Here is a 57,671-nt window from a genome sequence, read left to right on the forward strand (position 1 = left end):
TATGCGCGATCTTTTCGGTTTATGAGCGATCTTGATCCTGTTATGCGCGATCTTTCTGATTTATAAGCGATTTTGGACCGATATGCGCGATCTTTCTGATTTATAAGCGATCTTGGTCCGGATATGCGCGATCTTTTCGGTTTATAAGCGATCTTGATCCTGTTATGCACGATCTTTTCGGTTTATGAGCGATCTTGATCCTGTTATGCGCGATCTTTCTGATTTATAAGCGATCTTGGACCGGATATGCGCGATCTTCCAATTTTATTTACGATCTCAATCTGCAATCTATTTTAGCTTCACATACAGTTCCCGATATTTCTCAAAGCCTTCTTCATAAATCTGATTACGTTCCAAGTCAGGCGTTATTACGTTTTCGATGTCCTCGCGTGCCGCCTCGCCCGGAGTTTTCCAGTGGCCGATTCCGATGCCTGCAAGAATGGCGGCGCCGATCGCTGGCCCTTCAAATTGGCCGGATTTTTTTAGGCGGACGCCTAATACATCGGCGAGGATTTGGCACCAAGCTTCACTTTTTACTGCGCCGCCCGTGACAACGAAAGATTCGCTTTGAATGATATGTTTGATGAGTTCATGGCAATCCTTCAAGCTATAAGAGACTCCCTCCAAGACCGATCGCATAAAATGTTTTCTGCGGTGGGTCAAATTCATTCCATAAAAGACACCTCTCGCTTTTGAATCGTTATGAGGCGTTCGTTCTCCGGATAAATACGGCGTAAAGATAAGCCCGTTTGAACCCGCTTCAACATCCTTTACCTGATTGAGCATATGTTGAAAATCCTCTTCAATCTCAAATGCCTGCCGAAACCATTTTAGTGATTCTCCTGCAGTTAATGTAACACCCATCGCATACCACGTATTCGGAAGAGCATGACAGAAAATATGCAATGAAGGATTTGTTTTTAATAGAAATTCCCTTTCTGGCTTGTTCTTTATTGGCATGAGGACAACACCGGAAGTGCCGACACTGACCAGCCCTTTTCCTTCCTCGTAAACGCCATTTCCTACAGCTGCCGCGGCATTATCTGCAGCACCTGCAACAACAGGTATGCCTTCTTTCATTCCGGTTGCTTTTGCCACACTGCTTTTTAGCCTTCCTACGATATCTGTACTTTCAAAAACCTGCGGAAACCATTCTGGGTTTAGCCCGAGCTCGTCTATGATCGTCCGATTCCATTGGCGGTGATAAACGTCAAACACTCCTGTTCCGCTCGCGTCTGTGACTTCTGTTGCGATCATGCCAGTTAATTTAAAGTTGATGTAATCCTTGGGCATGAAAACGGTTGAAAGTCTGTTGTAGTGCTCAGGCTCGTTGTTTTTCAGCCACATAATTTTCGGAAGTGTGAAGCCCGGAAACAGAGTATTCATCGTTAACGAACGAAATTTCTCTTCGCCAATTTGGGTTAATACGTCTTCGCATTCTTGTGCCGTTCTTTGATCATTCCAAAGAATTGCTTTTCTTATCACGTTGTGATCCGAATCCAAAAGGACACTACTGTGCATTTGTCCTGAAACACCAATGGCTTCCACTTTGGATGGATCATTCGTTTCAAACAATTCTCTCAAAGCGCTTACACTTGCTTTCCACCATTTTTCAGGATCATGCTCGGTCCATCCTTCCTGCGGGACATCGAAGGAATAAGAAATTTCCGCAGATTGAACAGGCTTCCCCTCTTTATCTAGTAATATTGCTTTTGTACCCCCTGAGCCGATATCGATCCCTAAAAACACAATTTTCCCTCCCCTTAAACGTTTAAGTTAAGTGCTTACATTTATTAAAATATACAATCAGTAGTTTGTCAAAATCTGCAGTGCTTTTATAGATTTCTTTCAAACATGACCATATCAAGTGCCTGAATCCCATTCTCAAAAATAGGCTTTGCATATTTTTCAAAAAAACCTCTGCGAATCTCGGTCATTCGAAAGCCCGCTTTTTGATAGAATGCGATGTTTTCTATGCTGGAATTAGCTGTACCAACAATTATTTTCTCCATTCCTTTATAAATGTCAAAGGTCTTTTGCAGAACGGCTTTTCCAATGCCGCGCCCTCTCCACTCTGGGACTAACGCTAAATTTTTCAACTCTACCACTCGTTGTTGATGATAAACAAATAGAATAATGCCGACAAGCTGTCCATCCATGGAAATAGAGTACATATCGCCTTCATTTATGTATTGTTTTACGATTTGCTCATCTTCATCGGCAAGAAGCAAGTAATCCAAATATTTCTCCCGATCATTCATTATTATTTCTTCCAAATGAACGTTTTTCATCGAACCCCTCCAATGACAACTTTCTGTTTCTCTATTTTGAAGTTATAACAAAAAAGCTGATTTCTCAACCTGTAAGAAACCAGCTTTTCACATCAATTATTTTTTGACAAACGGATACCAATTCGCTTTTCCGAACATCTTTGCCATAACCGGAATAAATAGCGGCAAGATAAATAGCGCGTACAGGAACAGGCCAATTAAGGTGACTGTTGAGATTTGCAGAAGGGACAAAACGCCGGATGGCATCATGGCTGCAAAGGTTCCGCCAAGGATAATCGCTGCTGAAATAATTACTGTTCCCATTTTTTTCATAGCCAGGTGCATGGCCTCCGCTATTGGAAGCTCGTGATATTCTGTAAAACGATCCATTAAGAAAATGCTGTAGTCCACCCCTAAGGCGATTAATATTACAAAAGCAAAAAATGGGACTGCCCAGCTGATCCCGCCGTAGCCTAATAGATCGACATAGATGATCTCCGTAAACGCCATTGCTGTATAGTAGGTAATCACTAAAGAAAGAATTAAGTAAAGCGGCATTATGATGGAGCGCAGCATGAGTACGAGAATGATACCTATCCCAACAAGCATGAGAATAACCGTATTGGAGTAGTCGCTATTTGACATTTCTCCTAAATCTGCAGAGGTGCTTGTGATTCCTCCGACAGCAACAGTTGCATTTTCCAGCTTAGTATCTTTTGTTGCCCGATGTACTGCTGATTTGATGTCACTAATTTCATCGATTGCTTCATTGGAATACGGATTTTTTTCAAAAATAACATCAAACGTCATAACTTTATTATCATCCCGCAAATACGTTTCCAATGATTCTTTGAACTCATCTGAAGTCAATGCTTCTTCAGGGAGATAAAAGCCGGCCGCATTTCCCGATGATGCCAATTCAGTTAAATAGTTCTCCGCTGATCCTAAGCCTTTATGAATTTGATCCAACCCTTCCGTGCTTGAAGAAAGACCATCCGTCAACTGAGAAATTTGACCATTCATAGTACCGAACCCATCAAGAAGCTCCTTCTGCCCGTCATTGACAGCATCCAATCCGTTTGTTAATTGTGGAAAATTATCATTAAGCTGCTTTTGTCCATCTGCCAGCTGAGCAAGCCCGGCCTGCTGCTGCTCCAAGCCATCGATCAATTGAGTAAGCCCTTGTGAAATCGCTTTTTGCCCTTCAATAATCGTTGTTGTTAAGGATTGATTTGCCGTTTGAACCCCCGACGTTGCCCCTCCCAGAGTTTGGTTCAACTCATTCAATCCACCCGACAAGCTTCCAGTTAATCCGATTAGCCCAGGGTTTTTCTCGGTTCCATCACCGTTTAATATCTTGCGGATTTCCTGGTAATCAGTGTCCTGTTCAAGGCCTTTTGTGCCAAGATTAGCGACATGAGTGTTCATAGCTTTCAAATCTGCGGATACACCTTTTAATTCGGTTTGTACATTACCATATTCCTTTTCAAGTCTCGTTAATCCGCTCGCGGCGTTTTCATAACCTTGTAAAAGCTCATTGCTTCCGCTTAAAAGCTCTTCTGTATTTTTCTTTAATTCTTCCAGGCCCGCTTTCAGCTGGGCTGAGCTTGCTGTGCCCTGCCTCATGCCTTCTTCAAGCTTGGTCAGGTTGTTTTGCACCTCGGACATACCTGATTTAAGCTCCGAAGTTCCTGAAATGAGGTCGTTTATCCCATTTGTCGCTTCCTTCATTTGCGGCTCTGATTTCTTTAGCTCATTGTTTGCATCATTTAATCCGTCCCGAATTTCCTTAACTCCAGAGTTCCCTTCGCCGATGCCTTTTTCAAGCTCCTCCGCTTGATTGCTCACAAAGAAGTCCTTGATTACTTCCCCTGTCGGTCTTGTAACCGAGCGTACGGCACTCACATTGTCAACCTTCCTCAGTTCCTCAGAAATTCCTTCTGCGAGCCCCATGTACTCCTGTGAATTCATCTCTTCATCATTTTTCAAAACGATTTGTGTTGGCATTGACTCACCAGGCCCAAAATGATCGGAAATTAGATTAAAGGCTTTTACAGAACCGACATCGTCTCCCACCTCTTCAAGAGAATTGTAAGAAAGCTCTCCGTCATAAAAAAGTAAAGCGGGAATCGTGACCACTGCTACAAGAAGCAGGGCTAAAAATGGCCGGGCAAGAGAAAAGCGTCCAATCACATCCCATAGCTTACTGTCTTTATGTTCAATACTCCCTTTCGATGGCCAGAACAACCGTCTTCCGAGAACTGCCATGAAAAATGGCACGATCGTAAGGAGTGCAACGAGTAAAAGCGCAACTCCAACAGCAACACCTGAAGCCGATTGATAAAGTTTAAACTGTGAAAGCCCGATCGCAGCAAAACCGATCATAACGGCCAGCCCGCTGAATAAGACCGTTTTTCCTGCTGTTCGGTAAGTTTCTGCGATTGCGTCAGTTATATCCTCGTGCTTAGAAAGCTCTTCTTTAAAACGGCTTAATAACAGAATGCAATAGTCGGTTCCAATCCCAAACAATATGACGACCAAAAAGATTTGTGTATAAGAAGAAATTGGAAAGTTGAATGTATCAACCAGCATGGCAACGACTGATTGGGCAGCTATATATGTAAATCCAACCGTTACAAGAGGAATGAGTGGTGCAACAACCGACCTGAAAACCAACAGCAATACCGCCAATATGAAAACGAGCGTGATACCTTCCGTACGCCTGAGCCCTTCTTCAGTCGTATGGTTAAAATCATTATCGATCATCCAGCTGCTCGTGTAATAATGCTCCAACTTGATATTATTCAATTTTTGATAAAGCTGATTTGTCAGCTCCTCTGTATCCTTATTTTCCATATTTATCGTAATCGCAGCCAAAATCGACGTTTCATCTTCGGAGACGAGCTCAGATTTCAAAGAATCGTTCGTGAAGTGGGAAGTAATTTCCGTAATGCCCAGCTCGGTTTTTTTCTCGTTGAGCGTTTGTATTGCTTCTTTTGCTTCCTCGTAATCTTCTTTAGTCAGTTTGTCATCTTTATGAAAAACGAGCGCTACCTGAGACTCATCGCCTGAATCAGCTTCTTGCGCATTTGCTAATATGTCATCAGCAAGTCTGGAAGAATATCCTTCCGGAACTTCGATATTTCCTTTTTCACTCACTAGTTGAGTCATATTCGGAGACAAAAATAACAATACGGCAACTGCTGCGATCCATGCGGCAAGCACGAACCATCTTCCCTTTACGATAGCTCTCATTTCGTCGTTTCATCTCCATTTTTTTCGAATTCGGCCAACAGCCTGTTCAGCTTTTCATACGTTTTTATAAATCCCGAAATCTCCTCATCGTTAAATTTAGAAATAAAGTTCCCGACAATCTTGTAAATTCGTTCTTCACATTCGTCGTAAAGCTTTCTGCCTTCCTCCGTTAACGATAAATAAACAACTCTGCGATCATTTTGATCACGTCTTCGTGAAATGAGTTTTTTGTCTACTAATCTCTTAATAATCGAAGTGACCGCACTTTTTTCCACATCAAAATGCTGGGCAAGTTCTGTTGACGTACACTCCCCGTTACTAGCGACAAATCTCATCGTATAGTGCTGATCGACGGTTAAATCACTGATTAACTGTTGTTTTGTCAGCCGATCTCCTCTCCTATGTACGGATAACGAAACTTCAATATACCTGTTTATTAATTCTTTAAGCTTGCAGCACATAAGGGAAACTCCTTCTCTTGTTTAATAGTTAAACTGTTTAACAATTAATATCTTTAACTATAAAAAATTATTATTTGAATGTCAACATTTATTTCCAATTGACTTGAGATTTCGAATACTCTTCCTTCTGGATAAAGATTCCGATATACTATTTAGAAACACGAAATTTTTTATGTGGGAGGGTACATGATGGAAAAAACATTTGAAAAACGATTTGTCCGTTCTGAAGTGCCAGAAGAATTGACATGGAACTTAAACGATTTATATCCTTCAATCGAAGCCTGGGAAGAAGACCTGAAAGCGATAGAAAGCGCAATTTCTGTCGTATCGAAATATAAAGGAACTTTTCATGAGGGTTCAAAGCGTTTATATGAGTGTTTAATTGAGGAAGAAAATCTGTATCTATCATTTGTAAAAGCTGCGACTTATGCCTCACTGCTCCAATCTGGAGACAGCACAGACCCCGTCAATCAAGCCAATGCATCACGAATCGCTTCGATAAGCGCAAAAGTGAATGCGGGGCTATCGTTTATTAAGACTGAAATTCTTTCACTTCCAGACGGCACCATTGAAGCATACATAAAAGATGAAGAGGGTTTAGAACCTTTTCGCAAAACGTTAGAAGAAATTTTAGAACAAAAGCCGTATACCCTTTCCGCTGAAACCGAAGAAGCGTTAGCCGCCTTAGGAGAAGTTCACAGCGCTCCATACAAGGTTTATCAGACGGCGAAGCTTGCGGATATGCAGTTTGCGCCAATCACTGATGATGATGGGAACGAGCTGTCCAATTCATTTGCATTATATGAAGGCAGATACGAATTTTCTCCGGATACAAAGGTACGCCGGAAAGCTTATGATTCCTTTGTTCAAACCCTTGAGCAATACAAAAATACCTTTGCCGCTGCCTATGAGACGGAAGTAAAAAAACAGGTAACCACGTCCCGCTTGCGAAGCTATGATTCTGTCATCCAAATGCTGCTTCATCCGCAAAAAGTCACTATTGACATGTACAATAACCAATTGGATGTGATTTACAAAGAACTTGCTCCGCATATGCGACGGTTTGCCCAGTTAAAGAAACGAGTGTTAGGTCTTGATGAAATGAAGTTTTGCGACCTTAAGGTGCCGTTAGACCATGATTTCAGTCCGAAAACCTCATTTGAGGAAGCAAGTGAAGTCATCCTTGAAGCTCTCCAGGTGATGGGACCTGAATATGCGGACGTCATGAAAACCGCATTAACAGAAAGATGGGTCGATCAAGCGGACAATGTCGGTAAATCAACTGGAGCTTTTTGCTCAAGCCCTTACGGTGTCCACCCATATATTTTAATTACGTGGACAAATTCCATGAGAGACGCCTTTACCTTGGCCCATGAGCTTGGACATGCCGGTCATTTCTATTTCGCGAATAAGCATCAGCGTTTTATGAATACCCGCCCGTCTCTTTATTTTATTGAATCGCCGTCAACCATGAACGAAATGCTTCTCGCTCAGCACCTTTTCGCGAAAACAGATGACAAGAAGATGAAACGCTGGGTCATCAATCAGCTCATGGGAACCTATTATCACAACTTTGTCACTCATCTTTTGGAAGGTGTCTACCAGCGCGAAGTGTACAATTTGGCTGAAGAAGGGACACCTTTAACTGCTGTCACGCTAAGCAAAGTAAAAGGCGATGTGTTGAAGGAATTCTGGGGTGATGCCGTTGCATTGGATGAAGGTGCGAGCCTGACTTGGATGCGCCAGCCGCATTACTACATGGGACTTTATCCATACACCTACTCTGCCGGGCTAACCGCGTCGACTCTTGTCTCCCAAAAGATTAAAGAAGAAGGCCAGCCAGTGGTCGACAAGTGGATAGACGTATTAAAAGCAGGCGGAACCAAGAAGCCAAACGATTTATTAAAGCATGCAGGAGTAGACATGTCCACGCCAGAACCAATTAAACAAGCAGTCGCTTATGTCGGATCGCTGGTGGATGAATTGGAGGAGCTGTATCAAGATTAAGAAGTTAAAAACTATTCCAATAATGTTTATTCGGAATAAGAATTGGGCGCTCTTATTAGCTAAGGATGCGCCCATTCTGCATAAACGGATTTTCTTAGCGTTTAAAACCATTTAATAATAAGGAAATGGCTGTCATCGTTTGCTCTAGTGATTCCCCATCTTCGGGATTTTCTGCAATCCAGAGAGCCGATTCATTCAGAGCGCCTGAGACAACATGAGTCATTGCATCTATCGATACCGGTTTTAGATATCCTTGCTGATTCAAGAAATGAAGCTGTTCACGCAAATGCCTCATGGAGTTTTGCTCATCCATCTTGCGCCAAACCTCTTGGCCGATCACTGCAGGACCGTCTATAAGCAAAATCCGCTTGTTTCGGGGTTCTACTGCAGCCGTAACAAAAGCACGGCACCCAAGAAGAAGTTGTTCCCATAAGTCATCGCTCTTGCTTGCTTCAGCTTCAATTCGTTGTGCAATTTCTATTTGTACGGACTCTAGTACAACATGAAAAAGTCCTTTTTTATTTTCGAAATGGTGATAGAGTGCTCCACGTGTCAATCTGGCCTCATCTACAATATCCTTTAGGGCTGTTTCCGCATACCCGCGTTCTGTGAAATAATTTCTTGCTATATCAATTAGCTTGCGAATCGTTTCATTTGTTTCTTCCTGCTTTTTTTTCATGATCAATTTTACTCCAATCCATGTTCCCTTATAGATTTTTCAATAATTCAAGCACTTCATTATCCCCTGCTTTGGCCTGTGATCTTAATGCGTGGCGTGCGATCCATGAGATATATTCCCCTCCGTATTCCAAGCGATCACGAATCCACTCGATCGTCATTTCCTTATAGTCTTTCGTTAAATCATTTAAATGATTGGCCACCGATTTTCTCACATAGAGTGAAGAGTCATCCAGCAAAGGCTCCAGCAAGACAAAATTATTTGCAGGGTCTCCTTTGATAGCATCTATTCGTTTTGCCCAAGGAAGAATAGGACGTGTTCCCTCGCTGACTAGTCTTCGAATATGAAAGTTTTCATCCTTCGACCAAGTGCTCAAAATTCTTATACAGTCATCCACATGGTTAATCAAATAAGGACGTATAGCATATTCGGATGTATGTCGTTTTGTGATCTCATATAGGGCATTCATCGAAACTTCGAAATCCTGCAGCCCATATTTTTCTACAAAATGGGCAATAGGCATAAGAAAATATCCGTCTGTAAACATACCCTTCTCTGTTTTATTTTCCGGGCCAATAATATTCAGTAAAATTTTCAAGGATTCCGAATAATGAAAAGGAAGAGCTTTATTTAACTCTTCAGTAATAACCGCGACTCTGGCCTTTAACTCTAGAGGTTCCACTTTTTTTGCAACCGAGGCTGCAAATGCTTCACCAGGAAATTCTGGATAGAATGGTTCAATCAAAGCAGAGAGACGGTGAGCCAATTCGACTCCAAAGTAGTTTTTCAAAGGTACATATGTCATCCATTTGCACCTTTCCCATCATTAACCCATACATTCTCATGATATTGACTGCTTAGTTCCACTGATGGCGGGATGATTTTTATTATATCAATCAAGACACCGTTAGGATCAGATGTAATAAAATGACGCTGTCCAAAATCTTCATCCCGAATATCAAGCTGGAGAGGGAGCTTTTCTTTTAATATAAGTCTTTTATATTCCGTATCCACATCGTCCACTTCAATATTAAGAATCAAACCTCTCACTGTCTTTTTGAAGCCATCGGGAAGAGTGGAGTGTGATGAGTCCAACAGAGCCAATTCGTAAGGCACTTTGCCTCGAGTCATTTTTAAACTCACATACCAGTCAGCTTCAAAAACAGGCTCAAAGCCAAAATAGTCGATATAAAAATTGGAGCTAAAAGAAACCTGGTCAGTTAAAATAACTGGGTAAAAACTGTTTGGTATCAATGGAACTCTCACCTTTCGTTATAAGTTGTTTTTATTTTAACATACAAACTGTATGTATGTTAAAATATATTATGGATGAAATATTTTGAACAAAGTCACACTTTCTTGCAAAATGAAAATGAATAAATCATAGCGCACGTTACAACCAATATTTTCAATTTATTAAAAAGGATTTCTTATGATTCTTCTCGAATACAGCAATGTTGCGCTAAAGAATTAATAAAATGCTGAAGGGGTGAATAACTTGAATCAACTCATTGTTACGAAAGCGATCCACTTTATGAGGGAACATAAAAATACGCAAATAACAATTGAAGAAGTCGCAAAACACGTCGGCTACAGCACTTATCATTTTACAAGGCTGTTTAAAGATACTACTGGTATTTCTCCCCGCCATTATTTATCCGCGATTCGAATTGAGGCAAGCAAAGAAGAATTAATGAAGCGATCCTCTCTGGTTAAAGTGCTTCATTCTGCCGGTTTAAGGAGTCAGGGCTCATTTTCCTCCAGATTTAAAAAATATGTCGGTCTCTCCCCGAAAAAATTTCAATCGGATACCGCTTTTTTGGCAAACCTTATGAATCGATACAAAAGCCAAGCTCTTCCGCCGATCCTTCCTAATCGCAAAACAGCACCATTTATCAATTGCAGCATAAAAACGGAGCAATCATTTAACGGCCTTATCTTTGCCGGCCTTTTTCCCCGCCCGATCCCCGATCAAATTCCCATTTTAGGAACGGCATTGAATAGCAGTAAACGAAAATGTATGTTTTCAGACATTCCGAGCGGGACCTACTATTTGTTAGCAGCAGGTATTCCTTGGAGCTTAAATCCGATGCATTATTTTATACTCGATCAATCTCCAAGAGGAAGCTATCCTGCACCAGTAATAGTTAATGAAGAGACTCAGCTTGACCTTACAATCGAACTAAGAGAACCGCATCCCTGTGATCCTCCCATATTAATCAATCTCCCTATGCTATTGCACCAGGCTTTAACACAGCAAACTAGAAGAAAATTTCGGCATTACTAAGTTTTATAATGAAATGAACCAAAGTAAAAGGAGGAAGATTAATGAGTCAAGTATGTGTTATCGGAATTTATGTTCCAAATATTCAACTAGCAATCGATTTTTACACGAATGTTTTAGGTTTTCATGTTGACAAGCACTATGGTGAAAAAATTGTTACACTTGTTCACGGTGAGCTGCCGATTGTGCTGGAAGAAACAGAAGAAGCTGAGCTTAGACCGGAAATGCGCACTTCGGGAGTCGTTTTAGCTTTAAAAACAGACGATATTTTTGACACCGTTAGGCATCTAAAAGAACATGGCGTTACTTTTATTATTGAAGAACCAAAGGATTGTCCGCCTGGCAAATTGATTAGCTTTCAAGATCCTTTCGGAAATGTACTAGAGTATTTACAATTTAACTGAGGAGTTCTTTTATGATCTAAGATATGACGGTTCAAGTACGCGTTTTACATATAGAAGATGGACAAAAATGGTATAGAACCTTATTGAAAAGAGAGCCCGATTTTCTCCCTCACGCCGGATTTGTGGAGTGGGAAATCATACCCAGATGCTGGCTGCAGGTCGCTGAAGGAACACCGACAGAAGGAAACGGACCGATTCGTTTAGGTGTTGATGACATCGAAGTAGAACGAGAGAGAATGGTGAAAGAATGTAACATCGAACCATTTGAAATTTACACTAGAGAAGGCGTCCCAGTTAAATGGGGGACATTTTCTGATCCATGGGGTAATTTAATCGGATTTTATGAATACTTGAATGAAGCTGAAAAGAAAGAAAAGATGAATACCCTAAGCTGAAGAAGAGGCAGAGATAAAGGGCAGAAGCACATATACTGGGTGGAGTAGCACATATATCCTGAATGAGGCACTTATACTACGCAAGTTGCAAATGAGAAACCACACAAATTCACAAAGATAATACAAGCTATTTCAGTATCTTCAAAAAATTAAGGAGAATATTTATGACAGACTATATTAACCTCGAAGATGAAGAGATCATTTATTTTGTATTTAATTTAAATTGGTCGCTACCAAAAGAAACCCAAAAGGAAGCCATTTCCGTTCTTTCACAGCTTCCACCTGATAAAGTTGATATGATAATCCCTAAGTATGGAAAAGAATGTTGGGAAAATGGAGTATTCATATTAAATGAAATAGGACATCCAAGAAATAAAAAGGCCTTACCAAAACTGGCACAGTTATTGCAAGATATAAATTGGCCGGGAGCATTAGGAGCCATTGAGATTTTTAGGAGCATTGGAAAGCAGATAAGTACTCCTTACATCGAAAAAGAATGTGAAGAAGCAATAGAATGTAACGATGCACAATGGCTCGATCATATCCAAATGGCATGTGACAGTCTAGGAATTACTTCTGAAGATTTTAATAATAAAAAGCTATTTTATCAAATGAAGGAGCTTGCTGAAGAGTAATATTTGGCTATAAGCTATCTTAAGAAACGCCCGTGCAGACTAACACATAAATCAAAAAGCTGAATAATGATAGTATGATTTTCTACAGTATTACCAATATTTCGTTGTACGATCTGACATAGTATACAAGCAAAAACGAAACAGCATCCTAAAATGAATGCTGTTTCTTCTTTTGTTATTTCGATTCTACAGCCTTCCTATACATCGTTTTAAATATTTCCTGCCAATCGTGTTTCTGTGCCAACTCAACACGTTCTTTTGTAAAAGGCAAAGAATCTTTAAACAGGGTTTCACACGCTTTCACAAATTGCTCGTCCGAATCATCGATATATTCGTAAATCATAGGCTGGCTATATTTTTTAGTAGACGGCAGATTCATTCCGACAACAGGCTTTCCTGCTGCTAAAAACTCAAATAATTTGAGCGGAAATACGGCCTTATTATATTCTGATGATTTATAGGGCAAGATGCCGATATCCAGCTTGTCCATATATTCAGGTACTTCAGCCGGAGGTACCTCTCCTACCCAATTCACATTTTTATTCGTTAGCAGCTGTTGAAAAGATGGGCTATTATTCGTTGCATCCGGACCCACCAACAGCAGCTTCCAATCTTCCTTCTCCGACATCACCCGGTTAAGAAGTTCAAAATCCAGTTTTGGCTTAATACCCCCAATGAAGCCTAGTACAGGGCCCGAAGCTTTACCTGGTGATGCTTCTTCTGACCACTCTTCGCCTTTTGAAAATGCCTCAAATTCAACCCCGTTTTCTAACGCTGTGACTTGTGTTTTTTCATTCAGCGATTGATTTCCCTTTACTTTTTCATATAAAAAATCAGATGTACAAAAGATGTTGTCGGCACCAGCAATTATTCGATTTTCAGCAGATGAAATGCTTTTTTGCCGAAATTGGTTGATAAGATTCTTTTTGCCGCCCATTTGTATGGCCCACAAATCACTGCAGTCGTAAGTCACACGATCCCAAGAAATGATCGTTTGCAAGAGCGGAAACCCAGGGAAGGTGTGCCACAAATATTTCTTAGCATCTTGATTGTTTACATACCGAATGAGTTCATCCAATTTGTTTTTATAAAAAATATCGAAATATCTGGCGAACCTAAGCATCCGGTTCGATGATATATCAGCTACAAAATACTGCTTAATCTTGTCGGAATACGAATGAAACTTATTCGAATGAGGGCTTGAAGTCGGGCATACCCAGATCACTTCAGCTGTGTTGTCTTTTTCAGCAAGAAATTCTGCTAATCTGTGTCTTCTATATTTCAAAGCGTCGTTGCTCCACTCACCTGTTGCTACGATAACGTGAATTTCTTTATTGTCGGTCATTTCTAATCTCCTTAATCATCTTTGTCCGCATAATACCCATTATAACAAGAATAGCATCTAGCATTCGCTCAATTTTTCAAGAAAAGATCTAAAGAATATTCCTAGTACGCAGGCGTTAGTTGTTTTCTTTCAATAGAAACTAACCGAATATAAAAGCCGATTGATGCACAAGTAAGTCCTATTGTAATGCCCAGCCAAAAGCCGTATGGACCGAGTGCGGTTAAAGTAGCGAGCGCATATCCGGATGGGATGCCGATCGCCCAGTAGGAAACAAGTGCGACGATAAACGGGACTTTCACATCTTTGTACCCGCGAAGCACACCCTGCAAAGAGGCTTGGGCAGCATCTGAAAGCTGATACAAAATGGCGAATAAGAAAAACGCCATCGTTAGTTCAACGACTTGCGGGTTATCTGTATATAAATAAGCGATTTGTTCTCTGAAGAAAAAAAGACCTACTGAACAACAGCCGAGAATTCCGATAGCTCCCAGAACACCGATCTTGCTGTACTGCTTTGCATCATGAAATCGTCCTGCACCCACTTCAAATGCTACTAGGATCGTCAGCGCCATGGAAATGCTTAACGGCAGCATAAATAACAAAGAAGTAAAGCTTATTGCTGCTTGGTGGGCGGCTATCGTGACCGTATTAAACATCGTTCCCATCAGCAAAGTAACTCCCGAAAAGATACTTGCTTCAAAAAATATGGAAAGACCCATAGGAACGCCTATTGCTAGCTGCTCCTTCCATGCTGTTAAATCAGGCTTATACCATTGTAAGAAGAGCCGATGCTTGCTCATTTCGCCCACTTTAAATGTCATAAATACACTGATGAAAAAGATCAGCCAGTAAGTGAGCGCCGTTGCGTATCCCGCGCCGATACCGCCAAGCTTCGGAAAGCCAAAGGAACCAAAAATCAGCAGATAATTCAGCACGAAATTAAAAGGCACAGCGAACAGCATGATGATCATCGTAATTCTCGTATAGCCTTGAGCATCAAAAAAATACCGAAGTACATTGGCGGCAAATAGCGGAATAAGACCGATAGAAATTCCTATTAAATAGTGCTTAGCTACATATTGCACTTCAGGATCAAGGCTCATCGCAGTTAGAATTGGATCTAGAAAAAAAGCTCCTGCAACAAAGACGGTTATCGCTAACAAAACGGATAAATATAAAGCTTGTGTGACGGATTCTGCCACTTTCCCGCTCATTCCTTTTCCAATCAATTGAGCAACGATTGGCGTTACGGCAAGAAGGATCCCGTTAATGCCTGTCAAAATCGGCATCCACAGGCTCGAACCGATTGCAACTCCCGCCAGATCATCCGTACCTGCTCGGCCTGACATCATCGTATCTATTACATTCATCGCATTTAAGCTAATTTGTGTTATTAATATCGGCCATAAAATCATGACAAATAATCGGATTTTTTCATTTAAAGTTTTTGCATGATACATCGTTTTTCTCCCCATCTAATCATTACCAACTTGTTATATATTCTCACCACTACAGAAGAATGTCAAAAGAATAATCCTGTTAAAAAAGCCTCCATCCGTAAACTAGAAAAGTCCGGCTCTAATAAAGAGCCGGACCTGCGTGTTTAGCTTGCTTCATAATCAACCGTGTTTTTCTCGACGATACGGGCGCCTTTTTTAGCGACTAACCGGCCGCCGCTTCCGAAGAATACATCTGCTGTAAGAATCGAATCCATTACAGTGAAAATTTCGGCTTCAGTGAGCTGGTCCTTCGGTTCGGAAATCGAAATCCTAACCGTTTTTCCAAGCTCATCTAAAAATTGAAGCTCTACCGTTTTTTCCATCCTTCATCTCTCCCTTCATTATTTTTTAGTTGGATAACAATTGCTTGTCATTTCGCTCCACGTCCACAAGCGGATGAATTTGCAAGGAAGCAATAGCTTGTGCTGCAACGATCAGATTTTCAGGAGTTGCGTCCTTTTTTACGTTATTGATCGTTTTGCCTCCAGTGACTGGTTTTCCTTCCCCGTCTGTCCCCTTGTCAAATACAAGGCGGATTTTTGACTCAACCAAAACTGCTGATGCCATGCTTATCACCTCCTCTCACCCTTTATATAAACCGAAGGGATGAAAAAAGGAGTATAGATGCAAAAAAAAGAACCTGCCATTTGCTTGACTGGTTCTATCACTTTTCATTATTTTTTTCAATCATTTGACAGGATTTTGCCCGATTGCAAAGCCCCATTGGGAAACACATCGGCTTCTGGTCAAGCGGATTTTTCATAATACAGCATTCAAGGCCGAAAACGTCACGAAAAAGATCCTTTGTGAAAATTTCTTCCGGAGCGCCTGCTTTGTATACTTCACCATCCGCAATGCTAATCAAATAATCGCCATATTGCGCAGCTTGGTTTAAATCGTGAAGAACCATGACGATCGTGCGCCCGTGTTCACGGTTTAATGTCCTAAGAAGGTCCAAAACCTCAATTTGATGAGCAATATCAAGATAAGTCGTTGGTTCATCCAGAAGCAGAAGGTCAGTCCCTTGCGAAAGAGACATGCTGATCCATGCCCGCTGCCGCTGTCCTCCGGATAGGGAGTCCAATGGACGGTCCTTAAGCTCTGTCATTCCGGTTGCCGCTAGTGCCCATTCGACCATTTCCTTGTCTTCCCGGCTGCTTTTTGAAAACAGCTTCTTATGAGGATGCCTGCCAAAATTGCAGAGCTCCTCAACTGTTAATCCCTCTGGAGCCTCAGGTGCTTGCGGAAGAATAGCAAGCTTTTTCGCCACTTCCTTAGACGGCTGGCTATGGATCGATTTCCCATCCAAAAACACAGACCCTCCTGTAGGCTGAAGGAGTCTCGAAAGCGATTTTAGGATGGTTGATTTGCCGCAGCCATTAGATCCGATTAGCACACTGATTTTCCCTTTTGGAATCTCAATTGATATATTGTTTATGATGGTAGCTGTCTCGTATGAAAGAGTAAGCTTTTCTGCTGAAAGTGTCCCCAACATTCATCATCCTTTTTTTCTTTTTTTTGATTCCGTCCGTAATAAATACAAAAAATAAGGTGCGCCTATGATGGCTGTTACAATACCAGCCGGAATTTCTGCAGGCGGCATCACTCCTCTTCCCAAACTATCTGCTGATAGCAAAAGAATAGAGCCGATGAAACAAGATGCCGGAATCATGTATTCATATTTGGATCCAATGATTTTCCTGCTAATATGGGGTGCAATCAGTCCGATAAAACCAATTGAACCAACAACAGCAACACAAGCACCAGCTAATGCAACTGAAAGAAAGAGCAGTGAAAAACGCAGCCTTTTCGCATTTTCTCCCCATCCTTCAGCGACTTCATCACTAAAAGAAAGAAGATTAAGTTTCCTGCTGAACACAAACAGCAATGGAAGCAGGATAATAAACGCTGCAGCTAAAATCTGAATTTGCGACCAGTCTCTTCCATAGAGGCTTCCTGTCAGCCAAATTAACGCGGCGTTTGTATCGCCCGGAAATTTAATCATTAAATATTGCATGCCCGCCTCACATACAGCGCCTATCGCAATCCCTACTAATGCCAACGAGGAGGATCGGGCATTTTTCTTATAAATAAAAGTTACTAACAGTATAGCAATAAATGCGGCACCGCAGAAAGCGGAAAAAGGCAAAACATAGATGGGGGATGCTGGGAATATAAGAATGACGATCATTGCCGCCAAGCCCGCACCTTTTGTTACACCGATTACATCGGGGGATGCAAGCGGATTTCTGACCACTCCTTGTAAAATCGCTCCTGCTGCCGCTAAGCCTGCCCCTGCTAAAATGCCGATAATTATCCGCGGCATTCGGTATTCATTGATGATGAAATGGTACCCGGAGCTTTCCGTAAACAAGGCAGAAATCACATCAAGAGGAGGAATATAAATTGCCCCCGCTCCAATGCTGATTACAGCAATGGCAAGTAATATCAATAATAATAGCAGAAGAACAACTGCGGGATGTTTTTGTGTTTTCATTTTAACGTCCTGCCTTTGCTAGCTAAATACAAAAAAAACGGTGTCCCGATCATTGCCGTTACAATACCTACTGGAGACTCATAGGGATAGGCGATAAATCTGGCCAATACGTCAGCATATACTAGTAAAATTGCGCCAAGCAATGCGGAGAAAGGCAATACAAAACGATAATCCTCACCTACGAGTTTTCGGGCAATATGAGGCACAAGCAAACCGACAAATCCAATTGGTCCGGCAACTGCAACGGATGAGCCTGCCAAAATAAGAACTAAAAAGCTTACAGCGGTTCGAATAATTGTGATGTTTTGACCCAAGCCTTTGGCGGTGGCGTCTCCCAGACCAAGAACAGATACCGAACCGGACATGGCGAAGCTAATTGATATACCAATCAAAGCCCAAGGGACAATCGTCTGAACATCTCCCCAATTGCTGTCACTAATCGCACCTGCCATCCAGAAGAGAACATCGTCTGCCGACTCATTCAGAATAATGATCGAGTGAGTAAAAGCAGAAAGAAAAAGATGGACAGCGATACCGGCAAGCGCCAGCTTCACAGGGGTCATTCCTCCAGCTGAGCCGAAGGAATAAACGATTAAGCCTCCAATCGCTGCGCCGAGAAAAGCAAAAACAACCACTGAGATCTGTGCGGAAGGAAACAGCACCACACCTGCAACAACGCATAATGAGGCTCCGGCATTGACGCCAAAAACCTGGGGAGAAGCCAATGGATTCCTAGTCAATGCCTGCATTAATGCACCTGCTGCCGCTAAATTCGCACCAACTAAGACACCAACAACAGTCCGCGGCAGCCTCAGTGTTGAAACAATAATCTGTTCGCGTGTTCCGTCCCAAACGAATAATGCTTTTAATGCTGTTATGAATGAAATATTCGCGGCTCCAACAGAAATATTTAACGCAAGCCCTAGAATAAGGACTATGATCAGAGCCAAAAGAATAGAAAATTTGTGTTGCTTCGCTTGAAAAGGGACCACTCCTGCACCTCCGCCTCAACTCTTTGCATAAGGCAAGAAAAGAAGCAGGTGCACCCGGCTTCTTTTCTCCCTTACTTGGAATATACTTTTTCAGTCACGTCTTTAGAGATCGTCTCACTTGACATGACACCTCTAAAGCGTGTCCAAAGATCACGGTCTACATCATACACTTGATTATTTTTAACTGCTTTTAAATCCTTCCAAATCGGATTTTGTTTCCAATCATCCACTATGGTTTTCCCTTCGTTGCTTGAAACAAATAAAATGTCAGGATTCAGTTCACTCAGCTGTTCTAAGTTAATGTCCTTATATGCCTCGGGAGACTCTACTGAATTTTCGAGGCCTAGATTTGCTAAAATTTCTCCGTCATAAGAAGAAGAAGTATGGATATTGAAAGAATCTGTTCTTGCAACTCCTACCATAACTTTTCTAGTTTCTTCTTTTGGCAGATCAGCTTTTATTTTTCCTATGACTTCATCATGTTCTTTCAGTCTTTTGTCACTGACTTCTTTCTTGTTCAATGCATCCGAAATCGTTTTAAATGCGTCTATATTTTCTTTATAGGTTGATTCTTTACTTTTCAACTCAATGGTCGGAGCCACTTTCTTTAACTGTTCATAAATTCCTTTATGGCGTTCCGCGTCCGCAATAATTAAATCTGGCTGGAGTGAGCTGATGATTTCTATATTAGGCTCTGCTCTCGTGCCTACAGAAGTATAGTCAATTTTTTTCCCGGCCAGCTTTTCAATCAATTGCGGCTTTTTATCATCGGCAACTCCAACCGGCGTAACTCCGAGTGCAGTTAGTGAATCCAAAAAGGAGAATTCCAGTACGACGATTTTTTTAGGATCACCATTTACTTCAGTTGATCCAAGTTCGTGCTGAATGGTTCGAGTCTCTCCACTGGCATTCTTTCCTTCTTCCTGTGCGGAATTAGAACCGCACCCCGAAGAAAAAATTAGAACGGCAATGGTCATAATAGATAAAATCGTATATGTAAGCGTACCTTTTTTCATATCTGTCCTCAATTCCTATAAAATTTCAAATGATAATCATTTTCATTAAACAAGAATAACGCATCTGCTTATATCTGTCTATATGTACTTTAAATTTTCTTAAAAATTCATTATATTATGATCTGGCAAGTTTTCCTCTAACTTCCGTTTGGGTTTGGATTGATCAAACTTTTTTTCATTAAGATTGAAATAGAAATTCATTTTGTATTACACTCTAATTACTGGATGAAAACGGATGCGATTGAATTTCTCGCTTAGTGACGGGGTGTTTTATGTACGACTTACCTAATTTATATACTGGATTAACGGTCTTAAATATATTATTGGCCTTTTTCGTTATTTTTTTAGAAAGACGAGACATTGGTGTTACTTGGGCCTGGCTGATGGTTCTTCTGTTTTTGCCCGGAATCGGCTTTGTATTATATATCTTGTTTGGCCAAAATTTAAGCAAGCGCAAAATATATAAGCTGGACGAACAACAGGTCTACCGCATTCTTCCTTATTATGAGAATCAATTAACCGGCTTCAGGCTTGGTAAAATCGCCTATAAAGATGATACGATCCAACAATATCAAGATTTGATTTATATGAATCTGCTGAGCGGCCATTCTCTATTAACTCAGGATAATGACATTAAGGTCTACACAGACGGCAATGATAAATTCAACGACCTTCTAAAAGACATAGAGGGCGCAAAGCATCACATACATATCATGTACTATATTGTCCGAAACGGCGCTTTATCCAAACGGATCGTTGAAGCGTTAACAAAAAAAGCTGCTGAAGGTGTCGAGGTTCGGTTTTTATATGACGCTGTCGGGAGCATGAGATTGTCAAAAAGTATCTTTCGGGATTTACTAGCTTCCGGCGGCAAGGTGGCTTCCTTTTTTCCTTCCCGTATCCCGCTGATTAATATTCGAATGAATTACAGAAATCACCGCAAGCTTGTCATTATCGACGGAACAGCTGGCTACATTGGGGGATTCAATATCGGTGATGAGTATCTCGGATTGGATAAACGTTACGGGGTCTGGCGTGATACCCATATAAAAATAACTGGAAGTGCGGTACTGCAAATGCAGGCCCATTTTCTTCTAGATTGGGAGCTTGCCTCGAAGGAAGCAATTAATTACGATGATGGATATTTTCCTGTTTTAGCACACGAAGGAAAAGCAGGGATGCAGATTCTCACAAGCGGACCTGATGATGAACGTGAACAGATTAAACTGGCCTATTTAAAAATCATAGTTTCTGCTAAGGATCGCCTGTATATTCAAACTCCTTATTTTATCCCGGATCAAAGCTTGATGGATGCACTGCGAATCGCTGCCACTTCAGGCGTTGACGTTCGTATGATGATTCCTGCAGTGCCAGACCATAAACTGGTCTATTGGGCTTCCTATTCTTATTTAAAGGATTTGCTGGCAATAGGAGTGAAATGTTATTTGTATGAAAAAGGATTTTTGCACGCGAAAACGATCATTGCCGATGATAAAGTGGCTTCTGTCGGGACAGCCAATATCGACATTAGAAGCTTCAAGCTTAATTTTGAAGTCAACGCTTTTATCTATGACGAGTTAAAAGCAAAGGAACTTTCAGAAATTTTCACAGAAGATATGAATGTTTCGAGGGAGCTGACGCTTGAACAATATAAGAGCAGGCCGCGTCTCCAACGTGTGGTTGAATCTATTGCCAGATTGCTCTCTCCGATACTATAAAAAAAGGCCAGATTAAAATAGGCCTTTTTTCTGGTAATCAATATTTCTTATCAAGAGTCCCGAGTGCTTTTTCTATTTTTTTTGTTATTGTTTTAAAGCCCCAATCTCCCTGCTTCGTGTGCGGCTGGTTGCTTTTGCGTTTTTTATTTCGTTTTAATCCCAACCTCGCTCCCCCTTATATATCGCATTTCTAATATAGTATATTTGCAAATGGATGCATTGTATCCTCTGAATACCTATTGATCAATCGATTCCTTCCATATACCAATCGAAAATATAAAGCAGGCTCGAGACGTGGGAGGCGTCAATCGGATCAACAGCGACATCTTTCGCTTCTACTGTTACAATTATGCTGTAATAGTTCCCGAAATAAGGAATTGCGATCAACCGATCCTCTTGCAGCACTTGTATTTGCCCTTCGGACAATTCAACAGCCAATTGTTCTCTGTCATCCTCTGTCATTTGATGGGCATGCCTTATGCTGATGTTCTTCAAAGTTTTGTCAATGTGCAATTCTTTCTCCTTCTTGCTCTCAAGAACAGGAAAGAGAAAAATAGTAATTGCAAATCCAAAAACACCGCTGTACAAACAGATATATTCCTCCATCTGCTGCTCGTATTCTTTCCCGGAAACAGGAAAAGGCATTTCATCAAAATGGATATCCGTATTCTGAATAACCTCTGAAAATTTCTCAGCCTTTTTCGCATTCATGAGGATCGTTTGCCTGCTCTCCTTTAAAGCATCGCGAACTTCATTCTCCTGGACAAACACTGTATTCCAAATACTAAGAATGTGAGGAGTTTGAAAAATAGCCAAATCGGCAAAAACAGCCATCGCAACAAAGGTAATCACCTGCTGCCAATTAAGATACGAAATGCTTTCTGTCATAAAACCGACTGAGATCAAAATCAAAAACAACAGATAAAAGGTTCTACGGATCCGCCCCAAGTTATTCCAGTACCCACGACTGTCGACCCAATAGTAGACTACCGCCAGGAATAGGTAAAGAATACTGCTGCCAAAAAAAAGCTTCATAAAGGAAACAGAAAATAAAATTGCCGTCCCGGATGCCAATACAATCATGATAACGCTAAAGGCCAGTAAATATATTTCTTTTTTGCTAATACTCATCCGCTCCTTAGCATTTCGGATTGATATAATATCCTATGGCGCAGATGAGTGATTTATGGGTGAAAAAACCGCAAAATAAAAAAAGCCGAGAAGACGAAAACTTCTTGGCGTGTTGTTATTATTCCTCCGATTGTTGATTGAAGAATATGAAGATGAACTTCAAGAGCTCCAAAAGTGAAATCAATGCGGCGGCTACATATGTGAGTGCAGCGGCACCAAGTACCTTGCTCACTCCGCGCTCTTCTTCCGGTCCTGCAATAAAGCCATCAGCGACCATCAGTTTTTTTGCCCGGCTTGATGCGTTAAACTCAACAGGCAGGGTGATGAGCTGAAACGCAACCGCTATCGAAAATAAGATGATCCCGATGCCAATTAAATTCGTCGATTGCAATAAAAACCCGCCAATAAGCAAGAGCGGAGCAATGCCTGAGCTAAAATTGACTGCAGGGAACATGAAATGCCGGAACTTCAATGCGGGGTAGCTCTCTTTGTGCTGCATCGCGTGACCTACCTCGTGAGAAGCAACCGAAACCGCTGAGATGGATGTCCCGCCATACACAGGCTCTGACAAACGGATAACTTTCTTCATCGGATCATAATGGTCGGTCAAAGTCCCCCGTACCGCCTCAACAGGAACGTCATAAAGCCCTGCATCATCCAACAGCCTGCGGGCAACCTCTGCTCCAGTCATCCCGCTTGACGCATTCACTTTCGTCCAGCGGTTAAAGCTGCCCTTTACCCTAAACTGCGCCCAGAGTGAAAGCCCGAATGCGATAAATATCAAAATATCCATAGGATGAAACAACATGGATTCTTTCCTCCTTTGTTGGTAAACCTGATATTAAAATAGCATATTTTGATATAAAGTGTACAGTGAAACGTTTTGGTTTGTATTGGGTATAAAAAGAGCCTGATTAAAGGCTCTCTAATTTGTTGTTATAAGCTATAAAGGTGATCGCATTTGTTTTTATATGTATGAATTGATTGTTTCGCGTTATATCGAAGGATAACGGTTTTACGTCGAGCTGTTTAACTTCCCAGTCACGATAGGCAGATTTTAATTTTCCTATCATATTATTTGTTGGCAAATTAATTTCAAAAAATGCATCGAGTGGTGTATTTGTTTCCGCATCGATTTCTTCTACCTGCGAATTGATAACAAAGCAGTGGATACCATCAGGCTTTGTACCAAGTTTCATTTTATGTAGCATACGGTCAAAATCTTTTTCCGTTTTCATATGCTCTAGTGCCGATACGGAAACAATGAAATCATATTCGTTCGGATCGATTGGAAAATCGCCGATATCCGCTTGAATCGTTCTGATCTTTTCTCCTACTCCGTAATCCTTGCTGTACTCTTTTAGCATTCGTAACGAGTGCCCTAGAATGTCCACGCAAACGACTTGCCCTTTTTTGATTTTTTCTGCGAGAGGAATGCTGTTTCTGCCCACCCCGCTCCCTAAATCAAGAATCTTTATCTCTTCCCTTTGATCAAAATGGCTCATACAGTCCAGCACAGACTGGACAGGCTTATGAAGCCAGGATCCTTCTTTAAACAGTCTGTTATTTTCATAAAAGCTTTCGTGATACTTCTTTTCTTCGCGACGAATATGAAGAATTTTTTCCTCATCTATTTAAAAACCTCATTTCTTAATTTTTGTTCAGTTCTCCGTCCTTTCGATGAGAAATATCGCTTTCGAGCTTGATCCTGTAATGCCCCTGGTCAATTTCGATCAAAGTCAGGCTGGTATCGTAGACATAGGGAGGCGACCACAGCTTTTCAAGCGGCAGATTTTTGATATGGGCTGTCAAGCTTTTAATAAACACAGAATGGGTAACCAGTAAAATATTGCCCGAAACATGCTCGGTGTGTATCCGATCCAGTGACTTTTGAACCCTGCTATGAAAATCCAAGAAGCTCTCTCCTCCAGGATGATTGAAAAGGTGCGGAGCCTGAAAAAAATTGTTATATTCATCAGGAAACTGATTCATAAGGTAGTCATGGGTTTTACCTTCCCATTCCCCCATCCCCATTTCACGAAAAAGATCATCCGTAATAATCTCAGGCGTCTTTCTTTCTCCCCTAATGAGTTCTGTTGTTTTTACCGTACGCTTGCTTGGGCTGGAGTAGATTCCGTGAAAATGAACATCCTTTAATCGTTTTCCGAGTAGCTCTGCATTTTGAATGCCGTATTCGGTTAATTCCGAATCCTGCCAACCCTGCATTTTCTTCGCGACATTCCATTCAGTTTCTCCGTGACGAGTAATATATAAATTCAGCACGTTTTTTCCTCCCTTTTGTTTTTCTTACCGATGATGCTGTCATTATGACCATTTCTGTTTTTGCTTTCCAATGGTAAAATCGATTTCTTCAATTTTATCATTATCGCTAACTACTAATAATTTCTCCTTAAATTGTTGCAGTATGGACAGAATTTCGGGTTTACTTGAATTCTCAAAATGATAATTCCACTTGTACATTTTTCCGAGAATGAGAACTGTCTGCTTGTAGTTCCCTTTTTCAAAGCCCAGTTTTTGGACAAAAAAGCGCTTTGCGATTCGATAATTTCTTTTCCACACTCGCGTATCAAGGAAAATAATAAGCTCTGCCTTTTTAAATCCTTCTAACACCCACGAATGGTGCACGCCCTCAACAATCCACGAATCCATCGCAATAATGTTGCGAAATTTTTCATCTCTAACCTCAGGAGAGTTTCTAATGTCTCCTTTATTCGTTCGTTTCCATACAACATTATCTAATTCGAAGTACGGCACACCATATTTATGTGATAATCTTCGGGCAAGAGTTGATTTGCCACTCCCTACAGAACCTATAATATGTATTTTCATAAACGTTCCAACTCCTTTCTTCTATTTTATTTTACGCTTCATTATCATGTCATCTCTCATTTTCGAAAAAGTCACACTAATCTGCTAAAATATGAATAAAACGTGTTTAAGGAGGTACTATGTCAAGAAGGAAAATTGTATTTGTTCGTGCAATGGAGTCAGAGTCTATTCAAAAGGTAAAAGAAATTGCTCCTGATTGGGAGGTCATTTCCGGTAAAGAGCAGTCAGATTGGGAGAATGATATAAAAGAAGCAGAAATTATTGTCGGCTGGAGAAAAGGGTTAGATGAATTATGCCTTACGCCTGATTCAAAGCTTCGTTGGCTGCAAAGCTGGAGTGCGGGGATCAATTATTTGCCGTTAGAAAAATTAGCCGAGAAAAACGTGAACTTAACAAACGCCAGCGGAGTGCATGCTTATCCAATTTCCGAGACGATTTTCGCCTTAATGCTTTCGTTAACGAGAAAGATACATACGTATATTCGAAATCAAGCTTCAAAAACATGGGATGAGGCAGATATAAAGCTTGAAATCCATCACAAGACGATAGGGATCATTGGAATCGGAGCGATTGGAAAAGAGACAGCAAAAATTGCAAAAGCGTTCAATATGACAGTCCTTGGAGTACGAAACTCGAACAAGCCTGAAGAATATGTGGATGAAATGTATACGACAGACGAGTTGCATTCTGTGCTTCCGCGTTGTGATTACGTTGTCGTTACACTGCCGTTAACAGCAGATACGCATCACCTTTTCAGCTATGAGCAATTTAAGCAAATGAAGCCTTCTGCATTCTTTATTAATATCGGCAGAGGAGAATTAGCGAATGAAAAAGAATTGATCCAAGCGCTGCAGGATCAGCAAATTGCCGGAGCGGGTCTCGATGTTTTTAGTACAGAACCGTTGGAAGAAAACAACCCTTTGTGGGACATGGCAAATGTCATCATTACTCCACATACTGCAGGTTTAACAGAGTTTTATGAAAAACGGGTCGTCGAGGACATTTTTCTTCCGAATTTAACGGCCTATCTTGACGGAGACACACCACATGTTAATTTGATTGATTACGCAAAGGGTTATTAATCGGCATGCAAGCTCCAAAACAAATCCTCACTACTTGGAGGAAATTTGACGACTTTCCAATGGAGACGTTATCCAAAGCATGGTTTTATGAGAAAAAACGACCGAACAGACAAAGAGATATAACAGAAATGAAGAAGCATCGCAGCCAATACGGAATTGCAGGCAACTGCTTTGACCTGTCTATCTGGCTGCTTGATGAGTTCTCAAAAGACGGAATCGAGGCTTATCCGATTGGCCATGGACTGAAAACAAATTCTGCCCATGCTGCTGTTATCGCAATCGATGAAAATGGCCGGCGTTATTTATGCGATTTAGGCGACCAATGGATCAATCCAATTTTAATCGATTCAAACAGTGAAGATTATTCCAATGAAAAACAAAGCGGCTTTTTTCCGGCAGCCGATGTCGAAGTGATACCAGCAGGACAGATTTTTGATATCGTTTACTATCGTCCAAATGGAAAACGCTCGCAGCAAACCTATCACACCGAACCCATTGAGACGGCATTCTTTCTCGAGGCTGCCGAATGGTCTCAGCGGAATGTGAAACCAACCCCCCTTTTCGAATGCAGAATCCCTTACAAAAGCGAAATCGCCCATTGGGAATTTGACAACTGGAAAAGCTGCTTAAGTACGAGTGAAGGTCTGTTTCATGAAACGACTGGACAAACAGTTGAAGATTGGGCAGATAAAATCAGCCTTCTGGCCGGGTATGACAAACAGTTTCTTATAGAAGCGTTGGAGATCTACAAGGGAGGAACTATTTGGTGTATGAGGGAGTAGATCAGGGAAGCGCAATTAAACCGTGGAACCATGCAATTACCCATGTGTTCCGTACTATTAATCCTGTGAACCGTGGAATTAACTTCAGTGTAATTGCAATCATCCTACAGAAATTCCTAGCAACTTAGTGTGAAATTCTCCCTTTCACGTGTCTATTTTATATACCTTTATACTTCAAATAGTAAAAAAATGCTATTCCTTTCTATATGTTATAAAAAGGAATAGCATTTCATTATAATTTATTTGACTTCATCATCTTCGTTGGAATGTTCTTTGTCAATAATTGCTTTAGGCAATCCGGAATACTTAGCCCAGTAGTATATCGCTAATGAGCCTACAGCAATAACGAAAAGATCCAATGGATTGCTCAGTACCCCAATTCCTCCACCAAAGGTGCCTAAATATGAGATAATCATCATCATGACATAGTAGACCAAAATCCACATTGCAGACTTAATCTGTTGTGCAAGGCTTACTTCTTTCTTTGGTACATACTTATTAAATATGAGATAGATGATAAACATGACAATTTGTGCCCCTAAAAGCCATGAGATGGTATTCCACCCTGACCAATACACAATATAGGTCGCAAAAATAAATGAAAGTGGTCCTATCACGCTCATACCAGTCAGCTTGAATGGTTTCTCAAGATCTTTTGCATTTACCTTAAAGGCAGCAGAAGAGATTGGCGCTACTGCATACGAAAGAATGAGAGCAACTGAACAAACGTTAACTAGCGCACTCCATGAAGGAAATGGGAGTGTCCAGAAAACAGATAATCCAAATGATAGCCATAGTGAGGCACGAGGGATACCGGTTTTCTTATCAACTTTTGAAAAAACGTTAAAAAGAGTTCCGGTACGAGACCATGCATAAACTAAACGGGAAGTCGTATTCATAAAAATATTCCCGCTTGCTCCCGGGGATACAATAGCATCTAATACAACGAGTGTAGCTATCCACCCGAGGCCGAGTATTACAGCAATGTCTTTGAATGGCAATGAAAACTCATCCTGGATGCCTTCCCAACCGCCTGAAATCATATCTGTTGGTATACTTCCGATAAACAATACTTGAAGCAACGCATAAATAGATGTTGCAAGAATTATGCATATAATCAATGCGATCGGAATATTTCTCTGCGGATTTTTCACTTCACTTGCAACAGAAACGATAGGATGAAGTCCTAGATAGGCAAACATCACCCCGCCAGTTGAAATGGCAGCCTGAATGCCCTCAACTCCAAAAGGAGCAAAGCCTCCTGCTGTAAAATTGGCAGATTTAAAATGAAAGATCAGCACAATGACAATGGTAACTGGTACAATATACTTAAAAATGGATATAAATATATTTGATTTTGCGAATGTTTTTACACTCCAGTAGTTTAAGAGAAAAAACAAGCAAAGCATAGCAAACTGTACAAACCACCCTAATATGGTAGGTGATTCTGATCCTGGTACCGTTAAATTAGGAAACCAAAATGCTATGTATTGGCGTACTGCAGTTACTTCAATTGAAATCAGACTCGTGTATGCCACAATGGTGATCACTGAGATTAAATAACCGACTAAGTGGCCATGAGAATAAACAGGATAACGTAAAATGCCTCCTGTACGGGGGATTGCAGCTCCAAGTTCTGCATAAACCAATCCAATCAGAAGAATGATGATACCTCCGATGATCCATGAGAAACTTCCTACAGGACCTGCTTTTGAAGCCACATTACTGACAGCAAACAGCCAAGCTGATCCAAAAATAGCTCCTAGTCCGATCAGTATAAGATCTAGTAAAGATATTGTTTTTTTAAATTTCCCTTGATTGTTAGACATCAACTTCCTCCTCTAAATGTGAAACCCAACATATCCATGTTTTACATGTAAAGGATTATTACTCACTCATCCTCCTTTTATTTCTTTATTTTCCACTTTTTTCATACCTTTATGTTGAGCTAAAGTGAAATTGCCTATACGTGTACCTATACTAACAAAAACTAATTTTGATGATAAGGGTAAAACTGTAATTTTTACTATTACGAAAAATGAAAATTTTCAACAAAAAAACGCCAACTTTTGTCTACGTCTGAGATTTAATACAGTTTATTTAACCTCCACATTTTCTGAAGTCTGCAAAGCTGCAGATATCCCTGACAGCATATACGCCATATGGACAACTCCCTGTTCGAAGTCTTGGAGGCGAATGGATTCGTTGGGGGCATGTGTCTTCGATCCTGCCCAACCGACTCCAGTGCTGACAATCGGAAATTGAAGCTCTTTTCCGAAAATATACATGGGACCTGTTCCCGCAGAGTTTGGGGCCAGGACAAAAAAACCGCCGACTTTTGTCGACAGCCTGAGATTGAAAGTATACTATTTAACTTTCATATTTTCTGAAGTCTGCAAAGCTGCAGGTAACCCTGACAGCATATACGCCATATGGACAACTCCCTGTTCGAAATCTTGGAGGCGAATGGATTCATTGGGGGCATGTGCCTTCGATCCTGCCCAGCCGACTCCGGTGCTGACAATCGGAAACTGAAGCTCTTTTCCGAAAATATACATGGGACCTGTTCCCGCAGAGTTTGGGGCCAGGATGGTTTCTTTTTGATAGGCATCTTTTGCTGTTTGCATGACGTGGGCAATAAACGGGTGGCTGAAATCAGATCGGTATGCTTTTTGGCCGTTTAACAAAGATACCGTAATATCATGGAAGCCATGCGTCTCCAAGTGCTTTTCGATGCATTGCAATATATGATCCGGGTCTTGGCCGGGGACTAGTCTGCAATCAAGCTTAACTTTGGCGCTTTTCGGCAGGACGGTTTTTGCGCCTTCGCCGGTATAGCCGCTTTCCAGGCCGCAAATCGTCATCGTCGGCTGAAACACCATTGCTTCTCTCGGATCCTCACCTTTTGCTGCAGTAATGAGCGGACGTTTTAATCCGTACAGCTCACTTATGGCCTCTTCATTAAATGGCATGGCCTGCACAGCTTGTTTTTCAGCTTCTTTTGGCTTATCGATTCCGTCAAAAAATCCTTCGACTAAAATTTCATTTTGTTTATTTTTCATTGTGGCCAGAGCTTGAACTAACCTCCATGCCGCATTATCAACATAAGCTCCGACAGAAGAATGCATGTCAATGTCTGCACCAACGGACGTCAGTTCCATATAGGCCATACCTTTAATTCCGGCGACCATGCTAATTCTGTCTTTCTCGTCCTTCCCGCCGAATTCCCAAATGCAGGCATCCGCCTGAAAAAGCTCCTTATATTTCACTATGTAAGGAATCAGATTGGGGCTGCCGATTTCCTCTTCGCCTTCGATCAAAAATTTAATATTGCAGGGCAATCCGCCCTCTACTTCGTTAAGCACCTTAATCGCTGTCAGGCGAGCGATCAAATCTCCTTTGTTATCTGCGGCTCCACGTGCAAATAACTTTCCGTCTACAACGGTTGGCTCAAATGCATCCGTATTCCATTCATCGAGCGGTTCTGGCGGCTGAACGTCGTAGTGATTATAGAAGAGCAATGTTTTCGTAGCATCCCCATCTTTCCCCGCTGCAAAAAATCCATAAACGACCGGATTTCCGCCGAGATCATCTAATATTTGTGTTTCCCCTGCAGCTTCTTCAATCGCCTCTGCGACAAACTTCACTGTTTCGGGAATGTCTTTGTGCTGGGCTGAAACGCTCTGAAGCCTCAAATAGTTTTTTAAGATCTCAAGTGAAGCAGGGACAATTTCTTTTGTATAGTTTCGCAAAGCTTCAAGTGTCTTACTCACGAAAAAAACTCCCTTCAAACGTTTATAATTCTAAATATTTCGACATCTATTTTTATACTCCTTTTCCCCAAAAAATTTTATTAGATTTTAAAAAAGGGAGAAAGAAACACTCCCCTCCAGTCAACATAGCACTTCAACTGTAAATCCCCCGGGCGCCTCAACATAGAATGTATAACCATGTAATTGTTTTGGCGGTTCAACATCGAACCCATCCTCTTTCAAACGCTGATTGATCTGATCTACCTGCTCCTTATTTTCCTGGGGAAATCCAATATGGAAGGTTTTCGGATACTGGACTTTGCTCCCTTTCATTAAAGTTAGGACGAAGCCATCGTCATCAAACATTACCGCAAAGCCGTTCCCGCGGCTCCCTTCACACGTCAGACCAAAATAAGTTTCCAAAAACTTGCGAGCTTCCGGGACATCCGTAACAGTTAGGTTAAGGTGATTGACTTTCATACTACCATCCTTTCTTACTCATTATATTACCTTCATGCAAGTGACCGGGGTTAGAGAAAATTTATATATATTTATGCCGATAACCCGTCACATAAGTTCAATGTTTAATCGTAAGGGTATTCAAAAACCTGAGGAAGCGCTCCAGCTTCATATAACGCTCCCTAGACAGTTTTTAAATTTGCGATCGTTTCAAGATATGGATATTCCGCCGTTCGCAATGCATACTCAAACAGCTTTACATCCGGCATTCCGCTTTCTCTAGCGATGCTTATCGCCCGCTCAATGTCATATGTAACTCTTCTTAGCTGGACGGCGATGTCATTATTTTGTATATCGATTATCGCATAGCTTGCCCGATTATCACCGTCAAATGGCATTCCGATACTGCCGCAATTCACGATGGTCCTTCCTTTGCATTGCCTCACAAATGCGTGATGCACATGACCGAATAAGACAAGCTCCGTTTGTTCATTTTTATGAAGCAAATCCAAATCATCCAGAGAAGCCCATGGATATTGAACGCTATATAAAGAACTTGGCGAAGCGTGATAGGCTTCAACATGAACACCCTCAGCTTCAAACAGGCCTTCGGTTGGAAGATCAGCAAGCCACTCCTGCTGCTCTTGCGACAACCGCTCACCATCATATTCAATTGCCCTAAGCGCCAATTCTTGTTTAAAGGTTTCAGGCTTCCAATCTTTCATTGGAAATCTCGTAAACATGTGATCGTAATTTCCTCTTACAACTATGTAAGGATCTAGTGACTGTAAAAGCTCGACACATTCTACAGGCTGAGGCCCCCTCATTGCAATGTCTCCCAAGCATATAATTCTGTCAGGACTCTGATCACGTAAATCTTGAATTGCTTGTTGAAAGGCAACCGCGTTTCCATGGATATCTGAGATCACAGCCAGACGCATTTCATCACCTTCTTTTCTTAATTTCTCCGATAACAATCTTTCTCTTAATCTATTATAAATCATACTTTTCATTGCGAACAGGCGTCTATAGTTAACCTTATGTAGATTATCTATTCAGGTTGTATAATATTTTCTATAGTAATGAAATACCCATCATAACTGTGCACGAAATGTCGGGTAGATACGAACGACTCCTGTTATTCTAATCGTGAAAGGGAGGTCATAGAAATGGATTTGCTTGAAAAAATGAATGGAGCATTGAACTATATTGAAGAAAATCTTACGAATGATATTGACTTTAAAGAAGTTGCGAAATTGGCTTTTTGCTCGGAATATCATTTTAAAAGAATGTTTTCGTTCATTGCTGGTGTTACTTTGTCGGAGTACATCCGCCGGAGGCGCCTCACTCTTGCAGCATTTGAGATTACGACTAGCAGGATAAAAATAATAGATGTTGCGATTAAGTATGGGTACAACTCACCGGACTCTTTTACAAGAGCTTTCCAAGGATTGCACGGAATAACACCGTCAGAAGCCAGAAATATTGGCCAGCCGCTAAAAGCTTATCCACGAATGACCTTCCAATTAACGATTAAAGGAGGAAACGAAATGAACTATCGAATTGAAGAAAAAGAGGCTTTTCGCATCGTTGGTATTAAGAAAAGAGTGCCGATCATTTTCAAAGGAGTTAACCCGGAGATTGCCTCAATGTGGGAAAGCTTAGATGATGAAAAGATCGATCTACTTAAAAAGCTTTCTAATGTCGAGCCGCTGGGACTGCTTAGTGCATCCACGAATTTTTCTGAAGGCAGAATGGAGGAAAAAGGGGAGCTTGATCATTATATAGGTGCTGCAACAACTAAGGATTGCCCGGATCATCTCACGCAGCTTGAAGTTCCTTCCTCAACTTGGGCAGTATTCGAAGCAGTCGGACCATTCCCTGATACGCTGCAAAATGTATGGGGGCGCATCTATTCCGAATGGTTTCCATCCTCAAACTATGAACAAACAGAAGGACCGGAAATTTTGTGGAATGAGCATAAAGATGTCACTTCGCCGACTTTTAAAAGCGAAATATGGATACCCGTTTTGAAAAAGTAAATATTGTCTAAAGATTGAGGCTGACTTAAAAGGTCTTTAAATGACGACCTCTTTGAGTCAGCCTCCATTTACTAAAGGGTTACGCCATTCCTTTTTTGATCCAAATACGTGAACGCCATCTTCTGTACATTAATATTCCTCTGAACCATTCATCCACGATAAAAGAGATCCAGATGCCCGCGAGTCCGTATCCGAGGTGGATACCGAGCAGATAAGCAATCGGGAGTCCTATGCCCCACATGGAGAGCATCGCCATATAGACTGGAAATTTCGCATCACCTGCTGCCCGCAATGAGTTGATAATGACAACATTGAATGATCGTCCTGGTTCAAGAATAATGGTCATTACGATCAGCATGCTCGCTGTGGCTATGATCTCAGGGTTTTGGCTGAAGATCCCGACCACCTGCTTTGAAAAAATTGAAATGATAATCGAGGTTCCAGCAGCGATTCCGATCGCCCAATATAAGCTTTTCATACAGCGCTCATATGCCTCGTCAAACTGTTTTGCACCGATATTGCGGCTGATTAAAATTTGCGTTCCTTGGCTAATCGCCGTACCAAACAAAATGATGAACATCATAATATTTTGAGTGTACACCTTTGTTGTCAACGCCTGGGCGCCCAAGATTGCAATAAAATACGTAACAATCATTTGCGATCCATTATAAGAAAGCTGTTCACCGGCAGAAGGAATTCCGATCTTCACCAGCTTGCGCAGATGTTCTTTATGCACATGAAATACTTTTTTCAATGAAAGCGATAGGTTTATCCGCTTTTTAACGATGATTATCATGACTGCTAAACCAATAATTCTTGCGACTGAGGTTGATATCGCAACACCTGTTACACCAAGAACAGGAAATCCGAATGGTCCAAAAATAAAAAAATAGTTTCCAATGATATTTAATACATTCATTCCGATCGTGACATACATCGTATCTTTCGTATAACCATAGCTTTTCAATATCGCACTATATGTCATAATTAAGGCTTGGATAAATGACAAGCCGCCGACAATTTCCAAAAACACTTTCGCATCAGGTATCAGTTCGCCTGATAACCCCATCATATTTAACAACGGAACAGCCGCTAAAAACACAGCGGCGCTTATGACAAAGCTAATCACAAAATTGGCGCCGATAGAAACGTAAGCAACCTCCATTGCTTCTTTCTTTTGCTTAGAGCCTAAAAATTGAGAAATAATAATTGTTGTACCCGTGGCAATAAAGCTGAACATCACAATTAATAAATTTAGAATTTGATTGCTCACTCCAACTGCTGCGACGCTATTATCAGAGTATTGGCTGAGCATCAACGTATCGGCATTTCCCATAAACATATATAATGAAACCTCAATAAAAATCGGCCAAGTCAGCGAAAATAATGAGAGGTTTTTTTCAGAAGTTTGTGTGACCGCGGTAGGTTTTAAGACAGCTTGTTTCATAGCCCTGCCCCTTTCAAAATAAAATCAACGTTTAAAAGTGTACCTCCGTTTCCTTATAATAAAAAGGGAAAAAGCCGAAACTTCTTGCAATAATCCGACTTATAGAGAGAGGATGACACCTATGGCTCGAGTGATGTTTGAGGTCCCTCCCTTTCCGGTCTTTATCGCTGCCGGAGAAGGAGTTTTCAAAAAAGGGGAAATGCATGCCAGGCGGACTTTCACTGTGTTCGATCTTTTGTATGTAAAAAAAGGAACGTTATATATCACAGAAAATGAAAAGTCGTTTTCCGTAAAAAGTGGTGAATACATATTGCTTTCTCCAGAGCTGGAGCACTACGGGACAAAAAGCTGCGAAGAGGACACTGATTATTATTGGCTCCATTTTCACGAATCGAATTATGAGTTTGCAGAGACAGGAGGAAATAACTGGGCTGAGCTTCAATACGAAAAAGGCAGCTATGAGGAGCCCGCTAATTTTCACATGTCTTTACCGCGAAAAGGCAAGGTACAACAGACGCAATTTTTGGAAAATCATTTTGAAAGCTTAATTAATTATTCAACCGAAAACTCCGATCTGCCGTTGCGGAAACAAATTTTGTTCGAGGAGCTCCTGCTGCACCTGCAAAAGGAAGCGTTTCAAATTCCCTCGGCCAAAGAACGCGTCGCTTGGGAAGCTGCCCGATATTTGCAAAAGCATTACAAAGAAAAAATTACTGCGGTGAACCTTTCGATTGCGTTGCATTACAATCAAGATTATGTATCACGCTGTATGCAGCAAGTGCTCGGCGTCACCCCGGGTCAGTACACGAACAGAGTAAGAATGACAGAAGCAAAGCGCCTGCTGGCTTCCACGAATGAGAAAATGGGCGTTATTGCTGAAATGATCGGAATGGAAGATCCCACTTATTTTTCAAAGCTCTTTAAGCAGATTGAAGGCATATCTCCGATCGAATATCGAAAAATATTCAGCAGAAAGAAGACTGGTATCGAGGATGAGTAATTGAAAAAAATCGGGATATTAGCGGGAATCCATTAGGAATTTGTGGAATCGATGAACAATCAATCGGAGTTCAATTTGACTCGATCTTTGTCAAAACAAGAAAAATGACCATGTGTGACTCCACATGGTCATTTTCAGCGTGAATGTTTCATATATCATTCTGCTTCTCAAGAATCGAAGAGAAAATCAAACCTGTTGTTCGAAAGTCCTTCCGTTAGAAAAGGCTGCAGACACCCACCGTATGATAGAAACACCGCATACCCGCGTGTAACGATAACCTGCCGTAATTGCTGATGTGCCCGGAGAACCACTGACCTTATGGTTCTTAAGCCTCCCCCACTAAGTCACATTTTGAAAGGAAATAGGCACTAGCTTTATTCAACCGTTAATTGACCTTGCGCTAAGATGCCGTCTTTTACGATAGACGTTTTTGAACCTTTAATGTTCAGCAAGAAGCTTGGTCCAAAAGTAGAATGACGGTATTTAAACAGACCTTTGTTTGTCATGTAATGTGTTACCACGAAAGTATTACCTGACTTTTGTGGAATAACAAAGTGAGCGTAATTAAATGTCACATCGTTTTTGGCAAGATCATGGTGCAAGACGATTCCAGTGTTATTTAATGGCTTGTATTTACCAGTTAGAGAACTGGATACGTAACCTAACATGTAAATGTCATTTTTATCGATACCATCAATGGTCATTTTAATTCCTCTTGAGCTTGTGAACAAATACCATTTGCCATTCTTTCGGAAGACGTTTGCACGTTCGATTTCATCAGTGATTGTATTCGAAGTAATTAATGGTTTCATTTCTCTTTTTAACGTATAATCGCTGTTAATTTCAATAATACCTATTGCTCCATTGGCCATTTTAGCAGTGCGTTTTTTATCGCTTTGAAGCAATTTTTTCTTTTCAGCTTGGAACTCATCTTTTTTCATTCCATAGTATGCTTGGTTGAAAAGTTGCTCCTCACCTTGATAACCGTATTCTGTTCCAGTATTTGCTTCAAACACTAGATATTTATGGCCTTTATCTTCAATATAATGAGGGTCTCTGAGCGTATGGTTATCGCCTGAATTATATGCACCCGCATTGATAAACCCTTGAACATTCTGATAAATTTTACCTTCTCCGCCATCATAGATCGATTTGTGATCTTCTACGCCGTCAACTTGGATCGTGCCGGCAGATGGTTCTGACACATTCACTTGAGCAGTAGTTAACGTTTGTTTACCGTATCCGGTACCTCCATCTTCCAGAGTTCCGGAGAAATCAGTATAGAATAAGCGTAGTTCGCCAGCAGATGTTAACGTTGCGGAACCAGACCACTCTTGCGTTTGATATTTTAGAATCGGATCATTTTCTTTGAATTTATCAGCATCGTCAAATACTCGGCCGGCATTTTTCCAGCTGTTTAAAGAGTTTTTATCAGCTTTTTTATAGAAAAGGTAAATAAAAGCTTCCTCTTTTTTATCTTTAGGATTTTCAGCCAATGTAAATAAAAGGTGGTATCCTTTGTATTCTGCTACTGTGCCATCAGCATTTTGTAGCGGCCAGCTATCCCATACATCTAACTCTGTAATATTGCCATTTTTATCATATCCTTGGGCAGTTGGGATGTTTATGATTGAATTGGGATTGAATTGCGGTACCTCAAAACGTGCATCGTCATGCTGCTGAGGAATTTGAAGCATATGGGAACGCGTGATATGAGATACTCCATAGCTTTCATTGAAATCTCTGCTGTCCTCTTCTTTCACACCCTGATCTTTTTTCATACCTATATCTTTCACTGACGTCCCTAAGTCCCCATCATTGTTATTTCCCATTTTTTCTGCTGAGTTATCTGCGTTGCCGCATGCTGCTGTTAATGCTACTAAAAGCATAATTAACAGGATAGCAGGTAATCTTTTTTTCATGATGAACCTCGCTTTTTTTATGTATTAGTATGTTTTTACCTTCATTTTAGTATGTGATGAATTTGACTCTTTAAACGCAAGATAAAAAAGCACGTTAAAACAGGGTACTGAATTGGAGCGTAGTTTGAGGATACATACCTTTTATGAGTGCTTTTGCAGATTTTACAAAGGGATATGATTGTCGAAAATACCCAGGAAGGAAAAGCGATTGCTAAGCGGCGTAAGGATTTCAGAGAAGGTAAGCCAAACAAATTAACCATATAACAAATATGAAAGGATGGATTTTATTGGAAATAGAAATGTGATAAACTTTCATTATTGTTTTTTATAGATACATAGATATAGGGGGGGAACAGAATGGAACTCAAATATGAATTGACAAAGGATGATTATTTAGCCTTTAATCTACACTATATGAAGCATTCGAAAATGATAAAACAATCTTTATTCATGCAACGCTTTCTTACACCCATTATCTTTTTAGTTCTTCCATTTGTTCTTTTCTGGATGACGGGAGAATTTCTAATTGGTTTTTTCATCACCTTTGTGCTTGTTTCGATAGTATGGATGGCATTTTATCCAAAATACTTTTTTGCCTATATTAAAAAGCGATTATTAAAAGCTCTTAATGAGGGAAGTAACGATAATTTATTAGGCCAACATGTGTTTATCCCGAGTGAAGATGGATTAATTGAAAAAAACAGCGCTGGAGAAAGAAAGACTAGTTGGTCTGGCATAGAAAGAGTGGAGGAAAATGATGATTATTATTTTCTATTTCTTAGCTCAATGAGCGCATATATCCTGCCAAAACGTTCTTCCCGGATAAAGCAATTGAGGAAGAATTCGAGAGAATCATTGATAAGATGAACATACGGTAACGATTTTATTGAATGAATATGGACGGACAAAAAATGATATACATATTTGAGCTTAATTCTCTAAAACCTCTGTTACATTAGTTCTTATCAGCAAGCCACGAGGAAACGAGAAAGGAAAAAATGGCTAGTCTCGAAGAACTTCTGCGCCAGTATGTGATACAGAAGGAAACCCAGTGAACGTCTCGTGAATTTGGAGATCGGAAAGCAGTTCGAGACACCGCAAACAAGCGGGGACTGTTTGATGCCAAAATCCGTGGGCAAGAAAGATCTAATTAGTAAGATAAATGAGCGCCCTGAGAGGATCTTTCAGGGCGCTCATTATTTATCCAACATCAAAAAACGCTTCCTCATTGCGGGTTTGAAATAAAGTAGTACCGACCGGTTATAAAAAAGATGTACTGTTTGCACAAAGAAAAAGGAATACAAACAGCATGGAAATATTTCACAACATACTAGTCTTAGTTTAAGATGTGTAAATTCTTGATCCTTTCATTACAAGAAAAAGGTTGTCTCTAGGTTATCGCCCTGTCATTTTGCCTATCCTTTCATAAGTTATAGGGTATTTATCCCGAAAGAATAGGAGTGCTGTCCAAATGAACCCATATTATTTTAATCCCGGATATGTTCCGCAACAGCCGGATCCATATGCGCCTTATTATTACAATCCCTATGCACAACAGTATGAAGATGATGAGTATGCGAGACAAATACAAATCCCTCAATTTCAGACTTTAGAAAGAAGAGTCAGGACGCTTGAAAGACAAAATGAAGAGCAAGTCAGAGAGATTACCCGGCTGAGTCGGGAAGTCAATCGTTTAAATCGGGAAATCAACCGCATAAACCAGGAAATTAACCGTCTCAATCAAAGTGACGAACGTCAAACACGACGCTTAAACCGTTTGAACCAGAGGCTGCGTGCAGTGGAAAACAGGCTGAACATCCAATTTACAGCGGAAGACGGTTTCTAATAAACAAAAAGCAGGCGCCGCTGGGAGGCACCTGCTGTTTTTTTCTTACTTCATCCCTGTCATCGAAATGCCGCGAATATAGTATTTTTGCAGGAAAAGAAACGCAATGATGATTGGAATTGTACTTATCGTATTCGCCGCCAGGATTTTTGCCCATTCATTTCCAGCTAAAGAAGAATAGTTGGCAATTGCGACTTGAATAAGCTGTTTCGGTTCATCATTAATGACGATTAACGGCCAGAAATAAGCATCCCAGTTCGCTAAAAAGGTTATGATCCCCAACGTAATAAGTGCCGGTACTGCCGATGGCAAAATAATGTTCCAGTAAATTCTGAACCAAGATGCGCCATCCAATCTTGCTGCCTCGATCATGTCTTTTGGTATTTCAGAAAAAAACTGCCTCAATAGAAAGATCCCAAAAACGTGCACTAAGGATGGAAATATGAGTGCCTTATAATCGTTTACCCATCCCAAGTCGTTCATTAATAAATAGTTGGGGACCAATGTCACTTCGCCTGGGATGATCATGGCGGACATAAAGCATACAAAGATCACATTTTTAAACGGGAACTCCAGCTTTGCAAATGCGAATGCAGCCATAGAGTTTATGAAAAGAACGAGGATCGTCACAATGATCGTAACAAATAAGGTATTGCCTATGAACAAAAAGATTGGATTCTGTTCATCAAAGATAACGTCGATATAATTTTGCAAAGTCCATTCTACTGGTAGCAGCAAATGGATGTTCAGGCTTGTCGCATATTGAAAAATTTCCTGATAGCTTCTGAACGATCCCAATACCATCCACAAGATTGGGACAAGAGCAATTAAGGCTAATGCCGCCATGAAAGTATACTTGATTGACAGGGTTAATCTTTTCACAATCATCACCCTTTTTCTGATTAATACTCCACATCTGATTTGAAGAGTCTCATTTGAATCAATGAAATAATTAAAACTATCGCAAACAAAATAAAGGCTGCTGCTGAAGCGTATCCCATATTCATTTGTTCAAATGCTGTCCTGAAAATATAGACCACCGTTGTTTCAGTAGCGCCTGAAGGACCGCCGTCGGTAAGCACATAAACCAATGCAGACAGTTTGATCGCATCGATTGTTGTAATAATAGCCACGAAGGCGATTGTTCGCTTTAACAATGGGAGCGTGATATAGAAAAATTGTTTGATTCTCCCCGCTCCATCTACTCTCGCCGCTTCGTATAAATCGAAAGGAATGCTATTTAAGCCGGCAAGAAAGACAATCATAAAAAATCCCGCCGATTTCCAAACTCCTAAAATAATAACCCCATACATCGCAGTATTCGGATCAGAAAGAAAATTGACAGTCGGCAAATGAAGCGATTCCAGAAAATTGTTCAGCAGTCCGAATTCTTTATTGTAAATTAATTTAAAAACAGTCGCCGCTACTGCCGTTGAAATCACAACCGGAATAAAATAAATCGTTCGAAATATGCCATTTACTTTTGATTTTTTTTGTATTAGCAATGCAATCCCCAGCGAGATGGCGCCTTGCACGGGAACTACGATAACGGCAAAATGGAGAGAATGCAGCAAGCTGTCTAGAAAAACCTGATCCTTCATTAGATTCAAGTAATTTCCGTTACCAATAAAACTTTTTTCTAAGCTGATTAAATTGTATTCTTGAAAGCTGATAATGAAGGCCTGAATCATCGGATAAAACATAAATATGATTAAAAGGACTAATACAGGAAAGATAAACCCAAGCCCCGCGAGTCTCTCCCTTTGCCGATAAGACAGCTTAAAAAATTGCTGGCTTTTGCTTGGCTTCATATTACTTTTTAAAGTTCTATTTGCTTCCAATAGAAACACCCTTTCATTTTGGAAGGAGAAAGGGGAGGGAGTCCCTTCCCCTTTTGCTTTCTATTTTTTTGATTGAAGAGCCTTATCGATTTCCATTACCGCTTCCTCTGCAGAAGCCTTCACGTCCCGATTCCCTATCCCAACGTCTTCAAACAGTTTTTTCATCGCTTTACTGACGGTTGGATAGGCTGGCGTAACAGGTCTGTTTTTAGAAAATTCCTGTGACTGGACTAAAAAGATGTTCTTTGGATACTCATTTAATTCAGGGATCTCTTTTGCGACAGAATACCTGACTGGAATATCTCCGGTTGCTTCTACGTACGTTTTTTGCCCTTCATAGCTCGTTAAATATTTGATAAATTTCCATGCTTCATCCTGCTGTTTCGTTTTGGCGGAAATACCTAAAGTCCATCCACCGTTTGGCGCAACCTGCTTTTCACCCTTAGGTAACGGAGCAACCCCGTAATCCTCTCCTAATTTAAAGTCAGGGAAGTTGCTTGAGAAATGCGCAAGGGCCCAAGACCCATCGATACTGATACCCAGCTTGCCTGTCGCAAATGGATCAGGCGGCAGCTCTACGGCAGCCACTTTCTCTTTTTGATACAAGTCCTGATAGAATTGTAGCGCTTTCAAAGATTCTGGTGAATTGAGAAATCCGTCCGCAGATGTACCTTCCGGATTTAATATTTCTCCGCCAAATTGCCATAGAATTGGAGATTTAAAATATGCCGGTCCTTCTCCTTCGCTGAAACCTTGTGCGGGATCAATCCCATACACGCCATTTTTCGGGTCATTGATTTTTTTTGCTGCCTCCAGTACTTGATCCCAGGTCCAAGGGTTTTTTGGATCTTCCGAAGGCGTCTCAAGCCCTGCTTTTTCAAACATTTTTTTATTGTAGAACATCACGATACCTGATTGTACAATCGGAGCGAGATAAATTTGATCTTTATAGGATAATCCGCTAAGAGTTGATTCCGGAATATCCTCTATCTCCCCTTCCTCCTTCATGTATTTATCAATGGATAGCAATGCTCCCGCTTCTGCGTAGGCGCCTAAATCAGGACTGTCAACTGCGAAGATATCCGGCGGGCTGCCTGAAGCCAAGGCGGTTCTCAGCTTTGTCGAATAGTCTGCGAACGGAATTGGCGTCATTTTCACATCAACCGTTGGATTTTCTTTCTCATAAGATTTGATCAGTTCTTCATAAACTTTGTTCTCTGCATCATTTCCGGAATTTCGCCAAAACGTTAATTGGACACCGTCCCCTTGAGATTGATCTGAAGTTTCTTTCGATGATGAACAACCTCCTAACAATATACTGATTGCCATGACTGCAGCTGCCGTAACAGCGAAGGCTTTTTTCTTCTTCATCTCTTATCTCCCCCAAATATAGTTATCTTTTTTTCAACTATAGCAAAATAGCCATACGCAGGATTGCAAAATCTTTGGATACGTTTATTTAATTTTTTCGGTTTCTTTTTTTAACAAAATTGTTTTGGTTAATTACTGCACTCTAATACTATTTCACCAAATTTATATTTCACTTTATTGTTTTTTTACTATAACGAAATGAGTATATTAGCTCTATTTGAATTTGTAAACGCTTTAACGATTTACGATACTTACACTTTGTAGTAAAGTGTGGCTAACTGTAATATTTTTCTAACGATCAAGTTATTAATCTTTGAAAGGATTGAATACGATGGCAAATATACTTGTAATTGGATTTCCAGCAGAAGGACATACTAACCCGTCTTTAGGAGTCATTGAGGAGTTAATTTCCCGTGGTGAAAGTGTTGTTTATTATGGAATAGAAGAATATCAAACGAAAATCCAAAAAACTGGAGCGACATTCAGAAATTATTACAATTTCATTGAAAATCTTGATATTGCAAAACGAATGAGTGAAGAAGAGCCGGATGATCAAGATACACTTGAGTTTCTATGCTCATTTTTAGAAGGATATCAAGTAATTATCGAGGAAATTATGTCAGAAGTTGCAAATGAATCATATGACTATGTTTTATATGATCATCATCTTTTTGCAGGATCCATTATTGCAGATTTATTGAACCTTCCTAAAGTTTCATTATGCACAACTTTTGCGATGAATGACCAATTGGCTACTGAGATGATGCCAAGCAGAAATATTGAACCTGAACAGTCGCCATATTATCCTCTTTATCAGAAATTAGTGAAGACATTTAATGAAAAATATGATGTTAACATAAAAAGTGTATTAGACGTCATGTCAAATCCAGGAGACATTACATTAGTGTTCACTTCTCCATATTTCCAACCTCACAGAGAAATGTTCGATAATGAGTATAAATTTAACGGGCCATCGATTGTAAAACGAAAAGATATTGAGGATCTTTCAGAGCTAGAAAGTGGCGAAGATAAAGTAGTCTATTTCTCAATGGGAACCATTTTTAATCAAAAGCTTGAAATATATGATTTGTGTTTTGAAGCTTTAAAGGATTTTAAAGGAACGGTTATTCTTTCTGCAGGTAAGCAAACGGATCTTACGCAATTCAAAAACATTCCCGATAACTTTATTGTTAAAAATTATGTTCCGCAACTGGAAGTGTTAAAGAAGGCAGATCTTTTCGTGACCCACGGAGGAATGAATAGTACAAGTGAGGGATTATATTACGATACCCCTCTAGTTGTTATACCTATGGCTGTCGATCAGTATATGGTAGCTGACCGAGTGACAGAGTTAGGAGCAGGAAAAAAACTAGACAAAAATGATCTTACATCCCAGCTTCTGAATGAAACGATTCAAGAAGTTCTAAGTAATCCGCAATACAAGAAAAATGCAGAAAAAATAGGGCATTCATTACGAACAGCTGGAGGATACAAACAGGCTGCAGATGAAATTTATAAATTTGTATCAAGTAGTACGAAGACTTTATTAAAATAATCCAATATTACAAATGTCCCAAAAGCCTGGCTTTTGGGACACTCTTTTCTTATGTGATTATTCAACAACAAATACAGTAACCTGGGATGTAATCTTTCCAGTTGAATCAGCAGCCGTAATTTCAGCTTGGCCCGGCTTCAGACCTTTAATCACCGCTTTTCCGTCTTTCGTTTGTGTGACTTCAACAACGTCACTTTCCGATTTCCAAACGATGTCTTTCTTTTCTTTTAGAAAATCAGGCTTTAAAATCGCCTGGGTTTCTTTCGATTCTCCTACTTTGAGATCAATCGTCTTGTCATTGACTACGACTCGCTCTGCTTGGTCAGTCTTAGGAGATTTTCTCCAGGTTGATTTTAAATGATAAAAATTGAGTGACTTGAATGTGACTGGTCCGCCATTTGAGTAAAGCTCGATATTCCGATTCGCGGGATTTGTATAAATTAAATTCGAGAATACTTGTTCCCCGTCGTTGATAAATAATTCAACAGAGGATTCATCGACAAAGCCGTGGATTTTCACTTGCTTCTTCTCTGGAGGATAAGGAGAAGTGAATCTTTTCCCAAATTCAAACGGAGCTCCTGTTCTGTCAATGATCGATGGCAATCCTGATTTCGTTCGATCAACAAACAAGGAGGATCCTTCCGATTGATATCCAATGGCAGTCTCCTCTTTCTCCGACTTCCGTAAGCGAATTCCAAACTCCTCAAGAGCTTCCCATTCAGCTACTCCTTCAAATTCAAACGTCGTTCCAGAAAAATCAGAGATCGGCAAGCTCCCGTCGACTTTCAAATCGGTAAAGTTTTTTTCACCTGCCCGCAGGTTTTTCAGTTCTTCAACTGGCTGCTGGACAAGACGAACCTTTCCGTCTTCTTCAGTCTTTAGTGATAATGCCCTAGGAATCGATAATGTTCCCTTCCATGGTTCAGTTGGAGATTGATAAGGATACCGCCAATTTGACATCCACCCTAACCAAATACGCCTGCCATCCTCGGCCGGAACATCAGAATAGGATTGTGCTGCATAAAAATCTCTCCCATAGTCTGTCCACAACACTTCTTCCTTTGGATTATCATTGGTAAAATGAACACCGTCAAACTCTCCAACAAAATATTGAGCGGACGATCCAGCGGTTTCTTCGTTGTCACCGATACTTACGTGCAGTACCCACTTCTTTTTTGCCGGATCGCCATCGACTGGAAGTTGAAATAAATCAGGACATTCCCACACACCTGCTTGAGAGCCCTGCCCTCCAAATTCACTTAGGAAGTCCCATTTCTTTAAATCGGGGGATCCGTAAAAGCGTACGCTAAGGTTTGATGATACGACCATCACCCATTTTTTTGACTCTTCATGCCAAAAAACCTTTGGATCTCTGAAATCCTTTACGCCCGGATTTGGAATGACCGGGTTTCCTTCATATTTCTCCCACGTTCTTCCGTCCTTGCTATAAGCAATGCTTTGAGATTCGACTCCCTCTTTAGCATTCGTAAACATAGCAACCAAACCTGGCTTCCCTTCAAAAAATCCGGTTGTATCGTTCCAATCTACAACAGCACTCCCAGAAAGAGATTGTCCTAAATCATCGTGAAATAAGGCAATCGGCTGATGATCCCAATGAATAAGGTCCTTGCTTATTGCATGGGCCCACTGGCCATTTTGCTGAAAAAACTGATGATATTCTCCTTGAAAATAAACCATCCCGTTCGGATCTGCTAAATTTCCGGCTTCAGGAGAATAATGGTATTGCTGGCGAAATCGTTCCGTAAAATAGTCGGAATCGGCTTCATGAATAGGCAAGGTGAATTCTTTTTCCTTCTCGACCTCTTTTTCTTCCTCGCCTTTACATGCAGCCAGCATTAATATAATAAAGCAAAATACAACCATCATTTTCGTTTTTATTTTCAAAGTTTTCCTCACCTCACTAAGTTGTTCAATCTATAGCCCTAAGACTATCAGATGTTTTTGGTGTTTTCGTTTAAAAAAATTGGATAATAAGATTTGAAAATTTCGGGAATATCGCCCACCAATCAATTAAAAAGCTACATTCTGCATTATAACTGGGCTGATCTCACTACACAACCTTAATCAGAAAGTTGGATGGATCGCCGATATTCAACAGGCGTTTGGCCTACATACTTTTTAAAAACGGTACTAAAATAACCCGAATTCGAAAAACCGACCAGGTTTGCCACATCAATGATTTTCAGCTGCTCGTCCTTAAGAAATAACATCGCCTTATTGATGCGCAGCTTGATCAGATAGTCACTAAACGTTTGCCCGATATGATTTTTAAACAATTCGGATAAATAGGCACTGTTGATGAAAAATTTTTCTGACAGGCTGGTGAGCGTAATCTCATCTGAATAATGCTGGTCGATATATTGCCGTATGCTTTCAATTGTGATTTTCCCTTTCGAATACCTAGTCTTTTGAATCTCATCCATTATAGATTGCGCGATTTGGACAAGATGATTCAACACCTTCATTTGCGAATTGAGTTCCCATATTCTAAGCTGGCACATCCACATCTGTCTTTGCATGTCCATTGTGTCAATTTCATATTTTCTTGCAGCTGATCCCAGCAACAGAAGCAAGCGGTTGGCGACATAAGAAAAAGACTGAATCGAATGATTGCAATTTTCTCCTAATAAAGACGAGATGTTGCTTGTAAAAGCCTCACGATTGATATTTTCAATTGCATTGATTACTTTTCTTTCAAAATCATTGGATAGATCAAACACCCCTTTGGCAACAACCCCATCAATCACTTGTGAATGGGAGCCCAACAGACTTTGGCTCCAGGAAAGCAAGCTTGAAATGTATCCATTTTTAAATTCTGTTAAGCCGGAAACGACCGTTCCTATTCCGATGGCTGTTTCCAGCTTCAAATAGTCTTTTGCATATCGCTGAACTTTTTTCGCTAAACTTTTTGAACAAATCAACTGCTCTACATCCAAACGATGGATAAAATGCAGCATATTCGCATAGCTTGGATCATAAATGCAATACGTTCTTTTTTGCTCTTGTGCGATTTCTCTGCAAAGCATTTGAAAAGGAAGCCATAGTTCCCTCAATACTTCAGGATTTTCTTTAGAATTTCTCATTTCAACGGTGATAAACTGAACCTTTGCCCCTTCAACTGTCAAACCATCCAACTGCAGCTGACGGAGTTTTTTATGTTCCATATGAATTTCTGACCATTCTTCTTTAATTAAATGCAATAAATACTGCTCTTGGGTTTCCTGCAATTGATTAGCTGCTCTTTGTTTTCTTTTTTCTTTCGTCACTTCCTCACGAAGCTTTCGCACGGCTGCGACTAATTCATCAGGTGCGACAGGCTTTAACAAATAGTCCTTTACACCTTCCTTCATCGCAGAGCGCAAATATTCATAATCGGAATAACCCGATAATGCCAATATCTTTACATTGAGGTGCTCCCTGTGGCAAATTCGAGAAAATTCGATTCCGTCTACTATAGGCATCTTGATATCTGTTATCACGATGTCGATATCCATTTTGCTTAATACATCAAGTGCTTCCCTGCCATTGGATGCTTCCTCGATCCGGTCGAATCCTTCTTTTTCCCACTTTACTTTCATACGCAAGCCTTTTCTAATTTGCACCTCATCATCCGCAATTAACAGCTTCACTATATTGATCCCCCTTCGTTATCTTTATCCATAACGATATTTTTGTTCCGCCGTTTATTTCCGATTGAATGTCATACGAAAAATTTTGCCCGTAATAAATGATTAACCGTCCAAGCACATTCCTTAACCCTATGCTGCTGCCGCTGCTTTTTAACAATTGATGAGAACTATCATTGCTGCTATAGAGAAGTAAATCCTTCATCACTCTCTTTGGCATGCCTGCTCCATTATCTTTCACTTCAAGCAGCAATTGATCGTCAACCTTTTTCGTTTTGATCAGTATTTCTGCGTATTCACTTCTTTCAAAACTGTATTTCACCGCATTTTCGACTAGCGGCTGTAAAATAAACTTAATTATTGAAACCGCTTTCATTTTTGGGTCCTCTTGAATTTCGATAGTTAGAGACTCCTCATATCGCATTTTTAAAATATCCGTAAAATTCTTAATATAATTGAGTTCATCCTCTAAGTTCACGACATCACTTTTCGTATTCAAGGAATATCTCATCATCCGCGCCAAGTCAATACTGACGTTTATCACATCTTCATTTTTCCCTTGCGCAGCCAGTCCACCGATAATCTCGAGCGTATTATTCATAAAATGGGGATTGATTTGTAATAGCAATGCTTTATACTCGGCATTTTTTCTCCGTATATTCGCCTCATATTCCGTTTCTATTAAATGATTTAATCGATCTATTGTGCGGCCGAACACATTTATGACGTACCCCACTTCGTGATTGGGAAGATCTATAGTGGGAATATAACGCTTGGCTCCGGCAAATTCTCCGCGTTCAACAAAAGTCATCGCCTTCGTCAGCTTTTCCAGCGGACTGACGATATGAACGGAAAGCTTAAATGAAGCAACAATGGTTGTGATAAAAATAATCGAGCAGATAAGAAGCAGGCTTTGTCTTAATTTATTAATCGTTGAAAACAAATCTGATGAACTCACTTCACTCATAAGAATCCAATCACCGACGCTTAACTTTTGAAAAAAAACGAAATGCTCTTCTCCCTCATAGTCCATTTTTATTAAGCCTTTTTCATTTTTATCATCGCTTATTTTCGCCAAGCTTTGCCGGATGACCTTTTTTGGCGTTTCTACCTTTTCTGCTAATACATCTTCACCCTTGCTGTCCAGCAAATAAACATTGCCATTTTTCTCAGGCGGTATCTTGCGTAAAGCAGTATGCAGCAAAGAGGTCGGAAAGTTCACTTTAATGACACCAGAAGTTTGAAACGTATCTAAATCAAATAAAGGAATAAGATAGCTATTTACTTTTGTTTCTCTCATTTCTTGAGATTGCTGGAACGGATCAATGTGAGCCGCTACCCATTTCTGATCATTCGCGGTAAAGTTTTTGAACCATTCCGTCTGTGGAAGTGATGGGTTATTCCACCAAACACCGGTCCCGTCATTGAGGAATACAGTAATGGAAATTCCGTATGAATTATTAATCATAATGGAAGACAGCTGATGTTTCAGTTGATTCTTCATTAATAAATTTTCATTTATAGATTTTTCATCTTCCTTTTCTATCTTCAACCATCGCTGAGTCGTTTGGTTTACAAGTATCTGTTTCCCAACCTCCTCGGCCTGAGCCGTCACCGAATGAATATAAAGGGAGTATTGATCCATTTTTTCGATGGTGGAATTTTCAATTTGCTCCTCCATAATCGAGGTAAACCAGCTAGGAATAATGATGGATAAAATAATAAAAGGAATCGTTAATAATAATGTAAAAATAAGCATGAACCTGCTCCGCAGCGAAAAAAACATAGACATACCCCCCTCAACATCAGTATGAAAACCCTTTCAAACCTGTTGTTCTGCTATTATAATACGTGGGGTGGAAAAATTCATTAGTTTTATTTTTGTGTGGGGGCTGCGATGGAGAAGGTTTCGAAAAATTCGTAATTGTCCTTGATGAAGTGATTTTCCACGAGTTCAGTGTTGTTCGGCTCAGCTTTGTCGCATAACATTGCAAGCTTGTTTCAATGAGAAACCTATCATTCAAGCTTTGTTAGCTTAATATGTTACTATAGAATTAATATGTAATATTTTCAAAAAAAGGAGAGATTATGATGAGTTTACTCAACGGACTGTTAGGGAACGCATCAACAATCAGCAAAGAAGAAGCAAAAAAAGAGCTGCAAACGATATTAATAGATAATGAAGAGGTTAACGCTGCTTTTAAATTAATCCGCGACTTAATTGTATTCACAGACAAACGCTTTATTATGGTGGACAAGCAAGGCATTTCAGGGAAAAAAATAGACTTCCATTCTATTCCTTACAAAAGCATTTCTCACTTCAGCGTAGAAACTGCAGGAACATTTGATTTGGATGCCGAGCTGAAAATATGGATTTCTGGAGCACAGCTGCCGGCCGTATCTAAGAAATTCGGCAAGGATAAGAGTATTTACGATGTGCAGAAGATTTTGGCTGCGGTTTGTATTTGAGGTTAAGTTCTATAGTAAAAACACAAAATCCATTCCTATAATCTGGAATGGATTTCATTGTTTTTATTAACTCATTTTGGATAAATACCATCCACTTCGCCGCTTCCAAAGGAGCCATTCCATTTTTATTGATATAATAATCCATTCGGTCACGGCTGCACTGCCCATAGGCAACTCCTTGAACAGTTGACTATTCAATCTAAGTATATTTATCATTTAGTGCAAACGCATAATCTAGCTTTGTTTTAAAATATGGCTTGTTTTAATAATTCTAATTTAATTATTTTGCTCAAGGCATTGATAAACCGCCATCATATCTCTTTTATTTAACTCACGAATACGATTGAAAATTGGAATATCTGCAACAGCCTCTGGTAGTAAGCTTTCAGAAACAACATCACTTACTTTTCCAGTTAGCCATGTTTGCACGTCTATGCCATCGACAGTTTCCTTACGCCCTTCATCATTGATGCCACTTGCATAACAACTAACACATGGTACCGATAATTTATGCACGCCATCATGGAGCCCATCTTCCGAAATGACTTTCTTCCCTTTACAGAATGGACATGGTTGAGCTTTTTTAATCTTATTAATTTGGGTGACAATTTTTTTGTAACCAAACGCTTCGTAAACATACGTTAGTTTTTTGTATTTTCCATTAGTGAAATACTTATCAATAATGGTTTCTCTCGTCTCAGTGATATTGGCAAAATCACAGATGGTAATCCGATTATAGATGCTGATGGATTCGATATTGCCTTTAATTTTGTCCCAATATGGTAAGACATTTTGTAAAACCACTTCATAGTGGGCAAAGCTTGCTAGTTCCAGTTCAAGCATTTTCAGCGCGACTTGTGTTTCCCTAGGCAACAGGGAGACATCTTCCGTCAAAGCCATGTCGCCGCCAACAATAGATTTCATTTTCACCAGTTCCGGTAACTTCCCTACTGTTTTCAAAACTTGATCAAGCGGCTGATGAATAATCTCACGAATATCCTTGTCACCAAATTTGAGCTTTTTATGATGGTTTAGTACGGTTCCTTGACAAATCGGACAGTTAATCATCTCTTTTGATGCTTTCATATGCTCTTTAATAATCGATTTCGAAATGAACATATACCGCCCAATAATGATGTTAAAGCCCTCCCATGTCCTCGATGCCTTGCCTGCTTTATCATAGAATGACTTTTCCCAATACCCGTATAAAAAGGTATGCTTTTCTGCATCTGTCATTTCATTATAGCTTTTACTAATATCATGACCGAGCTCATTCTTAATCTCATCAAAAAGGAATTGTAATTTTGGATATTGATAATATTTTAATACCTCCATCACGTCTGGATGTAATAGGCCATCCCAGAATGGAACGTTTTTGTCCTGAATAACAACATCTATATCAAATTTTTCAATCACCCGGCGGCCCGAGCAGCATGGACAATGATTTTCTTGATAATAGAAATCAAAACTTCTAGTATCTTTATTGGTAGGATGCGCCGCCACAATATGGTTGATCAGGCCGCCAATTTCATAGAGGAAACTATATTGGCTATACAAGTGTCTTTCAAGATCAATGGCAATGACGGGTGCTATTTGTTCAGAATCGTATTCACCATAAATCAAACGGGCCATTGATGATAAGCTTTTTAAAATACCGCCCTTATAGACGTTTTCTGCATTTTTAAAATAGTCGATTTGATTTTCTTTTAAATAGGTAATGCCATTTTGCTGCTTGAGTGTGGAAGAAATAGGTGATGAAGCAGCGATATCTTCTCTATTTTTAAGACGAAAATAATCATCATGACTGACAACATCAAGATGCTCCACAGGTGCAATCTTTCTTTTACCAAAATCTACAATAAAATCAGAACTTTCCAGCATATAGGTATTATGTTCAATCATTATGATAGAGACTGATTCATCTTGCAGAATGACCCTGACACTATCAATGAATTGGTTTAAAATATTTTGTGATAAACCTTTTGAAGGCTCGTCAAAAATAAAAAGCGTATGTGGGTTTCTTGAGTTAGCAAACAACTCCGAAACTAAATGAACACATTGAAATTCACCAGTAGATAAGGATTGGGTTTTTCTTTCCAAAGTCAAATAACCAAGTCCAAGCTTTATCAATAAGCTCAAGCGTTTGTGAGCGATGTCTTCATTTGGCAATTCATCAATAATATCTTCAATCGAGCGCTGAAAAATATCATCAATGTCATCACTATATTTTGTAAGCTTCTTTTTAATATCCAGAAAAGTCGCAACGGTTGACCGACTGGTAATCGATTGGTTTCGATCTTGCCCTACCATAACCAGTTTATCTTTTGGATATCGCTTTAGAAAATCTTCGGCTATACACTCATTGACAAGTGTAGATTTACCACATCCAGACTCACCCGTAAAGGTTATAAGTCTATTTTTAGGAATCTGAATTTCAGCCATTTGAATATTACGGCAATATAGATCAAGAAATTGATAGTATTCTGTTGGCATTGCCTGATTTCTGTCCCAAGGGATTGGTTGAGGACGTGGTGACTCTTCCACAATTTTTCCGCCATATTTACCACTGCCAGGTCCAAAGAACAATTGCTCGTCCGTTGTATCAAGCACTGTATCTGAATGATCAATGAGCCAAATTTGATTCTTATAACCTAATTGTTTAACCTGTTCTAAAATTTTCAATAATGTTTGGTGATCAAGACCCACGGAGATTTCATCAATAATAATAACGGTATTATCACTTGCTGCCATGAATTCTGCCAAGTAAAGTCGTGTTAATTCTCCACCAGATAATGTACCCATAATGCGATTTAATGTTAAGTAACCAATATTCATATTGATAATATTTTTAAGAATATGTTGTTTCGCTTCACTAATATGTAATTCTTCTCTAAGGGGAAAAATCGATTCAATGTTTAAGTTGTTAATATCGGAAATACTATGTGGTTGATCCAATAACTCTATTTTATATTGCTCAACTTCTGGATTATAGCGCTTCCCCATACACTTTGGACATTCGACATTTTTAGTAGTTCCGCGACCTTTACAATCTGGACACCAGCCCAATGCATTATTAAATGAAAAAACTTCTGGAGAAAGATTAAATTTTTCAGCAAGCCGCACTCGTAACTCTTTAAAAACTCCAGTATGTGTACCAATTGTTGAACGCGGATTGGAAGAAATGGATGATTTTCCGAGAAAAAGCACTAAAGGCATTTCGTCTATCTTGATGGCACTGAAATTGGTTTCCATAATATTGGAAAATAAATACTGGTATTCAGCCTTTGGCAATAAGGAAACGAGACGCTTCTTGGATTCTTCACCGATTGTTTGACAAAAAGTTGTTTTACCAGATCCAGACAAACCGGCAATTCCTAACGATTTATCTACTGGTAGTACTGCATCTAATTTGTTAATATTGTTCACTATTAATTGATTTATTTTCATAGTAATATCCTCTCCATTCTCTAAATTTATTATTGTCATGTTAGTAAAACTTCAAATGAATTTGTTGTGTTTTTTTCGAATCGACAAACTCATACTAATTGTAGGCGAAGGTTTTCTATACAAGAGCTTATCAATTTAGGAAAAGAAGTACGTAATAATATTGCACAAATAACTTGTCCATTTATGATATATTCTTCTGACCGAGGACCACATTGTCCCCCCTGCTAATTCAGACTGGAAATACAGTCAAATTCGTTCATCCGAAAATCATTAATAAAATTGGAAAATAGTTTTCATATCGCTTCACTGACCAAAAGAAAATAATCAATCATAGTTTAGATTTCATAAGAAAATTTTCCAATTAAGAAAGAACGTTGATAAAACGGAAGATCTATAATTATAAATGCACCTCTCACACCATTATCTGGGATCACCTTCCTATTTTTCCTCATAATATAATTCATTAGTTATAGTCAAAATTCCTTTAAAAGATTATCTATTGTGAGGGCTGATAGTTAATAGCTTGACATAAAGCGCGCTTTAGCTTGTAAGCTGTGACTGTAATAAAAAATAAACAATATCCACAAGGAGACTAAAGAGATGAAAACCATATTAATTACGGGCTCATCGTCTGGAATCGGAAAAGCTGCAGTTAAGCATTTTGCTGAACAAGACTGGAATGTGATTGCTACTATGCGTTCTCCGGAAAAAGAAACCGAACTGACCCAGTTTGATAACGTCCTTGTAACAAAACTCGATGTTGAACAACAGGATACGATTCATCAAGCGATAGTGAAAGGGATAGAGCGGTTTGGCAAAATTGATGCCCTGTTAAATAATGCTGGTTATGGAGCTATGGGTATTTTTGAAGCAGCTTCCGAAGAACAAATTCAAAGACAATTTGATGTAAACGTATTTGGCCTTATGAGAGTGATAAAAGCCATTCTTCCTCATTTTCGAGCAAATAAGAATGGATTAATCATCAATTTATCTTCAATGGGAGGCAGACTAACCTTTCCAACCATGTCGCTTTATCATGCAACCAAATTTGCCGTTGAAGGTTTTACGGAATCATTATCATTTGAACTTGCTTCTCAAAACATCCGGTTAAAATTAATTGAGCCTGGTGTGGTTAAAACTGATTTTTTCGGAAGATCAATCGACATTTTGTCCGATGATTCTTTAACGGATTATCAAGGGTATTCCGATAAGGTAAGTGCGGCGCTTAGTAATACAATTAATTCTGAAAAAGAATCCTCTCCAGAATTGGTTGCGGAGATCATCTATCAGGCGGCAACGGACGGAACAAATCAGTTGAGATACATTGCTGGTGAAGATGCTAAAGAGTTGATAAAGCTTAGAAAAGATTTAGGCGAAGAAGCATTTGTCGAACATATGACACACATGTTTTCCTAAAATGCGAGATGAACATTATAATAGGAGTAAACTTGAGGTGAGTTATCAGTGAGCTATACGATTGGTCAAGTCGCTAAAGAAGTTGGCTTATCCGTCCCTACTCTCCGTTATTATGAAAAGGAAGGGATTCTCCCACCCGTGAAACGAAATGAAAACGGCTTACGTATTTATGATACTGAGGATATTGAATGGCTCGAATTTGCTTGCTGTCTTCGGGAGACCGGAATGAATATCGCAGAGATGAAGGAATTTGCGAAACTTGCCCTTCAAGGAGACGAAACGATGCAAGAGCGTGTTCAAATTCTTCAAGCACAAAAGGACAGAGTGAAAACCCAAGTTAATAATTTAATGTCTTATATACCAATGATCGATCACAAAATGGAAACTTATACAAGCATATTAAATAAGTCTAACACAATTTCTAAAAAGAACAGGATGTCCGGTTAATCGAAATATGGCCCCCTTCTAGCAGCTATAAAAAATGCTTTGTTTTTGGCTACTAAAAGGGGATTTTTAATTTAATAGATATATAAAACTATTTTGTATGATTCAAGGGATCGGAGCGGGAGCGGGTATTAGTCGATTTTCCAGGCAGATGATTCAAGATTACGGATTGGATCAACTACCTTGACCGGAAAGCAATGAGTATTAACAATTTTTTGGATTTTAATGAAAGAAATGATTGCTAAACAAGCCGGGAGAAACAACATGACAAACGTATTTATAATAGGTTCAAGATCAATTGAATTAGAGTAAGGATTGAAGAAGTTAAAAACGAACCATAGACAAATAGATAATACACCGGTAATAAAGCCTATGAAAGATGATTTTTTTTTTTGGATTTTAAAGTGCCCTCCCTGATTAAATTATTTTCAAATGAGTGAATAGGGCAATAATACCAACGCACATAAGAAATAGTGAAGTAAAGATCGTCAATATAAAATATTTACGTTTTTTCGTGACATACAACTCAATGCTTTGTACTACAAATAGAAGGCCTAATGAGAACATCATAAACATGCTGTTTAAAACATCGTACGAAATGAAAAAGCTCCTTACAGCAAATATTAAAGTCGAAATCGCAAATATAATTCTTAAAATTAAAAAGGGCAGCTTGCTCTTCCAGATAGGCATGTTCTTTCCCCCTTAAAATATTATTAGACTCAAATTTACACACTCTATAATATTTTACGAATGACAATTAGATTCGTTTCCTTTTTTATTGATTAATTGGAACTGATTTGTGGTTTAAATAATTGGAATAATCTTTTTAAAAAATAAATTGTTATTTCGTTTTTTCTGTGGTATTCTCAAATCACTTATTAAAGATCTTTAATAAGTGCTGAGAAATTTTTTTACCCACTTATAATAAGTGTTTCTAACTCTTTTAAGAAAGGTGAGTGATGAAATGAACATTGAACATGTTGCGATTTGGGTGAATGATTTAGAAAAAATGAAAACGTTTTACGAAACGACTTTTAAAGGTCAATCAAGTGAGAAATATCATAATGAGAAAAAACAATTTGAATCTTATTTTATACGTTTTGAAAATGGAGCCCGTTTGGAAGTTATGCGCAGAAGTGACGTGCATCAACAAAAACGCGCAGATATGGTTGGTTGGGCCCATATCGCCTTTTCACTAGGCAGCAAAGAGGCGGTTGATGAATTAACCAAACAATTATCAACAGCTGGCTATTCTGTCTTAAGCGGTCCTCGTATAACGGGAGATGGATATTACGAGAGCCTTATTGAAGATCCTGAGGGTAATCACGTGGAGCTTACAGTCTAATTTCTCTTTTTTTACTTTAATTACGAGTGGTGAATTCAATGAATGAACATTTTTCTAAACCTAAGTCAATGAAACAAGTGATCCTGCACTCCCTTCGGAAAACCCTGCTTCAACTCGGAAGTGCGACAAAAGTGGAGCTTAGCGGGCACCTCGATATTAGTTTTCCAACCGTCAGCAAGTTTATTTCTGAAATGGAAGAAAACGGGGAAGTCCATACAGTCGGTCTCGATGAATCAAGCGGGGGAAGAAGAGCGCAGCGATATACATATAATCCTGAGCATAAGCTATTGTTGTCCATTTTTTTAGAAAAGGATGAAACGGTTTACACGATTTATAATTGCGGAGGGGAGCGAAAAGATCAAGGTT

General features: G+C 39.9%; 53 protein-coding genes and 1 pseudogene (1 of these 54 running past the window's edge). 19 read left to right on the forward strand and 35 right to left on the reverse strand.

The features are described from left to right. Positions 1-288: 288 nt before the first annotated feature. The 4 genes from xylB to JOC74_RS15745 all read right to left on the reverse strand — a co-directional run bounded on the left by xylB (position 289) and on the right by JOC74_RS15745 (position 5,986). Complete coding sequence (gene xylB, locus JOC74_RS15730) at positions 289-1,749, reverse strand: xylulokinase (RefSeq protein WP_053601969.1); 1,461 nt, start codon at positions 1,747-1,749, stop codon at positions 289-291. Between the two features lie 86 nt (positions 1,750-1,835). Next, positions 1,836-2,291, reverse strand: coding sequence for a GNAT family N-acetyltransferase (locus tag JOC74_RS15735; RefSeq protein ID WP_053601968.1), 456 nt, complete (start codon positions 2,289-2,291; stop codon positions 1,836-1,838). A 96-nt stretch (positions 2,292-2,387) separates the two neighbouring features. Continuing rightward, positions 2,388-5,525, reverse strand: coding sequence for an MMPL family transporter (locus JOC74_RS15740; RefSeq protein ID WP_053601967.1), 3,138 nt, complete (start codon positions 5,523-5,525; stop codon positions 2,388-2,390). After that, entirely contained in the window at positions 5,522-5,986 is a 465-nt protein-coding gene (locus JOC74_RS15745; protein ID WP_053601966.1) for a MarR family winged helix-turn-helix transcriptional regulator, read from the reverse strand. The genes JOC74_RS15740 and JOC74_RS15745 overlap by 4 nt, the downstream gene beginning before the upstream one ends. A gap of 189 nt (positions 5,987-6,175) precedes the next feature. On the opposite strand from JOC74_RS15745, the gene pepF reads away from it, so the two are divergent. Continuing rightward, a complete protein-coding gene (gene pepF / locus JOC74_RS15750) occupies positions 6,176-7,993 on the forward strand; it encodes an oligoendopeptidase F (protein WP_053601965.1) in 1,818 nt (605 codons plus the stop codon). Between the two features lie 94 nt (positions 7,994-8,087). Here pepF and JOC74_RS15755 read toward each other — a convergent pair whose 3' ends face one another. Genes JOC74_RS15755 through JOC74_RS15765 form a run of 3 tightly spaced genes read right to left on the reverse strand, consistent with a single transcriptional unit; the run spans position 8,088 to position 9,926 of the window. Further along, positions 8,088-8,672 (reverse strand): TetR/AcrR family transcriptional regulator, encoded by a 585-nt coding sequence (locus tag JOC74_RS15755; RefSeq protein ID WP_053601964.1) that lies wholly within the window; start codon positions 8,670-8,672, stop codon positions 8,088-8,090. A 28-nt stretch (positions 8,673-8,700) separates the two neighbouring features. Next, positions 8,701-9,477 carry a DNA alkylation repair protein gene (locus tag JOC74_RS15760; RefSeq protein WP_053601963.1) on the reverse strand — a complete coding sequence of 259 codons (777 nt, stop codon included), beginning with the start codon at positions 9,475-9,477 and terminating at the stop codon, positions 8,701-8,703. After that, positions 9,474-9,926 (reverse strand): VOC family protein, encoded by a 453-nt coding sequence (locus JOC74_RS15765; protein ID WP_098945172.1) that lies wholly within the window; start codon positions 9,924-9,926, stop codon positions 9,474-9,476. The genes JOC74_RS15760 and JOC74_RS15765 overlap by 4 nt, the downstream gene beginning before the upstream one ends. A 244-nt stretch (positions 9,927-10,170) precedes the next feature. On the opposite strand from JOC74_RS15765, the gene JOC74_RS15770 reads away from it, so the two are divergent. The 4 genes from JOC74_RS15770 to JOC74_RS15785 all read left to right on the forward strand — a co-directional run bounded on the left by JOC74_RS15770 (position 10,171) and on the right by JOC74_RS15785 (position 12,390). Further along, the gene (locus JOC74_RS15770; protein ID WP_211086219.1) at positions 10,171-10,959 is read left to right on the forward strand and encodes a helix-turn-helix transcriptional regulator; all 789 of its coding nucleotides are present in this window, start codon (positions 10,171-10,173) and stop codon (positions 10,957-10,959) included. A 41-nt stretch (positions 10,960-11,000) separates the two neighbouring features. After that, a complete protein-coding gene (locus tag JOC74_RS15775) occupies positions 11,001-11,360 on the forward strand; it encodes a VOC family protein (RefSeq protein ID WP_053601960.1) in 360 nt (119 codons plus the stop codon). A 23-nt stretch (positions 11,361-11,383) separates the two neighbouring features. After that, positions 11,384-11,755 carry a VOC family protein gene (locus tag JOC74_RS15780; protein ID WP_225970309.1) on the forward strand — a complete coding sequence of 124 codons (372 nt, stop codon included), beginning with the start codon at positions 11,384-11,386 and terminating at the stop codon, positions 11,753-11,755. A 164-nt stretch (positions 11,756-11,919) separates the two neighbouring features. Continuing rightward, positions 11,920-12,390: a hypothetical protein gene (locus JOC74_RS15785; protein WP_053601959.1), complete on the forward strand. Its 471-nt coding sequence runs from the start codon at positions 11,920-11,922 to the stop codon at positions 12,388-12,390. Positions 12,391-12,565: 175 nt separating this feature from the next. On the opposite strand, the gene tuaH is transcribed toward JOC74_RS15785, so the two are convergent. The 8 genes from tuaH to JOC74_RS15825 all read right to left on the reverse strand — a co-directional run bounded on the left by tuaH (position 12,566) and on the right by JOC74_RS15825 (position 19,751). Then, complete coding sequence (tuaH, locus tag JOC74_RS15790) at positions 12,566-13,735, reverse strand: teichuronic acid biosynthesis protein TuaH (protein WP_053601958.1); 1,170 nt, start codon at positions 13,733-13,735, stop codon at positions 12,566-12,568. Between the two features lie 101 nt (positions 13,736-13,836). Further along, complete coding sequence (locus JOC74_RS15795; RefSeq protein ID WP_053601957.1) at positions 13,837-15,195, reverse strand: MATE family efflux transporter; 1,359 nt, start codon at positions 15,193-15,195, stop codon at positions 13,837-13,839. Between the two features lie 143 nt (positions 15,196-15,338). Beyond that, positions 15,339-15,557, reverse strand: coding sequence for a DUF2922 domain-containing protein (locus JOC74_RS15800; protein ID WP_053601956.1), 219 nt, complete (start codon positions 15,555-15,557; stop codon positions 15,339-15,341). 25 nt (positions 15,558-15,582) lie between these two features. Beyond that, positions 15,583-15,801 carry a DUF1659 domain-containing protein gene (locus JOC74_RS15805; protein ID WP_053601955.1) on the reverse strand — a complete coding sequence of 73 codons (219 nt, stop codon included), beginning with the start codon at positions 15,799-15,801 and terminating at the stop codon, positions 15,583-15,585. Positions 15,802-15,898: 97 nt separating this feature from the next. Beyond that, on the reverse strand, positions 15,899-16,726 hold the full coding sequence (locus JOC74_RS15810; RefSeq protein ID WP_053601954.1) for an ABC transporter ATP-binding protein: 828 nt from the start codon (positions 16,724-16,726) through the stop codon (positions 15,899-15,901). A 6-nt stretch (positions 16,727-16,732) separates the two neighbouring features. Continuing rightward, entirely contained in the window at positions 16,733-17,731 is a 999-nt protein-coding gene (locus tag JOC74_RS15815; protein WP_053601953.1) for a FecCD family ABC transporter permease, read from the reverse strand. Beyond that, complete coding sequence (locus JOC74_RS15820; RefSeq protein WP_053601952.1) at positions 17,728-18,723, reverse strand: FecCD family ABC transporter permease; 996 nt, start codon at positions 18,721-18,723, stop codon at positions 17,728-17,730. Before JOC74_RS15820 ends, JOC74_RS15815 begins: the two co-directional genes overlap by 4 nt. Before the next feature lie 71 nt (positions 18,724-18,794). Continuing rightward, positions 18,795-19,751, reverse strand: coding sequence for an ABC transporter substrate-binding protein (locus JOC74_RS15825; RefSeq protein WP_376773401.1), 957 nt, complete (start codon positions 19,749-19,751; stop codon positions 18,795-18,797). A 260-nt stretch (positions 19,752-20,011) separates the two neighbouring features. On the opposite strand from JOC74_RS15825, the gene cls reads away from it, so the two are divergent. After that, positions 20,012-21,457 carry a cardiolipin synthase gene (gene cls / locus JOC74_RS15830; RefSeq protein WP_053601950.1) on the forward strand — a complete coding sequence of 482 codons (1,446 nt, stop codon included), beginning with the start codon at positions 20,012-20,014 and terminating at the stop codon, positions 21,455-21,457. A 37-nt stretch (positions 21,458-21,494) separates the two neighbouring features. Here cls and JOC74_RS23975 read toward each other — a convergent pair whose 3' ends face one another. The 6 genes from JOC74_RS23975 to JOC74_RS15855 all read right to left on the reverse strand — a co-directional run bounded on the left by JOC74_RS23975 (position 21,495) and on the right by JOC74_RS15855 (position 25,438). Further along, positions 21,495-21,620 (reverse strand): hypothetical protein, encoded by a 126-nt coding sequence (locus tag JOC74_RS23975; RefSeq protein WP_264080145.1) that lies wholly within the window; start codon positions 21,618-21,620, stop codon positions 21,495-21,497. 80 nt (positions 21,621-21,700) lie between these two features. Beyond that, on the reverse strand, positions 21,701-22,588 hold the full coding sequence (locus tag JOC74_RS15835) for a type II toxin-antitoxin system SpoIISA family toxin (protein WP_053601949.1): 888 nt from the start codon (positions 22,586-22,588) through the stop codon (positions 21,701-21,703). A 118-nt stretch (positions 22,589-22,706) separates the two neighbouring features. Next, positions 22,707-23,396 (reverse strand): zinc metallopeptidase, encoded by a 690-nt coding sequence (locus tag JOC74_RS15840; RefSeq protein WP_053601948.1) that lies wholly within the window; start codon positions 23,394-23,396, stop codon positions 22,707-22,709. A gap of 106 nt (positions 23,397-23,502) precedes the next feature. After that, a complete protein-coding gene (locus tag JOC74_RS15845; protein ID WP_053601947.1) occupies positions 23,503-24,222 on the reverse strand; it encodes a class I SAM-dependent methyltransferase in 720 nt (239 codons plus the stop codon). Positions 24,223-24,238: 16 nt separating this feature from the next. Continuing rightward, entirely contained in the window at positions 24,239-24,871 is a 633-nt protein-coding gene (locus tag JOC74_RS15850; RefSeq protein ID WP_053601946.1) for a histidine phosphatase family protein, read from the reverse strand. A 42-nt stretch (positions 24,872-24,913) separates the two neighbouring features. Then, positions 24,914-25,438, reverse strand: coding sequence for a shikimate kinase (locus tag JOC74_RS15855; protein WP_053601945.1), 525 nt, complete (start codon positions 25,436-25,438; stop codon positions 24,914-24,916). A 119-nt stretch (positions 25,439-25,557) separates the two neighbouring features. Here JOC74_RS15855 and JOC74_RS15860 point away from each other — a divergent pair, with 119 nt between their 5' ends. Both JOC74_RS15860 and JOC74_RS15865 read left to right on the forward strand, forming a co-directional pair. After that, a complete protein-coding gene (locus JOC74_RS15860) occupies positions 25,558-26,520 on the forward strand; it encodes a D-2-hydroxyacid dehydrogenase (RefSeq protein WP_053601944.1) in 963 nt (320 codons plus the stop codon). A gap of 5 nt (positions 26,521-26,525) precedes the next feature. Then, positions 26,526-27,302, forward strand: a complete 777-nt coding sequence (locus JOC74_RS15865; protein ID WP_053601943.1) for a hypothetical protein — start codon at positions 26,526-26,528, stop codon at positions 27,300-27,302. Positions 27,303-27,541: 239 nt separating this feature from the next. Here the strand turns inward: JOC74_RS15865 and JOC74_RS15870 are convergent, their stop codons facing one another. From JOC74_RS15870 to JOC74_RS15890, 5 genes are all read right to left on the reverse strand, one after another. Next, positions 27,542-29,131, reverse strand: coding sequence for an APC family permease (locus JOC74_RS15870; RefSeq protein ID WP_053601942.1), 1,590 nt, complete (start codon positions 29,129-29,131; stop codon positions 27,542-27,544). Positions 29,132-29,398: 267 nt separating this feature from the next. After that, positions 29,399-29,590 carry a hypothetical protein gene (locus JOC74_RS15875; RefSeq protein WP_053601941.1) on the reverse strand — a complete coding sequence of 64 codons (192 nt, stop codon included), beginning with the start codon at positions 29,588-29,590 and terminating at the stop codon, positions 29,399-29,401. A gap of 78 nt (positions 29,591-29,668) precedes the next feature. Then, positions 29,669-31,075 carry a M20/M25/M40 family metallo-hydrolase gene (locus JOC74_RS15880; protein WP_053601940.1) on the reverse strand — a complete coding sequence of 469 codons (1,407 nt, stop codon included), beginning with the start codon at positions 31,073-31,075 and terminating at the stop codon, positions 29,669-29,671. Between the two features lie 120 nt (positions 31,076-31,195). After that, positions 31,196-31,534: a VOC family protein gene (locus JOC74_RS15885; RefSeq protein ID WP_053601939.1), complete on the reverse strand. Its 339-nt coding sequence runs from the start codon at positions 31,532-31,534 to the stop codon at positions 31,196-31,198. A 161-nt stretch (positions 31,535-31,695) separates the two neighbouring features. Beyond that, positions 31,696-32,454, reverse strand: coding sequence for a metallophosphoesterase family protein (locus tag JOC74_RS15890; protein WP_053605929.1), 759 nt, complete (start codon positions 32,452-32,454; stop codon positions 31,696-31,698). A 228-nt stretch (positions 32,455-32,682) separates the two neighbouring features. Between JOC74_RS15890 and JOC74_RS15895 the strand changes: the two genes are divergently transcribed. Continuing rightward, positions 32,683-33,555, forward strand: a complete 873-nt coding sequence (locus JOC74_RS15895; protein WP_053601938.1) for an AraC family transcriptional regulator — start codon at positions 32,683-32,685, stop codon at positions 33,553-33,555. A 79-nt stretch (positions 33,556-33,634) separates the two neighbouring features. On the opposite strand, the gene JOC74_RS15900 is transcribed toward JOC74_RS15895, so the two are convergent. Continuing rightward, positions 33,635-35,002 carry an MATE family efflux transporter gene (locus tag JOC74_RS15900; RefSeq protein ID WP_053601937.1) on the reverse strand — a complete coding sequence of 456 codons (1,368 nt, stop codon included), beginning with the start codon at positions 35,000-35,002 and terminating at the stop codon, positions 33,635-33,637. A 121-nt stretch (positions 35,003-35,123) separates the two neighbouring features. Between JOC74_RS15900 and JOC74_RS15905 the strand changes: the two genes are divergently transcribed. Then, entirely contained in the window at positions 35,124-36,002 is an 879-nt protein-coding gene (locus JOC74_RS15905) for an AraC family transcriptional regulator (protein WP_053601936.1), read from the forward strand. A gap of 374 nt (positions 36,003-36,376) precedes the next feature. Here JOC74_RS15905 and sacB read toward each other — a convergent pair whose 3' ends face one another. After that, positions 36,377-37,783, reverse strand: coding sequence for a levansucrase (gene sacB / locus JOC74_RS15910; RefSeq protein ID WP_280882695.1), 1,407 nt, complete (start codon positions 37,781-37,783; stop codon positions 36,377-36,379). Between the two features lie 284 nt (positions 37,784-38,067). Here sacB and JOC74_RS23630 point away from each other — a divergent pair. From JOC74_RS23630 to JOC74_RS15920, 3 genes and pseudogenes are all read left to right on the forward strand, one after another. After that, a pseudogene (locus JOC74_RS23630) lies at positions 38,068-38,176 on the forward strand (recombinase family protein); the annotation flags it as partial. Between the two features lie 105 nt (positions 38,177-38,281). Beyond that, a complete protein-coding gene (locus JOC74_RS15915) occupies positions 38,282-38,791 on the forward strand; it encodes a YcxB family protein (protein WP_211086220.1) in 510 nt (169 codons plus the stop codon). A gap of 604 nt (positions 38,792-39,395) precedes the next feature. Further along, a complete protein-coding gene (locus JOC74_RS15920; RefSeq protein ID WP_053601933.1) occupies positions 39,396-39,770 on the forward strand; it encodes a hypothetical protein in 375 nt (124 codons plus the stop codon). Positions 39,771-39,815: 45 nt separating this feature from the next. Here the strand turns inward: JOC74_RS15920 and JOC74_RS15925 are convergent, their stop codons facing one another. From JOC74_RS15925 to JOC74_RS15935, 3 genes are read right to left on the reverse strand one after another with little or no spacing between them, the layout of a single operon-like run. Then, on the reverse strand, positions 39,816-40,652 hold the full coding sequence (locus JOC74_RS15925; protein WP_225970307.1) for a carbohydrate ABC transporter permease: 837 nt from the start codon (positions 40,650-40,652) through the stop codon (positions 39,816-39,818). A gap of 20 nt (positions 40,653-40,672) precedes the next feature. Then, entirely contained in the window at positions 40,673-41,611 is a 939-nt protein-coding gene (locus tag JOC74_RS15930) for a carbohydrate ABC transporter permease (protein ID WP_053601931.1), read from the reverse strand. 60 nt (positions 41,612-41,671) lie between these two features. Further along, positions 41,672-42,982, reverse strand: a complete 1,311-nt coding sequence (locus tag JOC74_RS15935) for an ABC transporter substrate-binding protein (RefSeq protein ID WP_211086221.1) — start codon at positions 42,980-42,982, stop codon at positions 41,672-41,674. Between the two features lie 331 nt (positions 42,983-43,313). On the opposite strand from JOC74_RS15935, the gene JOC74_RS15940 reads away from it, so the two are divergent. Further along, the gene (locus JOC74_RS15940) at positions 43,314-44,537 is read left to right on the forward strand and encodes a macrolide family glycosyltransferase (RefSeq protein ID WP_053601929.1); all 1,224 of its coding nucleotides are present in this window, start codon (positions 43,314-43,316) and stop codon (positions 44,535-44,537) included. Positions 44,538-44,594: 57 nt separating this feature from the next. Here the strand turns inward: JOC74_RS15940 and JOC74_RS15945 are convergent, their stop codons facing one another. The 3 genes from JOC74_RS15945 to JOC74_RS15955 all read right to left on the reverse strand — a co-directional run bounded on the left by JOC74_RS15945 (position 44,595) and on the right by JOC74_RS15955 (position 49,943). Continuing rightward, the gene (locus JOC74_RS15945) at positions 44,595-46,442 is read right to left on the reverse strand and encodes a GH32 C-terminal domain-containing protein (protein WP_225970306.1); all 1,848 of its coding nucleotides are present in this window, start codon (positions 46,440-46,442) and stop codon (positions 44,595-44,597) included. Positions 46,443-46,618: 176 nt separating this feature from the next. After that, a complete protein-coding gene (locus tag JOC74_RS15950; RefSeq protein WP_053601928.1) occupies positions 46,619-48,187 on the reverse strand; it encodes a response regulator transcription factor in 1,569 nt (522 codons plus the stop codon). Beyond that, positions 48,165-49,943 carry a cache domain-containing sensor histidine kinase gene (locus JOC74_RS15955; RefSeq protein WP_245212982.1) on the reverse strand — a complete coding sequence of 593 codons (1,779 nt, stop codon included), beginning with the start codon at positions 49,941-49,943 and terminating at the stop codon, positions 48,165-48,167. Before JOC74_RS15955 ends, JOC74_RS15950 begins: the two co-directional genes overlap by 23 nt. Positions 49,944-50,275: 332 nt before the next feature. Here JOC74_RS15955 and JOC74_RS15960 point away from each other — a divergent pair, with 332 nt between their 5' ends. Then, the gene (locus JOC74_RS15960; protein ID WP_053601926.1) at positions 50,276-50,653 is read left to right on the forward strand and encodes a PH domain-containing protein; all 378 of its coding nucleotides are present in this window, start codon (positions 50,276-50,278) and stop codon (positions 50,651-50,653) included. A gap of 276 nt (positions 50,654-50,929) precedes the next feature. Here the strand turns inward: JOC74_RS15960 and JOC74_RS15965 are convergent, their stop codons facing one another. Then, on the reverse strand, positions 50,930-54,100 hold the full coding sequence (locus JOC74_RS15965; protein ID WP_053601925.1) for an ATP-binding cassette domain-containing protein: 3,171 nt from the start codon (positions 54,098-54,100) through the stop codon (positions 50,930-50,932). Positions 54,101-54,700: 600 nt separating this feature from the next. Between JOC74_RS15965 and JOC74_RS15970 the strand changes: the two genes are divergently transcribed. The 4 genes from JOC74_RS15970 to JOC74_RS15985 form a co-directional block, all read left to right on the forward strand. Beyond that, positions 54,701-55,516, forward strand: a complete 816-nt coding sequence (locus JOC74_RS15970; RefSeq protein WP_053601924.1) for an SDR family oxidoreductase — start codon at positions 54,701-54,703, stop codon at positions 55,514-55,516. Between the two features lie 48 nt (positions 55,517-55,564). Then, the gene (locus JOC74_RS15975) at positions 55,565-55,963 is read left to right on the forward strand and encodes a MerR family transcriptional regulator (protein ID WP_053601923.1); all 399 of its coding nucleotides are present in this window, start codon (positions 55,565-55,567) and stop codon (positions 55,961-55,963) included. A 961-nt stretch (positions 55,964-56,924) separates the two neighbouring features. After that, positions 56,925-57,305: a VOC family protein gene (locus JOC74_RS15980; protein ID WP_053601921.1), complete on the forward strand. Its 381-nt coding sequence runs from the start codon at positions 56,925-56,927 to the stop codon at positions 57,303-57,305. A 38-nt stretch (positions 57,306-57,343) separates the two neighbouring features. Beyond that, positions 57,344-57,671, forward strand: the 5' portion of a protein-coding gene (locus JOC74_RS15985) for an ROK family transcriptional regulator (RefSeq protein WP_053601920.1). 668 nt of this gene lie beyond the right edge of the window; 328 of the gene's 996 nt are visible here — the first part of the coding sequence; its start codon is at positions 57,344-57,346; its stop codon lies beyond the right edge, outside the window.

It is taken from the genome of Bacillus capparidis (assembly GCF_017832095.1).
GTDB classification, from domain to species: domain Bacteria; phylum Bacillota; class Bacilli; order Bacillales; family Bacillaceae; genus Bacillus; species Bacillus gobiensis.

Bases quoted from the DNA above. Each gene is read 5' to 3' on its own strand.
- JOC74_RS15870 (WP_053601942.1), bottom strand. From the start codon at position 29,131: ATGTCTAACAATCAAGGGAAATTTAAAAAAACAATATCTTTACTAGAT.
- JOC74_RS15740 (WP_053601967.1), bottom strand. From the start codon at position 5,525: ATGAGAGCTATCGTAAAGGGAAGATGGTTCGTGCTTGCCGCATGGATC.
- JOC74_RS15980 (WP_053601921.1), top strand. From the start codon at position 56,925: ATGAACATTGAACATGTTGCGATTTGGGTGAATGATTTAGAAAAAATG.
- JOC74_RS15745 (WP_053601966.1), bottom strand. From the start codon at position 5,986: ATGTGCTGCAAGCTTAAAGAATTAATAAACAGGTATATTGAAGTTTCG.
- JOC74_RS15785 (WP_053601959.1), top strand. From the start codon at position 11,920: ATGACAGACTATATTAACCTCGAAGATGAAGAGATCATTTATTTTGTA.
- JOC74_RS15815 (WP_053601953.1), bottom strand. From the start codon at position 17,731: ATGAAAACACAAAAACATCCCGCAGTTGTTCTTCTGCTATTATTATTG.
- JOC74_RS15905 (WP_053601936.1), top strand. From the start codon at position 35,124: ATGGCTCGAGTGATGTTTGAGGTCCCTCCCTTTCCGGTCTTTATCGCT.
- JOC74_RS15940 (WP_053601929.1), top strand. From the start codon at position 43,314: ATGGCAAATATACTTGTAATTGGATTTCCAGCAGAAGGACATACTAAC.
- JOC74_RS15760 (WP_053601963.1), bottom strand. From the start codon at position 9,477: ATGACATATGTACCTTTGAAAAACTACTTTGGAGTCGAATTGGCTCAC.
- sacB (WP_280882695.1), bottom strand. From the start codon at position 37,783: ATGAAAAAAGATCAGGGTGTGAAAGAAGAGGACAGCAGAGATTTCAAT.
- cls (WP_053601950.1), top strand. From the start codon at position 20,012: ATGTACGACTTACCTAATTTATATACTGGATTAACGGTCTTAAATATA.
- JOC74_RS15755 (WP_053601964.1), bottom strand. From the start codon at position 8,672: ATGAAAAAAAAGCAGGAAGAAACAAATGAAACGATTCGCAAGCTAATT.
- JOC74_RS15860 (WP_053601944.1), top strand. From the start codon at position 25,558: ATGTCAAGAAGGAAAATTGTATTTGTTCGTGCAATGGAGTCAGAGTCT.
- JOC74_RS15895 (WP_053601938.1), top strand. From the start codon at position 32,683: ATGGATTTGCTTGAAAAAATGAATGGAGCATTGAACTATATTGAAGAA.
- JOC74_RS15795 (WP_053601957.1), bottom strand. From the start codon at position 15,195: ATGTATCATGCAAAAACTTTAAATGAAAAAATCCGATTATTTGTCATG.
- JOC74_RS15915 (WP_211086220.1), top strand. From the start codon at position 38,282: ATGGAACTCAAATATGAATTGACAAAGGATGATTATTTAGCCTTTAAT.
- JOC74_RS15920 (WP_053601933.1), top strand. From the start codon at position 39,396: ATGAACCCATATTATTTTAATCCCGGATATGTTCCGCAACAGCCGGAT.
- JOC74_RS15780 (WP_225970309.1), top strand. From the start codon at position 11,384: ATGACGGTTCAAGTACGCGTTTTACATATAGAAGATGGACAAAAATGG.
- tuaH (WP_053601958.1), bottom strand. From the start codon at position 13,735: ATGACCGACAATAAAGAAATTCACGTTATCGTAGCAACAGGTGAGTGG.
- JOC74_RS15855 (WP_053601945.1), bottom strand. From the start codon at position 25,438: ATGAAAATACATATTATAGGTTCTGTAGGGAGTGGCAAATCAACTCTT.
- JOC74_RS15735 (WP_053601968.1), bottom strand. From the start codon at position 2,291: ATGAAAAACGTTCATTTGGAAGAAATAATAATGAATGATCGGGAGAAA.
- JOC74_RS15840 (WP_053601948.1), bottom strand. From the start codon at position 23,396: ATGTTGTTTCATCCTATGGATATTTTGATATTTATCGCATTCGGGCTT.
- JOC74_RS15875 (WP_053601941.1), bottom strand. From the start codon at position 29,590: ATGTATATTTTCGGAAAAGAGCTTCAATTTCCGATTGTCAGCACTGGA.
- JOC74_RS15805 (WP_053601955.1), bottom strand. From the start codon at position 15,801: ATGGCATCAGCAGTTTTGGTTGAGTCAAAAATCCGCCTTGTATTTGAC.
- JOC74_RS15935 (WP_211086221.1), bottom strand. From the start codon at position 42,982: ATGAAGAAGAAAAAAGCCTTCGCTGTTACGGCAGCTGCAGTCATGGCA.
- JOC74_RS15965 (WP_053601925.1), bottom strand. From the start codon at position 54,100: ATGAAAATAAATCAATTAATAGTGAACAATATTAACAAATTAGATGCA.
- JOC74_RS15885 (WP_053601939.1), bottom strand. From the start codon at position 31,534: ATGAAAGTCAATCACCTTAACCTAACTGTTACGGATGTCCCGGAAGCT.
- JOC74_RS15970 (WP_053601924.1), top strand. From the start codon at position 54,701: ATGAAAACCATATTAATTACGGGCTCATCGTCTGGAATCGGAAAAGCT.
- JOC74_RS15960 (WP_053601926.1), top strand. From the start codon at position 50,276: ATGAGTTTACTCAACGGACTGTTAGGGAACGCATCAACAATCAGCAAA.
- JOC74_RS15900 (WP_053601937.1), bottom strand. From the start codon at position 35,002: ATGAAACAAGCTGTCTTAAAACCTACCGCGGTCACACAAACTTCTGAA.
- JOC74_RS15775 (WP_053601960.1), top strand. From the start codon at position 11,001: ATGAGTCAAGTATGTGTTATCGGAATTTATGTTCCAAATATTCAACTA.
- JOC74_RS15800 (WP_053601956.1), bottom strand. From the start codon at position 15,557: ATGGAAAAAACGGTAGAGCTTCAATTTTTAGATGAGCTTGGAAAAACG.
- JOC74_RS15865 (WP_053601943.1), top strand. From the start codon at position 26,526: ATGCAAGCTCCAAAACAAATCCTCACTACTTGGAGGAAATTTGACGAC.
- pepF (WP_053601965.1), top strand. From the start codon at position 6,176: ATGGAAAAAACATTTGAAAAACGATTTGTCCGTTCTGAAGTGCCAGAA.
- JOC74_RS15835 (WP_053601949.1), bottom strand. From the start codon at position 22,588: ATGAGTATTAGCAAAAAAGAAATATATTTACTGGCCTTTAGCGTTATC.
- JOC74_RS15890 (WP_053605929.1), bottom strand. From the start codon at position 32,454: ATGCGTCTGGCTGTGATCTCAGATATCCATGGAAACGCGGTTGCCTTT.
- JOC74_RS15955 (WP_245212982.1), bottom strand. From the start codon at position 49,943: ATGCTTATTTTTACATTATTATTAACGATTCCTTTTATTATTTTATCC.